This window comes from Lysobacter ciconiae (assembly GCF_015209725.1).
GTDB lineage: Bacteria > Pseudomonadota > Gammaproteobacteria > Xanthomonadales > Xanthomonadaceae > Novilysobacter > Novilysobacter ciconiae.
In genome coordinates, this window is record NZ_CP063656.1 from 945499 (window position 1) to 1001371 (window position 55873).

Consider the following 55873-nt stretch of genomic DNA (forward strand, 5'->3'; position numbering starts at 1 on the left):
AGCTGCAGCAACGCAGCGGCATCCGCGCCCGACGCGGTCAGGGACTGGATCGCCGTGTCCATCTCGAACAGCATCCGGCGCTGGGCATCGTCGCGGATCAGGCTCTGGATCCAGAAAAACGCGGCCAGCCGGGCGCCCCGCGTCACCGGCTCGACCATGTGCAGGCTGCTCGACGGATACAGGATCAGGTCACCGGCGGGCAGCTTCACTTCGTGCGTGCCGTAGGTGTCGTGGATCACCAGCTGGCCGCCGTCGTACTCGTCGGGTTCGGACAGGAACAGCGTGCACGAGATGTCGGTGCGCATCGTCGCGGCGACCTGCCCCGGCGGGGCGGCCGGGGTCATCACCGCGCCGTCGACGTGGAGGCCGTAGGTGCCGCCGCCCTGGTAGCAGTTGAAACGCGGCGGCAGCGCACGCAGGGGCAGGGCGGCGGCGAAATACAGCGGGCTGGCGGCGAGTGCGGCAGTGACGAGCTGCCCCAACTCGTGTCGCACCGGCGAGCCATCGGGCAACTGCAGGTTGCGCTTGACCCCGGCGCCCTGGGGGCCGACGGTCTCGCGGCCATCGGTCCAGGCGGCGCCTTCCAGCGTCTTGCGGATCCGGGACAGGGACGCGTCGTCCAGTACGCCGGGGACATGCAACAGCATCGCGGGCTCCGATCAGAAGTGGTAGTTGACGGTGAACATCATCGAGCGCGGCGTGCCGGGGGTGTAGCGGTAGCCGCTCTTGTTGATCGCGGCCACATTGTCCTTGTCCAGCAGGTTGTAGAGGTTCAGGCGCAGATCCAGATTCGGCGATACGGCATAGCTGGCGACGGCGTCCACGACCCAGTAGTCCTTGGTGTACGCCGGGGTGCCCACCGCGCCGTCCACGCCGCGCTTGAGCTCGCCGGAGTAGCGCGCGCCGCCGCCGATGGTCAGCCCGTTGGGGAAATCGTAGGTCGACCACGCGGTGAACGCGCGCTTGGGCGTGTAGGTCAGGTCGGTGGATCCGTCAGTGCTTACCGCGGGACCCGACAGGACGTCGGTGTCCATCACGGTGAAACCGGTCGACACCGACCACGCATCGGTCACCTGACCCACGGCGCTGAGCTCCACGCCGCGGACCCGTTTGTGACCGGTCTGGTAGTACTGCTGGTCGACCGGGTCGCGGATGAGCTCGTTGCTGATGCGGGTGTCGTAGAGCGCGGCGGTGAGCATCAGGCGCTGGTCGAGGACGTTCCACTTGGTGCCGATCTCGGCAGTGCGGGCTTTTTGCGGGTCGAGCGCCGGGTTGTCGGGACTGCGGTCCGCGTCGCTCAATTCCAGGCTTCCACCGCCGGGCGGTTGCTGGGCGACCGCGTAGTTGGCGTAGAAGCTGCCGTTGGCCACTGGCTTGTAGAGCGCACCGAGCTTCCAGTTCAGCAGCGTGTCGGAGATGCGCGCATCCACCCCGGGCACGATGGAGCCTTCATCGAGGCTTCCGCAATCCGGGCCGCGACGACCACCGCAGGGCACGGTGCTCTGGAACTGCGTCTTGTAACGGTCGGCGCGCACACCGCCGTTGACCTGCCATTGCTCGTTGAACGCGATGGTGTCGAACACGTACGCCGCCACGGTGTCGGTGCGACCCTCGCCGCGGGCGCCGCTGCGCTCCCACTGCAGGCCGGTCACGTCGGGGTTCGGTCGATACAGGTTGACTGCCGGCCAGGCCGTGCCAGTCACGGCGCGCATGCCGTAGGTGTCGAGCTCTTCGCGGGTCAGCTCCATCCCGGCGCTGAGGTCGTGGCGCAAGCCGCCGGCATCAAACCGGGTCGCCAGCGCGGTCTGGTTGGTCATGATCGTGTTGCGCTGGTTCTTGAACGTCGGCAGCGAGCGCGCCACGGTCCAGCCGGACGGGTCATCAAGGTCCGGCGTGACCAGGTTGGCGGCCGAACCCATGAACGCCGTCAGCAGGTAGTCCTGCTTGGTGCTGCCCCAGCGGGTGGTATTGATGAGTCGCGTCGCGTCGGAAAGGTCGTGCTCGATGCGCAGCGTCGCCATGTCGGCGGTGACGTCGTCGTAGTCCGACAGCGTGCCGTAGAAGTTGCTGGACGCGACCGGGTCGGCATCGCCGAGCTGCGGACGGCTCGGATCGGGCGAGCTGTAGCCGGGCAGACCGATCGTTGGCACGCCGCCGTCGGGCAGGTTGTCCTGCTTGACGTGCAACAGGCTGAGGGTGGTGCGCGTCGGGGTACCCAGGCCGAAAGCCAGCGATGGAGCGACCGCCCAGCGCTTGTTCTCAATCGTGTCGCGACCGGGAACGCCGCTGTCCTGCGCCATCAGGTTCAGGCGCAGCGCGCTCGTGCCGCCCAGGGTCTGGTTCCAGTCCGCGGTGACGCGCTTCTGGTCGGCGCTGCCGTAGGACGCACTGACCGAGGTGCGGTCGTGGGCGTGGGCCTGCTTGCTCACCAGGTTGATCGCGCCGGTCGGGGCGGTGCGGCCGTTGTCGGTGCCCGCGGGGCCCTTTGCCACCTCGATCTGTTCGATGTTGAACACGTCGCGCGAGATCGATCCCAGGTCGCGCACGCCGTCGACAAAAATGCTGCCGGAGGTGTCAAAACCGCGCAGGTAGATCGCATCACCGGTCGTCGTGTTGCCGTTCTCGCCCGCGTAGAAAGTGCCGACGCCGGGGCTGTTGCGCAGCGCTTCGGTGAGGTTGGTCGCGCCCTGCTCATTGAACAGGTCGCTGCCGATCACGTTGATGGTCTGGGTGGTGTCCAGAAGCGGCTGGCTGAACTTCGGCGAGGACAGTTGGCCCGAGGAATACACCTTGCCGCGCTTGCCCTCGACGTGGACCGTCTCGAAATCGGTGGCGTCGGCGGCAGGGCCACCGGTCGACTGCGCCGATGCGGCCAGCGGCGCCGCCAGGACCAGGCCGGTCAGCAGCGAGACCGAGAGGCTGGAAGGTTGGCTGGAGCCCGGTTTGCGGAGTGAGACGGGATGCTTGCGGCTGGTGATCGGGGACATTCGGGTGCCTTGGGGAGCCAGGCGTGACGCGGCCGCGTGGGCGTATCACCACTCTGGTTGATTGAAGGAAAGCCCCGCGATGGCACCGGATCCGAAGGATCGGACGATCGTGAATACGGTCTGGCGCCGCTGCAGGAACGGCGCAATGTTAAACGCAATCGAGAATCGTTCGCAATAGCAAAAGACGAAACACGGCGAACGATCGCCGCGTGGCGCGCGTGTGTCGAACGGCGAACGGCGGCGCCGACTCAGCGGTCGTCGCGGGTCCAGACCTTGTCGTCTTCGACCTTGACCGGGAACTTCACCACCGGCTCGTAAGCAGGCGCACACAGGGCGCTGCCGTCGCGCACGTCGAACTTCGCGCCGTGGAGAACGCATTCCACGGTCGCCGTCTCGCCATCGAAACGGCCGGCCGAGAGCTGGAAGTCTTCATGCGAGCACTTGTCTTCAAACGCGTAGAACGTGCCATCAAAGTTGACCACCATGATCGGCGTGTCGCCGTCCCAGGCGACGGTGGATTCGCCGGGAAGCAGCTCGGCGGTGCTGCAGACCAGGGTCCATTCAATCATTGCCGGGCTCCTCCGTGTCCGGCGCAGTGCGCAGGCGCTTTTCCAAAATCTCGAAACGCAGGTCGGGGCGACGGGGAAGGCCGAAGCGCTCGTCGCCGTAGGGAAAGGGCTTGTGGCTCCCCGTGCGCTGATAGCCGCGGCGTTGGTAGAAGCCGATCAGTTCCTCGCGAACATCGATCACGCTCATGCGCATCAGAGGCAGCTGCCATTCGTCACGGACGAGGCGCTCGGCCTCGTCCATCACGGCCTTGCCGACACCGCTGCCCTGCAACTGCGGCCGAACCGCGAACATGCCGAACTGTGCGGCTTCAGAGGGGTTGTCCTCGTCGGGAGCGATATACGCGCAGGCGACGATACCGGCCGGGTCGGTGTCGACGTCGCCCGGCCTCTCGGCCACCAGCAGCATGCTGTCGGCACGCGCCAGGCAGGCCTGAAGGTCGGCGACGTCGGTGCGCTGCCCGTCCAGGAGATCGGCCTCGGTGGTCCAACCGGCCCGGCTCGACTCGCCGCGGTAGGCAGACTGGACCAGCGCCAGCAACCCGTCGAGGTCGGCAGCCGTCGCCGCGCGGAAGTGCAGGGCGGCCGTGCTCATGCCAGCAGGTTTCTCACCTTGCCCAGCGCCGCTACGAAGGCGTCAATCTCTTCGAAGGTGTTGTAGAACGCAAACGAAGCCCGGCAGGTGGCCGGAACGCCGAAGTGGTGCATCAGCGGGTGCGCGCAATGGTGTCCCGAGCGCACGGCAACGCCTTCCAGGTCCAGCAGCGTGGCCAGATCGTGGGCGTGGGCGCCTTCGACCAGGAAGCTGATCACCGCGGCCTTCTCGCGTGCGTTGCCGAAGATCCGCACACCCGGCACCTTCTCCAGCGCGGCGGTGGCGTAATCGAGCAGCGCCTGTTCGCGCGCCGCGATGTTGTCCATCCCGATCGCCCCCAGGTAATCCACCGCCGCGCCGAGTCCCACGAAGCCGGCAATGTTGGGCGTGCCCGCCTCGAACTTGTGCGGCGCATCGTTGAACACGGTGCCCTCGAAACTGACCTCGCGGATCATCTCGCCGCCGCCGAGGAAGGGCGGCATGGCCTTCAGGTGCTCGGGGCGTGCCCACAGCACGCCGGTGCCGGTTGGGCCGACCATCTTGTGGCCGGTGAGGGCGTAGAAGTCGCACCCCAGGGCGGCCACATCAAGCGCCAGATGCGGCGCGGCCTGCGAGCCGTCCACGAGCGTGGTGATGCCGCGCTTGCGGGCCTGCCTGCAGATCTCGCGCACCGGGTTGACCGTGCCGAGCACGTTGGAGACGTGGGTGAAGGCGAGCAGCTGCACCTCGGGTGTGAGCAGCGAATACAGGTGCTCCAGGTCCAGGTCTCCGCGCTCGTCCAGATTGGCGACCTTGAGCACGGCGCCGGTGCGCTCGGCGACCAGCTGCCACGGCACGATGTTGGCGTGGTGCTCCATCCGCGTGAGCACGATGGCATCGCCCGGCTGCAGCCGAGGCAAGGCCCAACTGTAGGCGACGAGGTTGATCGCAAAGGTGGTCCCGCTGCACAGCACCAGCTCGTCGCTGCGCACGTTGAGGAAGCGGGCCAGCTTGCGGCGGGCGCCCTCGTAGGCCTCGGTGGCCTCCGAGCCGAGCGCATGCACTGCGCGGCTGACGTTGGCGTTGTGGTGGCGGTAGAAGTCGTCGACCGCTTCGATCACCGCCGCCGGCTTCTGACCGGTGTTGGCCGAATCCAGGTACACCAGCGGCTTGCCGTGGACCTGGCGGGTCAGCAGCGGGAAGTCGGCGCGGATCTTCGCCCAGTCGACCGCACCCGGGCCGGCTGCAGGCGCCGCGGGTGCCTGCGGCGCATTGCCTGACGCCGCGGCGGTCATGCCGGAATGGACCGTTCAAGCGCGTGGTCGAGTCGGGCCAGCGCCGCATCGCGCATGCCGGTGTCCTCCAGCACGGACAGGGTCTCGCGGCAGAACGCGGCGGTCAGGATCTGCCGCGCCTGCTCGGACGGCAGGCCGCGCGTGCGCAGGTAGAACATCGCGGTGGGATCCAGCTGCCCCACCGTGGCGCCATGGGCGGCCTGGACCTCGTCGGCGTGGATGACCAGCACCGGCTGGGTATCGATCTCCGCGCCTTCGCTGAGCAGCAGGTTCTTGTTGGAGAGCATGGCGTCACTGCCATCCGCGCCCTGGCGGATCTGGATGCCACCGTGGAAGACCACGCGCGAGCGCCCCGAGCCGATGCCGCGCCAGACCAGTTCGCAGGTGCTGTCGCGCCCTGCATGATCAATCCCCAGACGGGTGTCCAGATGACGCTTGCCGTCGGCCAGCAACACGCCGTTGGCGTGCACGTGCGAGCGCTCGCCCAGCAGCACCACGTTGAGCTCGTGGCGCGACAGGCCGGCGCCCAGTTCCAGGTCGATGCGGCGGTACTCGGCGTCCTCGCCCACGACGGCATCGGTGCGGTGGATCAGGGTCGCGCCGGCCGACTCGTCCTGCAGGCGCGCGTGCGACAGGCGGGCACCCTTGTCCAGTTGCACCTGCAGGATCGAGTTGGCGAAGTGGCGATGCTCACCGGCCATCAGCTGGTGCTCGACCAGGTTCAGGTGCGCGCCCTCGCCAAGCTCGATCAGGTGACGCAGGTGCCAGGCCTGGTCGCTGGCATCGCCGGTGCCGACGAACACCAGATGAACCGCCTGGGCTGGCTGCTCGTTGGCCCCCACCCGCAGGACGACGCCCTCGGCGGCGAGCGCCGCATTGAGCCTGGCGAACACTTCGTCGCTGCGATCGTAGCTGCGCTGCATGAAACCCGCGGCGTCGGCTTCACCTTCGTCAAGCACCTCGGACAGGCGCTGCAGGGTGACACCCGCGGGCAGCCCTGCGATGTTGGAGCCGGCCTCGTGGTAGCGACCGTTGACGAACACGATGCGCGGCGAGGGGATCGCCTCAAGCAGGGCGGGATCGATCGCGGGAGCCACGTCGACAGACTCGAACGTCCGCCGCTCAAGCGCGCGCAGTGGCGTGTACTTCCATGCCTCCACACGGGCGTGGGGCAGACCATCACGCATCACGGCGTCGAGGGCCGCACGTCGCGCCCCGCCCAGGCCGGCGGCGTCGCGCGACGGCAGGGTGTCGAAAGGGGCCGCCAGCGAATCCAGCAATGCGCTCATCAGGCCACCGCCTCCGGTGCGTCGTCAGGGGCGATGCGCCCCTTGATCCACTCGTAGCCGTGCTCTTCCAGCTGCAGCGCCAGTTCCGGCCCGCCGGATTCCACGATCCGGCCGTTGGCCAGCACGTGCACCACGTCGGGCTTGATGTAGTCCAGCAGCCGCTGGTAGTGGGTGATTACCAGGAACATCCGGTCCGGCGAGCGCAGCGCGTTGACGCCTTCGGCCACCGTCTTCAGGGCGTCGATGTCCAGGCCCGAATCGGTCTCGTCCAGGATCGCCAGCTTCGGTTCCAGCAGCGCCAGCTGGAAGATCTCGTTGCGCTTTTTCTCGCCGCCGGAGAAGCCCTCGTTGACGCCGCGATGCAGCAGTTCGTCCTTCAGGTGCAGCACGGCGAGCTTCTCGCGCACCAGCTTGAGGAACTGCATCGAGTCGATTTCGGTCTCCCCACGCGCCTTGCGTTGGGCATTCAAGGCCGTGCGCAGGAAGTAGGTGTTGTTCACGCCCGGGATCTCGACCGGGTACTGGAACGCCAGGAACACGCCCAGTGCGGCACGCTCCTCGGGCTCCATGGTCAGCAGGTCCTGGCCCATGAAGGTCACCGAGCCGGCGGTGATGTCATAGCCTTCTCGACCGGCGATGACGTTGCCCAGCGTGGACTTGCCCGAACCGTTGGGGCCCATGATCGCGTGCACCTTGCCCGGCTGCAGCTCCAGGTCCAGGCCCTTGAGGATTTCCTTGTCGCCGATGGAGACGTGGAGGTTTTCAATTTTCAGCATGATGGTTTTCTCGTGTCCCGCCAGGCGGGAAAAAATGTCGGGTCCGGCAGTGGTTGCCGTCGCAGGCGGTGTCGGAATCAGCCGACAGCGCCTTCCAGGCTCACTTCCAGCAAAGCCTTCGCCTCGACGGCGAATTCCATCGGCAGCTCGCGGAAGACCTGCTTGCAGAAGCCGTCGACGATCATCGACACCGCGTCTTCCTCGCCGATGCCGCGCGCGCGGCAGTAGAACATCTGGTCGTCGCTGATCTTGGAGGTGGTTGCCTCGTGCTCGACGGTCGCGGTGGGGTTGCGCACCTCGATGTACGGGAAGGTGTGCGCGCCGCATTTCTTGCCGATCAACAGCGAGTCGCACTGGGTGTAGTTGCGCGCGCCCTCGGCGCTGGAGGTCATCTTGACCAGGCCGCGGTAGGTGTTCTGGCCGCGGCCGGCGCTGATGCCCTTGCTGATGATCGTCGACTTGGTGCGCTTGCCGATGTGGATCATCTTGGTGCCGGTATCGGCCTGCTGGCGGTGGTGGGTCAGGGCGACGGAGTGGAACTCGCCGGTGGAATCATCGCCGATGAGCACGCACGACGGGTACTTCCAGGTGATCGCCGAGCCGGTTTCGACCTGGGTCCAGTGGATCCGGCTGCGCGCGCCGCGGCACTCGCCGCGCTTGGTCACGAAGTTGTAGATGCCGCCAACGCCGTTCTCGTCGCCCGGGTACCAGTTCTGCACGGTGGAGTACTTGATGTCGGACTCCTCCAGCGCGACCAGCTCGACCACCGCCGCGTGCAGCTGGTTCTCGTCGCGCATGGGCGCGGTGCAGCCTTCCAGGTAGGAGACCTTGCCCCGGTCCTCGCAGATGATCAGCGTGCGCTCGAACTGGCCGGTATGGCCGGCGTTGATGCGGAAGTAGGTGCTCAGCTCCATCGGGCACTTCACGCCCGCGGGGATGAACACGAAGCTGCCATCGGAGAACACCGCCGAGTTGAGCGCGGCGAAGTAGTTGTCACCCACCGGCACCACGGTGCCCAGGTATTTGCGGACCAGCTCAGGATGGTTCTTGATCGCCTCCGACATCGAGCAGAAGATGATGCCCTTCTCGGTCAGCTCCTTGTGCACCGTGGTGCCCACCGAAACCGAGTCGAACACCACGTCCACAGCGACGCCGGCGAGCTTGGCGCGCTCGTGCAGCGGAATGCCGAGCTTGTCGTAGGTGTCGATCAGTTCCTGCGGCACCTCGTCCAGAGATTTGTATTTGGGCCCCTTGGGCGCGGAGTAGTAGCTGAGCGCCTGCAGGTCGATCGGTGCGATGTCGAGCTTGGCCCAGTCGGGCATCGGCATCGTCAACCAGTGGCGATAGGCGTCCAGGCGCCACTGTGTCATCCACTCGGGCTCTTCCTTGATCGCGGAGAGCTGGCGGATGATGTCCTCGTTCAGGCCCGGCGGCAGGCTGGTGGTCTCGATGTCGGTGATGAAACCGGCTTCGTAGGTCCGTCCAAGCTGCGCGTGGATCTCGCGGTTGGTGTCCTCGCCCGGCGGTCGTGCCGGTGCGGTCGGAGTGTCGATTGTCTGGGTGGCCATTGGCTGCCTGTCCTGTGTTCAGATACGGGTGTGTCGAGTTCGGGGTTCAGATGTTGGCCAGTCGCACGTCAATGCGCCTGGCACCGGGAGCCGCGACACTGGCGGGACGCGGTGGAACCAGCATCTGCGCCAGGCTGACCGAGCGCAGCGCGTCGGCGACCACATCGTTGATGTGGCGCCAATTCGCACGTACATGGCAGGAGTCCTGGATACCGCAGTTGCCTTCGTGGATGCTGCACTCGGTCATCGCCAGCGGGCCTTCCATCGCCTCGACGATTTCCACCAAGCTGATGGCTTCGGGCGCACGGGCCAGCCGGTAGCCGCCATTGGCGCCGCGGAAGCCGTCCACCAGCCCGGCCTGGGCCAGCGGCTTGAGCAGCTTGCTGACGGTCGGGGTCTCCAGTCCGGCTCGCTCCGCCAGCTCCGGCGCGCTGAGCACCTGCGACGGGTTCGCCGCCAGCGTGGTCAGCACCAGGGTGGCGTAGTCGGTGAGCTTGGTGACCCGCAACATGCGTTCTCCTCAATCAGTACCGTTATTGTACGGATTGTTGGTCGCTGTTCCAAGCGGGCCGGCGATCTGCCTGTTCAGACGCGCAGGCGGGGTGCCGGTCCGAGGTCGCACTCGCTATGGCGTGCCACCGCCGCTGGGCCACAATAGGGGATCGTCTCCAGCTGGAACCGTCGCATGCCGCGCAAGATCATCGCCCGCCATTCCGCCATCCACGGCAACGGCGTGTTCGCCATCGCACCGATCGCCAAGGGCGAGCGGATCGTGGAATACACCGGCACCCGTCGTACGCATGCGGATGTTGACGCGGGCGACAGTGGCGATGCCTCGTCCGGGCACACGTTCTTTTTCACCCTCAACGACGAGTACGTCATCGACGGCAACGTGAAGGGCGGTGTGGCGCGCTGGATCAACCACAGCTGCGAGCCCAACTGCGAGGCGCTGCTGGTCGAGCACGAGGGTGAGGATCGCAGCCTGGATCGCGTGTTCATCGAGGCGATCAGCGATATCGAGCCGGGCGACGAACTGGTCTACAACTACGGCATCACCCTGGCCGAGGCGCACACGCCCAAGATGAAGCGGATCTGGGCCTGCTACTGCGGCGCCGATACCTGCACCGGGACGATCCTGCAACCCAAGTCCAAGCCGCGCGGCAAGCGCAAGAGCTGACGGCCCGGCGCCGGCACAATTGGACATAGGTGCACCCCCGGGCCGCGCGTGACACGTCCACCGACTGGTTAAGATCGACGGTCCCTTTGCGCGGTTCCAGGAGTCCGTCATGAGTTCGATCCAGGGCAAGGTCGCCGTTGTCACCGGCGCGGCCAGCGGCATAGGCAAGGAGATCGCGTTCGAGCTGTCGCGTGCCGGTGCGCGGGTCGCGATTGCGGACATCAACCTGGACGGCGCCAGTGCGGTGGCCGAGGAAATCCGGGATGCCGGCGGCGACGCGATGGGCATCGCGATGGATGTCACCGACGAGGCCGCGGTCAATGCCGGCATCGAAGCGGCCGTGGCGGCGCTCGGCCCGATCGACATCCTGGTATCCAACGCGGGCATCCAGATCGTCAATCCGATCGAGAGCTACGCGTTCGCGGACTGGAAGAAGATGCTCGCGATCCATCTGGATGGGGCGTTCCTGACCACCAAGGCGGTGCTGCCGCACATGTACCGCGACGACGGCCAGGGCGAAAGCCGCGGCGGCGTGGTGATCTACATGGGCTCGGTGCACTCGCACGAGGCGTCGAAGTTGAAGGCGCCCTACGTCACGGCCAAGCACGGGCTGCTCGGCCTGGCGCGCGTGCTGGCCAAGGAAGGCGGCAGCCGCGGCGTGCGCAGCCATGTCGTCTGCCCGGGATTTGTGCGGACGCCGCTGGTGGACAAGCAGATCCCCGAGCAGGCAAAAGAGCTCGGCATCAGCGAGGAGGAAGTCGTCAAGAGGGTCATGCTGGGACAGACCGTCGATGGCATCTTCACCACCGTGGAGGATGTCGCGCAGACGGTGCGCTTCCTGGCCGAGTTCCCCAGTGCGGCGCTGACCGGGCAGAGCATCGTGGTCAGCCACGGCTGGTACATGCAGTAGCGGGACGAACCGGGTCTGCACCTCCCTGCGGCGGCTATGACACAAGCGGCAGGGTGAATTCATTCGACCACGCGTGCGGGGTCATCACTGAAAAGAGCCCGAGCCGCCGGCAGCGTTTCGCCAGCACGAGGAGGTCGCGATCGCGGCTGAGCAACCAGCGCGCACCCGCGTCCCGGGTTAGTTCGAGAAACTTCTGGTCGTCGGGGTCGCTGCAGCGTGGCAGCGGCGGATCTGCCGTCATTGATCTGGCAGCCGCGGGAGCAGCGGCGACATCCGCAACCAGAGCGTCAAACGAATCGATCAATTCCCCTTGGCGCCGCGGATCCAGACGCAACACGGGGTAGGCGAGTACGCGCCGCCACTCCGCGCGCGTGTCGGCGTTGGCCACCGCGATTAGCCGGCCCGATAGCAGTGCCTGCGCCAAGGTGGCGACACCTGGATCGTCGAACAGCAACAGGTCGAGGCAGACGTTGGTGTCCAGAACGATCCGTTCTCCGCCGCGCAATCCGTCCATTGGGAGGCCCGGCCTGTTCAACCCGACGCGCGAACCGAACTACTGCGAGACATCCAGGGTCACCACGCCGTTGTCGATCCGGGCCGCACCGATGCGACGCGACACCAGTCGCTGGACCAGATCTTGGTCGAGCCGGTAGATCGGTTCGTCCTCGGCGAATGCCGCCAGCCAGGCATTGATGAGGTCCCGTGACGAGGCGTTGAGTGCGCTGCCCGCATTCTCGATGGCCTCGATTTTCGGATCCTGCAGGTGCAGCCCGAGCGTGTGGCCGTCAAAGCGCAGACCGCTGGAGACCACGATGCGTCCGAGCGGTCGCGCCTGGCTGCTGGCAGCCGTCAGCGCGGTCGCGTCCAGGCTCAAGCGAAGGCGGCTGCTGTCGTAGGGAATCGACAGGCTGGGCTTGTCAAGCCGCAGCGTGACCAGGCCGGCGAGTTTGTCGTATTCCTTCGGAAAGCTCCGGTCCAGCGAGCGCTGCAGTTGCGGCTGGGTAAACGTCACTTGGCTGCCGAGCATGGAGCCAAACGTATTGAGGGTGGAGCAGCCGGCAACCACGATCAGGGCCACGGCAAGGCACACGACAACAACGGCTGTACGCATGAAAACTCCTTCAACGAATACCGGACCGTCAGCCAGTCCTGGGACCGGCAGGGTCGCCGGCGACACGGGTTGCCGGCCTGCTGATCCTAGCGCCTGTCGCGGTGCCATGCGCCTGCCCTGTTGCGCTCGCGCTACCAGTCGATGGTGCCGCTGACGATCGGGCAGACCCGGCCTCCCGACCAGATCTCGCCGTCCTCGTCCACGCGCAGGTGCAGGCGCGCGTCGAATCCCACCTCGCGTCCCTGGCTGGCCACGTAGCGCCCGTCACGAGCGGGCAGGGCATCATTCTCGCGCAGCCAGGCGGCGAGCACGGCATTGGCGGCTCCGGACGCGGCGTCCTCGAACTGGGTGCCGGCGCCGACGAAAGCCCGCACCGCCAGGTCGTGGTCGCCGCCAGTTGCACGGGCGAAGGCCAGCACGCCCATGGAATCCGACCTGGCAGCCAGTTCCGCGATCGCAGCCCAGTCCGGCGTGGCCGACCGCAATCCCGCCTCGCTGGCCAGCTCCGCCACCCACCAGCGCCGCCCGCCGTCCATCAGTGCCGGCGGCAGGCCGCCTACGGGCAAGCCGCGCAGCGCCGCTGCCAGCGTCGTGTCGTCCGCGCGCCCGACCTGGGCCACCCGCGCCGTCGGCGTGCGCACGGCGATGGATCGCTGGCCGTCGTGGTCGTCCACCTGCAGCGGCAACAGGCCCGTCATGCCTTCCTGCACGATGCGGCCGTCAGTCAACCCGGCCATCCCCGCCTGCAGCACCGCATACGCCGTGCCGATGCTGGGGTGACCCGCGAACGGGACCTCGCGGTCGGGGGCGAACATGCGGATGCGGTAATCCGCGCCGGCGGTGACTGGCGCGAACACGAAGGTCGTCTCCGGGCGGTCCGACCAGCGGGCGATCGCCTGCATCGTTGCTGCATCCAGGCCGTCGGTGTCGAGCACCACGGCCAGTGGATTGCCGGCGCCCGGCCGGTCGGCGAACACATCCAGTTGCAGATAGCGGCGCTGGGTCATCGTTGCTGGCGTCCTTTGTTGAACAAGGGCTGGATTGCACGGCCTTGGCTGGGCGCGGCCGGGCAGTGGAGTCTAGTGGGTATGCCGCGGTCCCAGTTTCTTTGCAGCCGCGGTTACGCCGCGCGCGGCAGAGGCGATAGGATGCACATCGTTGTTTTTTCCCTTTCCGGTCGTCGGCTGGAACCAGGAGATCGGATTGGTGGCTGCAAGGCAGAAGTGGCTGGTGCTGAAGTTCGGTGGAACCTCGGTATCCAGGCGTGACCGTTGGGACACGATCGGGCGCATGGCGGTGGAGCGCGGCGCGGCCGAGGGCGCGCGCGTGCTGGTTGTCGTGTCCGCCATGTCCGGGGTAACCAACGAGTTGCAGGCCATCTGCGACGGCGACGATGCGGTGGCGCGGGTGGCCGCGCTGGCCCATCGCCATCGCGTCTTCTGCGAGGAGCTTGCCCTGGATCCGGAACAGGCGCTCGGTCAGCGCCTGGCGGAGCTGGAGGGTCTGCTGCGGGATCCCCGCGCCGCCGGGCGCGCCCTCGCCTGGCAGGCCGAAGTGCTGGCGCAGGGAGAACTGCTGTCTTCGAGCATCGGCGCCGCCTACCTGTGCAGCCAGGGGCTGGATTTTGGCTGGTGCGATGCGCGCGACTGGCTGCAGGCCGGGCACGTGCCCAATCGCACCGAATCGGCATTGCGGCTCTCGGTGCATCCCCGACGCGAGATCGAGCCGGGCTTCAACGACCGCTTCACGCAGCACCCCCGCGCGTTCGTCCTGACCCAGGGCTTCATCGCCCGCCACGACGACGGCGGCACGGCGGTGTTCGGTCGCGGTGGCTCGGACACCTCGGCGGCGTGTTTTGGTGCGCTCCTGGGTGCGGTGCGCGTGGAGATCTGGACCGACGTCCCGGGCATGTTCAGCGCCAATCCGCGCGAGGTGCCCGATGCGCGCCTGCTTACCCGCCTGGACTACGCCGAAGCGCAGGAGATCGCGACGACCGGCGCCAAGGTCCTGCACCCGCGCTCGATCGGACCATGCCGGCGGGCGGGTGTGCCGATGATGATCCTGGATACCTCGCGCCCCGAACTGCCGGGCACGCGGATCGACGCCACGGCCGCCGCCATACCCGGCGTCAAGGCGATCAGTCGCCGCGACGGCGTGGTGCTGGTGTCGATGGAGAGCATCGGCATGTGGCAGCAGGTCGGCTTCCTGGCCGACATCTTCGAGCTGTTCAAACGCCACGGCCTGTCGGTCGACCTGATCGGCTCCTCGGAGACGAACGTCACCATCTCGCTCGACCCGGCCGACAATCTGGTGACCAGCAATGTGCTGGAAGCACTAGCCACCGACCTGGCGAAAGTGTGCCGGGTCAAGGTGATCGCCCCGTGCACCGGCATCACCCTGGTGGGCAGGGGCATGCGCTCGCTTCTGCACCGCCTGTCCGACGTCTGGGCGACTTTCGGACGCGAGCGCGTACACCTGATCTCGCAGTCTTCCAACGACCTCAACCTGACTTTCGTGATCGACGAGGCGGACGCCGACGGCCTGCTGCCGTTGCTGCACGCGGAATTGATCGCCAGTGGAGCAATGCCCGTGATGGATTCCGACGTGTTTGGCCCGAGCTGGCGTGAGATCGAGTACGGTCGCCCGCAGCGACGCGAGCCGTGGTGGATAGGGCAGCGGGAGGACCTGCTGGCCCGCGCCGAAACCGGCACTCCGCGCTATGTCTACCATCTGGAAACGGTTCGTGAGCGGGCCCGCGACATGCTGGCGACGGACGCCGTCGACCGGTGTTTCTTCGCCATCAAGGCGAACCCGCATCCGGCCATCCTGCGCACCGTGACCGACGAGGGGCTGGGCCTGGAATGCGTGTCGCTGGGTGAGCTGGAGCACGTGTTCGCGACTCTGCCGGAACTGCCCGCCTCCCGTGTGCTGTTCACGCCCAGTTTTGCGCCCCGGCGCGAGTACGAGGCGGCGCTGGCGCGGGGCGTGACCGTCACCCTGGACAACATCGAGGCGTTGCAGCGCTGGCCGGAGGTCTTCCGCGGCCGCACGATCTGGCTGCGGCTGGATCTGGGTCGGGGCGACGGGCACCACGAGAAGGTCCGCACCGGCGGCGCCGCGGCCAAGTTCGGCCTGCCACTGGCCCGCTTCGACGCCTTCCTGGCCCATGCGCACGCGCTGGACATCCGCATCAGTGGCCTGCACGCCCACCTGGGCAGCGGGATCGAGGACCCGCGTCATTGGCGCGAGGTGTATGCGCACCTGGCCGGGCTGGCCGACACGGCCGGCGACGTGGACACCATCGACATCGGCGGTGGCATGCCGATTCCGTACACTCCCGACGCGCAGGATTTTGACCTAGCGGTCTGGCGCGCCGGGTTGGATGAGATCAAGGCGGCGTTTCCACGCTACGCGCTGGTGGTGGAGCCCGGACGTTACCTGGTTGCCGAAGCCGGCGTGCTGCTGCTCTCGGTCACCCAGGTGGTCGAGAAGGACGGCGTGCACCGCATCGGCTGCGATGGCGGCATGAACGTGATGATGCGTCCGGCGTTGTACGACGCCTGGCACGGCATCCACAACATCAGCCGGCCCGGCGACACGTCGACGACCGCGTTCGAGATTGTCGGCCCCATCTGCGAGACCGGCGACGTGCTCGGCCGCAAGCGGCTGCTGTCCAGCGCCACGGCGGAGGATGACGTCATCCTGGTCGCCGATACCGGCGCCTACGGCATGACGATGGCCAACACCTACAATCTGCGCGCCCTGCCGGCAGAGGACATCATCGAATGAGCAACTGGACGTTCCAGCGCGATGCGATCGACGCATTCCGATTCGTGCGCTGTGACTTTGACCCAATTACCGGCACTGCGAGGCTGGTGTACGCCTTCGACGACGGTCCGGAGCTGGTGGAGACGATCACCGTCCCCGGTGCCCCGTTCGAGCTGGATGACGCGCGTGCCGCGGCGGTGGAACCGGCGCTCCGGCTGCTGCACCTGGTTGCAGGGGTGAGCTACTACAAGGCTGCTGTGCCGCCGAAAATCCTGATCGACTCGTACGCGATCGATGCAGCCACTGCCGGGTTGATGGAGACCATCTACCTCAACGGGCTGGGCGAGTTCGCCTACCGCAACGGGCTCGATCTACACGACCGGATCCGTTTTCCGGCCGACGCCGAAGATGCAGCGTCGGCGGCAAGCGCAGGCCTGCGCGAGCACGCGCTGGTGGCCATCGGCGGCGGCAAGGACTCGCTGGTCAGCATCGAGGCATTGCGCGCGCTCGGGATCGGGCAGACGGTCACCTGGATCGGTGGTTCACAACTGATCAAGGCCTGCGCCGAGCGCACCGGCCTGCCGACGCTGAATATCGGCCGCGCGCTGGCCCCGCAGCTGTTTGAATTCAACCGCCAGGGCGCGTGGAACGGGCATATTCCGGTGACCGCGGTGAACTCGGCGATTCTGGTGCTGGCCGCGTTGCTGCGCGGCGTCGATCAGGTGGTGTTCTCCAACGAGCGCTCGGCCAGCTACGGCAGCCTGATCCGCAGCGAGGACGGCCAGACCACCACCGAGGTCAACCATCAGTGGTCCAAGGGCTGGGCGTTCGAGTCCGCATTCGGCGACTACGTCGCCCGGCACGTCGCCGCCGATCTGAATTACTACTCCCTGCTGCGTCCACTGAGCGAGCTGGCAGTGGCCCGGCAGTTTGCGCGGATCGACCATTACGACGCCTGGTTTTCCAGCTGCAACCGCAATTTCCACATCCTCGGCGAGCGTCCGGTCAACCGCTGGTGCGGGGTGTGTCCCAAGTGCCATTTCGTGTTCCTCGCGCTGGCGCCGTTCATGCCCAAGGCACGGCTGGTGGGCATCTTCGGCCGCAACCTGCTGGACGATCCGGCGCAGACGGCAGGTTACGACGCGCTGCTGGAGTACCACGACCACAAGCCGTTTGAATGTGTCGGCGAGGGCATCGAGTCGCGTGCCGCGATGGCGGCGCTGGTGGACCGTGCGGAGTGGCGCGAGGACGCGCTGGTAAAGCGCTTCGCCGAGGAGATCCGCCCCCGGCTGGAATCGGCGGACCTCGGGGTTGAGCCGTTGCTGGTGCTCGATGCTCAGCACCGCATCCCGGCGCCCTTGTGGGAACGTCTGCGTGCGCATCTCGCAGCTTGAAGGGCGGCGCGTCGCGCTGTGGGGCTGGGGGCGGGAAGGTAAAGCCGCGTGGCGCGCGGTGCGCTCCCGGTTGCCGACCCTGCCATTGACCCTGTTTTGCACGTCCGATGAAGTCGCGGCTGCCCGCGGTTGCGGTGACATCCTCCTGAATCTCGAGGTCGACGCGTCCGCGGACCGGCTGGCGGCGTTCGACGTCGTCATAAAGTCCCCCGGCATCAGCCCCTACGGGGCAGAAGCGGCCGCGGCAGCCGCGCGCGGCACGCGGTTCATCGGCGGCACCGGCCTGTGGTTTGCAGAGCAGGGCGACGCGGCAGGCATGGCCCGCAACACGGTGTGCATCACCGGGACCAAGGGCAAGAGCACGACGACGGCCTTGCTCGCCCATCTGCTGCGCGCCGCAGGCCGGCGGACCGCACTCGCCGGTAATATCGGCCTGCCGCTGCTGGAGCTCCTGGACGTGGCGCCAGCCGAGGCTCCCAAAAGCTGGGTTATCGAGTTGTCCAGCTACCAGACGGGCGATGTCGCCGCCAGCGGCGTGCGCCCGGATATCGGGGTGGTGCTGAACGTGTTTCCGGAGCACCTGGACTGGCATGGCAGCGAAGCCCGATACGTGGCGGACAAGCTACAGCTGGTCACCGCGGCCCGGCCCCGCGTTGCCGTGCTGAACGCGGCGGACCCGCGGCTTGTGGCCCTGGATCTGCCCGACAGCGAGATCCGCTGGTTCGGCGACGAGTCCGGCTGGCATCTCCGCGGCGACATCCTCTTCGACCGCGACACACGGGTGATGGACACCTCCTCGCTACCGCTACCGGGACGGCACAATCGCGGCAACCTGTGCGCAGCCCTGACCGTGCTGGATGCGATGGGCCTGGATGCGGCGGCTCTGGCGGCACGCGCAAAAGATTTCATTCCGCTGCCGCACCGCCTGCAGACGATCGGTACCCGCGATGGCCTCACCTGGGTCAACGACTCGATCAGCACGACGCCCTACGCAAGCCTGGCGGCATTGGGATGCTTCGCTGAGCGGCCCGTCGCGATCCTGCTGGGTGGTCACGACCGCGGCGTGGACTGGTCGGAGTTTGCCAAAGCGATCACCGACCATGCGCCACGGGTGGTGGTCACGATGGGAGCCAATGGTCCGCGCATCCATGCGCTGCTAAGCCCGCTGACCGCCGATGGCGAATTTGTCCTGCTGCAAGCCGAGGGCCTTGCGGATGCCGTCGGCAAGGCGCGGGCTGCGCTCGATGGTGATGGCGTGCTATTGCTCTCGCCTGGCGCGCCCAGTTTCGGTCCGTATCGCGATTACGTCGCGCGCGGCCGGCATTTCGCCGAGCTGGGCGGATTCGATCCGGACGCGATCAGCGCAATCCCCGGATTGGGAATCGCCTGAGCGCCCGGACTGCATCCAGGACCGCGGGTTGCAAAAACCAGCTCAATGATCGCGGTTGACCGCGTAGTCGGCCAACCCGCGCAGCGCGCCCAGATGGGCGTTGTCGTCCAGCCCTTCCAGCGCAGCCACGGCGCGGGCCGCATAGTCGCGCGCCAGCTGGCGGCTGTAGTCCAGCCCGCGGGTGGCGTTTATCGCGGCCAGCACGACCGGCAGGGCGCCGGCGTCGCCGTCCTGGATCGCTGCGCGCAGCGTCGCCGCGGTGTCCGGGTCGCTATGGCGGATGGCGTGGATCAGCGGCAGCGTGGCCTTGCCTTCGGCGAGGTCGTCACCCAGGTTCTTGCCCAGGGTTTCCGCATCCGAGGCGTAATCGAGCACGTCGTCGGCAATCTGGAAGGCGAAACCGAGGTTCAGGCCGTAATCGTGCAGCTTGTCCTGGGTTGCCTCGTCGACGCCGGCCAGCAGTGCGCCCAGGCGCGTCGCGGCAGCAAACAGCACCGCGGTCTTGCGCTCGATGACCCGGATGTAGGCCGCCTCGTCGGTGTCGGGGTTGCGCACGTGCAGCAGTTGCAGCACTTCGCCCTCCGCGATCCGGTTGGTGGTGTCGGCGAGGATCGTCTGCACATGCATCGACCCCAGCTCGACCATCAGCTGGAAACTGCGCGAATACAGGAAATCGCCGACCAGGACGCTCGCCGCATTGCCCCAGACCGCGTTGGCCGTTCTGCGGCCGCGGCGCAGGTCGGACTCGTCGACCACGTCGTCGTGGAGCAGCGTGGAGGTGTGGATGAATTCCACCACCGCCGCCAGCTGGTGCGCGTCCGGGCCACGGTGGCCGAGCGCTCCCGCGGCGAGCAGCAGCAACATCGGGCGAAGGCGCTTGCCACCCGCGTTGATGATGTATTCGGAGACCTGGTTGATCAGCACGACGTCGGAAGCCAGGCGGCGACGGATCAGGGCGTCGACTGCGGTCATGTCGTCCCGGGCCAGGGCCTGGATCTCATCCAGATCGGGATTCGCTGCTTGAGGGACGGAAACGTGCATGGGTGACCAGACGACGGGGGACCGGCGATTATAGGCATTCGCAGACGGCCGGAAATCCGAGGGTGCCCAAGGGCATGGCCTGACCGTGCCAGCCCGGCGGGTCGGTATACTTGCAAGCCCGTCGCCGCCGGCGACCTCAAAGGACCGCATTCATGGCACGTGGCATCAACAAGGTGATCCTGGTCGGCAATCTCGGCAACGATCCCGACATGAAGTACACCCAGGGCGGCATGGCCATCTGCACCCTCTCGTTGGCGACCACCAGCGTGCGCAAGGACAAGGACGGCCAGCAGATCGAGAAGACCGAATGGCACCGCGTGAAGCTGTTCGGCAAGCTGGGCGAAATCGCCGGCGAGTACCTGAAAAAGGGCCGCCAGGTCTATATCGAAGGCTCAATCCGCTACGACAAGTTCACCGGCCAGGACGGCGTGGAGAAGTACTTCACCGACATCGTCGCCGATGAGATGCAGATGCTGGGCGGCGGCGGTGGCGCCTCGGAAGGCGGTGGACGCGACTTCGACCGCGAGGAGCGGACCTCGCGTCCCGCGCCCCGTCAGGCCGCCGCGCCGCGCCGTGAAGCCACGCCGGCCAAATCGAACGACTTCGGCGACGATTTTGCGGACGACGATATCCCCTTCTAGCAGGCGTCCGCTTTTTTTGAGTGCATCGACTGCAGGGCGTTAGTAGGATGCCACCGCGCTATCGCCGCGTGCGGTCGATAAAGAAGTCTTCCTGATTGCGATTTTTTTGGAGCGTTGCATGCCGACGTGGTTGGTGACCGGCGGAGCCGGTTTTATTGGTGGAAATTTCGTCCTCGATGCAGTCGGTCGCGGCATCAAGGTCGTCAATTTGGACGCCCTGACCTACGCGGGCAATCTGGACACGTTGTCGTCACTGGATGGCGATACGTCCCACGTGTTCGTGCACGGCGACATCGGCGACGCCACTCTGGTGGCCCGCCTGCTGCGCGAGCACCAGCCCGACGCGGTGATCAATTTCGCCGCCGAGAGCCATGTGGATCGCTCCATCGATGGCCCCGCCGAGTTCGTCCAGACCAATGTGGTGGGCACGCTCAACCTGCTGGAGCGGGTCCGCGACTACTGGAAGTCGCGGGACGGCACGCGCGCGGCGGATTTCCGCTTCCTGCACGTCTCCACCGACGAGGTCTACGGCACCCTGGGGGATACGGGGAAGTTCACCGAAACCACGCCGTACGCGCCCAACTCGCCGTACTCCGCTTCCAAGGCGGCGTCCGACCACCTGGTGCGTGCGTTCCACCACACCTACGGCCTGCCGGTACTCACCACCAACTGCTCCAACAACTACGGGCCTTACCAGTTCCCGGAAAAGCTCATCCCGCTGATCATCGCCAAGGCGCTGGCCGGCGAGCCGCTGCCGATCTACGGCGATGGCCTCAACGTGCGCGACTGGCTGTTCGTGTCCGACCACTGCGCGGCGATCCGACGTGTGCTGGAGGCAGGTCGGGTGGGCGAGGTCTATAACGTCGGCGGTGAGGCGGAACGCACCAACATCGTCGTGGTGCAGACGATCTGCCGGCTGCTTGACCAGCGCCGGCCGCTGGCCGACGGCCGCAAGCGCGAATCGCTGATCACCTACGTCCAGGACCGCCCCGGCCATGACCGCCGCTACGCGATCGATGCCAGCAAGCTGCACGGCGAACTGGCCTGGGAGCCGGCGATCACCTTTGATGAGGGCATGGCCCGGACCGTTGACTGGTACCTGGACAACGCGCCGTGGGTGCAGCGGGTGATGGACGGCAGCTACCGGCTCGAGCGCATCGGTGGCGTCGCGTGATGACCACATCGGCGCGCAAGGGCATCATTCTCGCCGGTGGCTCGGGCACGCGCCTGTATCCGGTCACCCAGGCGATCAGCAAGCAGCTGCTGCCGATCTTCGACAAGCCGATGATCTATTACCCGCTCAGCGTATTGATGCTGGCCGGGATTCGGGAGGTGCTGATCATCAACACCCCCCACGAGCAGGCGCTGTTCCAGAACCTGCTCGGTGACGGTTCGCAGTGGGGGATGAAGATCGAGTACGCGGTGCAACCCAGCCCTGACGGACTCGCGCAGGCGTTCCTGATCGGGCGCGATTTCCTCGCCGGCCAGCCCAGCTGCCTGGTGCTGGGCGACAACATCTTCCACGGTCCGGGCCTCACCGCGATGTTGAAGCGCGCCGATGCGCGCCCGCACGGCGCCACGGTGTTCGGCTATTGGGTTCGCGATCCGGAGCGTTACGGGATTGCCGAGTTCGATGCCGACGGCAAGGTCGTCGGTCTGGAGGAAAAGCCCGAGCAGCCGCGCTCGAACTACGCCGTTACCGGCCTGTATTTCTACGACGGTCGCGCCAGCGATTACGCCGCGCAGATAAAGCCCTCGGCGCGCGGTGAACTCGAAATCACCGACCTCAACAAGCGCTATCTTGATGAGGATGCGTTGCACATGGAGCGTCTGGGCCGTGGCTATGCCTGGCTGGACACCGGCACCCACCAGTCCCTGCTGGAGGCGTCGAATTACGTGGAAACCATCGAGGCGAGGCAGGGCCTGCGGGTCTGCTGTCCCGAGGAGATCTCCCTCCACAACGGCTGGATCGACAACGACCAGCTGCGCGCGCTCGCCCAGCCGTTGGTGAAGAACGGCTATGGCGAATACCTCCTGTCGCTGATTGATCGCGGGTACGTGGAATGAAGGTGATTCAGACCGACCTTCCGGGGTGCGTGGTGTTTGAGCCGCGGGTGTTCAGCGACGATCGCGGGACCTTCTTCGAAACCTTCAACCACGGCAAGCTGCGCGAGCATGGGTTGCAGCCGTCCTTCGTGCAGGGCAACACATCCTCATCGCGCAGGAACGTGCTGCGCGGACTCCACTACCAATGGCCGAATCCGCAGGGCAAGTACGTGTCGGTGGTGGAGGGCGAGGTCTGGGACGTCGCCGTCGACATCCGCCGCGGCTCACCCCACTTCGGTCGTTGGACAGCGGTCGTCCTGAGCGGCGACAACAAGCGTCACTTCTGGATCCCCGAAGGCTTCGCCCACGGGTTCGTGACCCTGAGCGAGCAGGCGGTATTCACCTATCTTTGCACTGCCACCTACGATCCCGACGCGGATGCAAGCTTGCGCTGGGACGACCCACGGCTGGCAATCGATTGGCCGGTCGCCTCGCCGGTCCTGTCGCCAAAGGACGCCGGTGCGCCGCTGCTGGAAGACGTCGCCGACGACCGCTTGCCGGTTTTCGCGGACTGATTGCCGTGCGCCTGCTGCTGATCGGGGGCAATGGCCAGGTCGGTCATGAGCTCAGGCGCGCATTGCCGCCGCTGGGTGAGGTGGTCGTTACCAGCCGCGATGGCCGGTTGTCCGACGGCGGTCGGTGCGAGGCGCTGGACCTCGGCCAGCCGGACACCGTCGGGGCACTGATTGAGCGTATTGCGCCCGACGTGGTCGTCAACGCCGCGGCGTACACCGCGGTTGACCGCGCCGAGGACGAGCCGGAGCTGGCCCATCGCGTCAACGCCGAGTCGCCGGCCCGCATCGCGGAGGCCTGCGCGCGCATGGGCGCAAGTCTGGTGCATTACTCCACCGACTATGTCTTCGATGGCCAGGGGCGCCGACCCTACCGGGAGGACGACCCGACCGCTCCGCTGGGCGTCTACGGCGCGAGCAAGCTTGCAGGCGAGCAGGCGATCGAGCGCAGCGGCGCGAAGCATTTGATCCTTCGCACCGCGTGGGTTTACGGACTGCACGGCGGCAATTTCCTGCGCACCATGTTGCGTCTGCCCAGCGAGCGGGACGAATTGCGCGTGGTGGCCGACCAGGTCGGCTCACCGACTCCCGCATGGCTGATCGCCGACGTGACCGCAGCCATGCTGCGGCGGGGCAAGAACACTTCAGGCGTGTTCCATCTCGTGAGCACCGGTCAGACCAGTTGGCATGGATTTGCCGAGGCGATCATGGAGGAAGCCGCTGAGGTCGGTCTGTTGACGCGCAAACCTCGTGTGCTGCCGATCACCACGGCGGAGTTTCCCACGCGCGCCGCCCGGCCGGCCTACTCGGTGCTCGACACCGCGCGCCTGGCAGCGCAATTCGAGCTCGAACTTCCGGACTGGCGGAGCGCGCTCGTCGAGACGCTCCACGCGGAGCCCAGCCAGGCGCGCTGAGCAGCAACACGCCACGCGGTCACGGCTTCTACCTGGAAGCCAATCGCCGTGAGTACTACACCCGCTTGTTGGACTTCCTGTCGCGCCACATCGGTGGTGCGACTGCCAAGTCCGGCTGACACGCGGGAGCGAGCGCCGCGACGACGGGTGGTTCGTTGCGGCGTGGTTGCAATCCGTGACCATCCGCCCGCGTGACCGATCGGATTTTCAGGCTATCCTCGAACGGTTGCGTTTTCCACGGGCCACGCCCTCTTCCCGGAGCCGTTGATGAGTACACCCGCACCTGTACCTGCCCAGGCGCAGCTGACCGTTCGTGCCGTCGTGCTGGCGATCGTCCTGGCGGTGATCCTGGCGGCCGCCAACGCCTACCTTGGGCTGTTCGCCGGCCTGACCATCGCCACCGCAATCCCCGCGGCCGTGGTTTCGATGGGTGTGCTGCGCCTGCTCGGCGGCGGCACCATCCTGGAAAACAACATCGTCCAGACCGGCGCCTCTGCGGGCTCCTCGATCGCCGCGGGCGTGATCTTCACCATCCCGGCGCTGGTGATCATGGGCTACTGGCCGGACTTCAAGTACTGGTGGGTGCTGGGCATCGCCGGCTTGGGTGGCCTGCTGGGCGTCCTGTTCTCGGTACCGCTGCGGCGCTCGATGATCGTCGAGGATCCGCTGCCATTCCCCGAGGGCAAGGCAGCTGCGGAGGTGCTCAAGGCCGGTGACAACCCGGGCCCGGGCATGCGGATCCTTGCAATCTCCGGAGCCATCGGCGCGCTGGTAAAGCTCTCCGCGACCAGTGGCCTGCGCTTGATTCCCGACACCTGGACCCAGTCCACCTATCTGGGCAGCTCCAAGATCACCGCTTTCATCGGCACCAACCTCTCGCCGGCGCTGCTGGGCGTGGGCTACATCGTCGGCCTGAACGTCGGCATCGTCGTGCTGTCGGGCGCGGTTCTTTCCTGGCACATCGCCATCCCGCTGTATCAGGCGTTCTTTATGAACACCGACCCGGCGCTGGCGGCATCGTTGACCAACGCGTCCTCGGCCGACGCGGCGTTCGCGATCTGGGGTGCCAAGATCCGTTACCTGGGGGTCGGCGCGATGCTGATCGGTGGTATCTGGACGCTGTTTTCGCTGCGCAAGTCGCTGCTCAACGGCGTCAAGAGCGGGTTCGCCGCCGCCCGCAAGAGCACCGGGCCGGCGCTGGCGGAAACCGAGCGCGACCTGCCGATGAAGTGGATGCTGATCGCGCTGGTGCTGTTCACGCTGCCGCTGCTGGCGCTGTACCAGATGATCGTCGGCCAGTGGCTGGTGAGTATCCCGATGACGATCATCATGATCGTCGCCGGCTTCCTGTTCGTGTCGGTGTCGGCGTACCTGGCCGGGCTGATCGGTTCGTCCAACAATCCGGTGTCGGGCATCACCATCTCGACGATCCTGTTTGCCTCGGCCGTGCTCGTGTTGCTGCTGGGCGAGAGCGGGCTGGCACCGGTCGGCGTGGGCGGCGCGCCCCTGGGTGCGGTGGCGGCGATCATGATCGGTGCGGTGGTGTGCTGCGCCGCGGCGGTGGGCGGGGACAACCTGCAGGACCTGAAAGCCGGTTACATCGTGGGTGCGACGCCGTGGAAGCAGCAGCTGATGCTGGGCATCGGCGCGTTCTCGTGCGCCCTGATCATGGCGCCGGTGCTCAACCTGCTGGCCACGGCCTATGGCATCGGCGAGCCGACGCTGGAACACCCCAACGCGCTGGCAGCCCCGCAGGCCAACCTGATGGCTTCCGTCGCCCGCGGCATGTTCGGCGGCGACCTGCCGTGGACGATGATCGGCCTTGGCGTGGCCGTGGGCGCGGCAATCATCGCCGTCGACGAATGGCTGAAGGCCCGCGGTGCGCGCTTCCGCGTGCCGGTGCTGGCCGCCGCGATCGGCATCTACCTGCCGCTGGAGCTGATGGTGCCGATCTTCCTCGGCGGCCTGCTGTCCTACGCGGTGGAGCGCTTCCACAAGGTCGATCCGGACGATCATGACGGCCGCGACCGCGTGCACCGGCCCGGTGTGCTGTTCGCCGCGGGGCTGATCACCGGCGAGGCCTTGATGGGCATCGCGATCGCCGTGCCGATCGTGGTGTCGGCGCGCGCCGACGTGCTTGCGCTTGCCGTCCAGGTTCCGGCGGCGCAATGGATCGGCCTGCTCGTGCTGGCGTTCGTAGGCTGGTACCTCTACCGCACCGGCGTCCGCGCCCCCGTCTCCACCAGCTGACTGCTCGCGCCTCACGCGTCGCCGCCGAGGGTCGCGGCGTTTCAGAACACAACAGGAGTTGTCCATGCGTATTGTCCCCGCCGCCCTGCCGCTGTTGCTGGCACTGGTATTGCCAGGCGCTGCGTTTGCCGCCGACGTGGCCGATCGTGGCCTGCAGCCCCGCGACCTGGCGACGCTTGACCGGTTTTCCTCGCCCATCCTCTCGCCCGATGGCAGCCGGGTGGTGTTCGCGCGAAGCGTCACCGACTACGACGCAAACAAGGCGTCCACGTCCCTGTGGGTACGCAACCTGTTGACCCGCGACCTGCGGCCGCCGTCACGCCTGACACCGGAGGGCTGGAACGTCAACTCCCCGGTGTTCGCGCCCGACGGCAAGAGCGTGTACTTCCTCAGCTCCAAGTCCGGCACCTCGCAGCTGTATGCGATCGGCGCCGAGGGCGGCAAGCCGCGACAGCTCAGCAACGTGCCGCTCGACGTGGGGAGCTTCCAGATCTCTCCCGATGGCCGGCGCGTCGCCTTCAGCGTCGAGGCGTTCGTTGATTGCGGCAGCGATCTGGCCTGCACCAGGAAGCGCGTCGACGAGCGCGAAGCGAGCCCGGAGACCGGCACCGTCTATGACCGCATGTTCGTGCGTCATTGGGACACCTGGAGCGACGGGCGCCTGAACCGCGTTTTCGTCGCCGATCTTCCGACCGGTCGCGGGACCGTCACAACGGCCACCGCGATCGCCGGCGACGTCATCGGCAATGTGCCCTCCCGGCCGTTCGGCGACAGTGGCGATTACACCTGGGCGCCGGATGGCGAGTCGCTGGTGCTGAGCGTGCGCAAGGCCGATCGCACCGAGCCGTGGTCCACCAACTTCGACCTTTACCAGGTCAGCGCCGACGGCAGCGGTGCAGCACGCAACCTGACCGCCGACAACCCGGCCACCGACTCGGGCCCGGTATTCAACGCCGACGGCAGCAAGCTGTTCTACCGCGCGATGAAGCGGCCCGGCTTCGAGGCGGACCGTTACGCGGTGATGGAGCTGGACATGGCAAGCGGGCAGCGCCGCGAGATCGCGCCCAAGTGGGACCGGTCGGCCGACAGCATCGCGGTGTCGGCCGATGGCGACACGCTGTATGTCACCGCCCAGGACGTGGGCGAGCATCCGCTGTTTGCGCTGGACGTCGCCGATGGGAACGTGACCCGCATCGCAGCCGACGGCAGCATCGGGTCGGTCCAGGTCGCTGGCGACACCCTGGCCTTCACCCGCAACAGCCTGACCAGCGGCAACCAGGTCTTCACCGGCAGCACCGACGGCAGCTTCGAGCGGGCGATCACCCCGGATGCCGGCGAGATGCTGCCGTGGGTGAAATTCGGCGACTTCGAGCAGTTCAGCTTTCCCGGCTGGAACCGCGAAACGGTCCACGGCTACGTGCTCAAGCCGTGGAACTACCAGGAGGGCAAGCAGTACCCGGTCGCGTTTCTGATCCACGGGGGTCCGCAGGGCAGTTTCGGCAACAGCTGGAGCACGCGCTGGAACCCGCAGACGTACGCGGGGCAGGGCTACGCGGTCGTCATGATCGACTTCCACGGATCCACCGGCTACGGCCAGGCCTTTACCGACGCGATCAGCCAGCACTGGGGTGACCGGCCGCTGGAAGACCTGCAGAAGGGCTGGAAGGCGGCGCAGCAGAAATACCCGTTTCTGGACGGTGCCAATGCCTGTGCACTGGGCGCCAGCTACGGCGGTTACATGGTCAACTGGATCGCCGGCAACTGGCACACGCCCGCGTCGGGTGCCTGGAAGTGCCTGGTCAACCACGACGGCGTGTTCGACACCCGCATGATGGGCTTCGTCACCGAGGAGCTGTGGTTCACCGAGTGGGAAAACGGCGGCAGCCCGTGGGACAAGGGCGCGAGCCATGAGAAGTTCAACCCCAGCCGCCACGTCGACAAGTGGCGGGTGCCGATGCTGGTCGTGCACGGACAGCAGGACTTCCGCATTCCGGTCAGCCAGGGCCTTGGTGCGTTCACCGCGCTGCAGCGGCGCGGGATCGAGTCCAAGTTCCTGTACTTCCCCGACGAGAACCACTGGGTGCTCAAGCCGCACAACTCGGTGCAGTGGCATGACACCGTCAATGGCTGGCTGAAAACGCACCTGGCCCCGTAAGCGCGACGCCTGACGGCCGCGGCGCCCGTTGTCGCGGCCGGGTTTCTTGATGCCCGCAATTTCTCCGGAGTTCCACCATGCCTGATGCAAGCGCCGCGCTGATCACCGACGACGCCGTCGTCCTGGGGCTGCTTGCGGTCACGTTGGGGGCCGTGTTCTGGACCGCCTCGCGTCCGAGCGGGTTCTGGAAGAAGTTCTACAACATCGTGCCGGCGCTGCTGGTCTGCTACCTGGTGCCGGCGCTCTACAACAGCTTCGGCCTCATCGACGGCGCGGCTTCGGGCCTGTACCCGATGGCGCGCGATTACCTGTTGCCCAGCGCGCTGGTGCTGTTCTGCGTTGCGATGGACATCGGCGCGATCCTGCGGCTGGGGCCCAAGGCCGTGATCATGTTCCTGACCGGCACCGCCGGTGTGGTCATAGGGGCGTGGGTCTCGTTCTGGGCGATGGGTTTGATCCATCCGGAGACTGTCGCCGGGGAAACCTGGCGCGGCATGACGACCGTGGCCGGCAGCTGGATCGGCGGCGGTGCCAACCAGGCGGCGATGAAGGAGGTCTTCGAGGTCGAGCCGACCCTGTTTGGCCAGTTCATCGCGATCGATGTGATCGTGGCCAACCTCTGGCTCGCGGTCCTGCTGTTCCTCGCCCCGCGCGCGGACGCATTCGACCGCTGGGTCAACGCCGATACCTCCGCGATCGAAAGCCTGAAGCAGCAGATCGCCAGCTACCAGGCCGAGCACGCCCGCATTCCGAACATGGCGGACTTCATGCTGATCTTCGCGATCGCGCTGGGCATCACCGGTTTGTCGCACTTCCTGGCCGCGCCACTGGTGGACTGGGTGCGTTCGCTGCCGCTGGATTGGCGGCTGCAGGACTACAGCCTGGATTCGCGCTTCTTCTGGATCGTCGTGTTCGCCACGACCTTCGGCGTGCTGCTCAGCTTCACCCGCGCCCGCCAGCTGGAGGGTGCAGGCGCGTCCACGATCGGGTCCGTGTTCCTGTACGTCCTGATCGCGACCATCGGCATGCAGATGGACCTGAAGGCGCTCGCCGACCGGCCCACGCTGCTCGCGCTGGGCGTGATGTGGATCGCCGTGCATGCCGTGCTCCTGATCGGCGTGGCCAAGCTGATCCGAGCGCCGCTGTTCTTCCTGGCGGTCGGTTCGCAGGCCAATATCGGCGGTGCGGCCTCGGCGCCGGTGGTGGCCAGCGCGTTCCATCCGTCACTGGCGCCGGTTGGCGTCTTGCTGGCAGTGGTCGGGTATGCGCTGGGCACGTATTTCGCCTACATCACCGGCATCGGCCTGCAATTCATGGCCGGCTGATCAGGCTGGTGGGTCGCGCTTGCTGAGTGCGCCCGGTTGAGCCGTCCGGCTACAGCCAGCCGGAGCGCTTGAACGCGCGATACAGGGAAAACACGCCCGCGGCGACCAGCACCGCGAGCAGGGGATAGCTCAAGCGTCCATGCAGCTCCGGCATGACGTCGAAGTTCATGCCGTACCAGCCGGTCACCAGGGTGGGGACGGCGAGCAACGCCGCCCATGCACCCATGCGCTTGACCACCTCGCCCTGGCGCACCGTGACCAGCGCGAGGTTGACGTTGACCGCGGCGGTCAGCATTTCGCGCAGGGTGTCGGTGTTCTCGTTGATGCGGACCGCGTGGTCCAGCACGTCGCGGAAATACAGGCGCATCTCCTCGTCGATCAGGTCGGCGCGCGGGCGGGCGAGGTGGGACAACACGTCCTGCAGCGGCGCCACCGCCAAGCGCAGGCGGGTCAGTTCGCGCTTGAGGTCGTAGAGCTTCTGCACCGTCTTCTTGTCGAACTCATCGGCGAAGATGTCGGCTTCCAGCGCATTGAGCGCGTTGCCGAACTCGTCCACGATCGGCAGCAGGCGGTCCACGACCATGTCCAGCACCACATACAGCGCGGCGGAGGGGCCGTGCCTGAGCAGGTCGGGCTCGCGCTCCATCCGGGCGCGGGCGTCGCCGTAACTGCTGGACGCCCCGTGGCGGACCGTCATCAGGTAGCGCGGGCCGACGAACAGATGGGTCTCGCCGAAGTTGAGCGCCCCCTCGATGTTCTGCGCGGTGTGCAGCGCAATGAACAGGGAATTGCCGTAGGTCTCGATCTTGGGTCGCTGGTGCGCATTGCCGGCGTCTTCGATCGCCAGGTCGTGCAGGCCGAACTCCTTCTGCAGCTTGTTCAGCACGCGGCCGTCCGGCTCATACAGGCCAACCCAGACGAAGCTCCCGTCGTCGACCGCCAGTGCATCGCTGATCGAATCCAGGTCAATGTCGGTCCGGACACCGTCGGCCGAGTAGACCGCGCAGCTCATCACGCTGCGGGGGAGGGCGATGTAGGGCGCGGCAGCGGGGGTTTCGGACATCGGCAGGGCCTTCCGGTCAACGGGTCCGCAGGCCAAGCATCAGCCCGAGGTGGAGGGGCAGCACCAGCACGATCCAGTGAAGATTCTGCTGGGGCAGCGACTGCAGCCAGTGCGTGAACAGACCGATCGTCGCCAGCACCGGCATGGCCCGCAGCAGTATGTCGAACCAGCGACCGGGTGCGCGCCCGCGTGTCAGGCGCCAGCCCCCCGGCAGCAGCGCCCATGCCAGCGGACTCATCAGCAGGAGGTTGTAGTTGGCCCATCCAAAGCGGTGCGCGGTGGCGAACCATATGAAGAGCATCAAAGCGCCTATGACGCCCGAGAGCGCCCAGAACGGCAGGGCAAGGCCGGCAACCGCGCGCGGTGCCACGCGCCCGGCCCAAGCGAGCGCGCCCCCGACGATCACGCCGGCCAGCAGCCACAGCCACCAACGCCGCGGGGTCTCCGCCGGCTCCGGATCCAACCGGTGCGGCAGCAGTTCCCGTTCTTCGGCCACCAGCGGTACGCCGTCCGCGCCGTGCGCGTCGCGCAGCGAGGCGGCCAGGCGCATCGGTACGAACGCATCGCCCCAGTTCGACAATGGCTGGTCGGCGGCCGGGCCAAGGCCGAGGTCAAAGCCCAGCCACATCGGCAAATCCGGCGACGCCAGGCGGGTCGCCTCGCTGCGGAAGGTGTCCCCGCGCGATCCGCCCATCTGCCGTGCAAGCCCGCCGTCGAGCGCCCGGTCCAGCGCATCGCGGACCCGGGTCGAGCAGTTGTCGAGAAAGTAGTCGTAGCGGTAGTGGGAGTTCTCGGGCCGAGCATTCTCGGCCAGGGCCGCTGCCAACTCGGCAGCATCCGCCGGGGGCAGGTTGAGCCACTGCAGGCTGACGCCGCGGCCCACGTCGCGGTAGTAGGCGAGATCGTCCTGCAGCGGCAGGGCGACGAGCTGGTAGCGCATGTCTCCGCGGATGAAGCGGGCGATGAAGTCCGGCTCGGTCGGGTCGAAATAGCCGAAGTTGTAGGAAATCGCCGTGCGTTTCGCCGGGTCATCCACCAGGATCGCGTTGTGGCCGAAGCGCTCGAAGAAGATCTCCCCGGGCTGCATCGTCACCACGCCGATCCGCGGGGCCGCAGCGACGGTGAACCCGCACAGCAGCAGCGCCACCAGCAGCAACAGACGCGGCACGAGGTCGGCGGGAGCCGCCAGGAGTGCGAGCCAGCGCGAGGGCGGCGCGCCCGCCTCAGGCATCGCCGAGAACGCTGACGTGGAAGGTGTGCACCCGGCGCGCATCGGCGCTGGCGACCCGGAACACGAAGCGTCCCAGCATCAGCTCCTCGCCCGCTTCGGGCAGGTGGCCGATCGCGGCGATCACCAGCCCGCCGATGGTATCGTATTCGTCATCGTCGAAATCGGCACCGAAGTGGTCGTTGAAATCCTCGATCGGCGCCAGCGCGTCGACGATGAAGTGCCCGTCGGCCTGGGCGGATATCAGCGCGTCGGGATCCTCGGCTTCGTCGTGCTCGTCGTCGATGTCGCCGACGATCTGCTCCAGCACGTCCTCGATGGTCAGCAGGCCGGCCACGCCGCCGTGCTCGTCGATGACGATAGCCATGTGGTTGCGCGACTGGCGGAACTCGCGCAGCAGGATGTTCAGGCGTTTGGACTCGGGAATCAGCACCGCCGGCCGGACCAGTGCGTGCAGGCTGGGCACGCCGTTGTCGGCGACCACGCCCTGCAGCAGGTCCTTGGCCAGCAGGATGCCGGTGATCTGGTCCTTGTCCTCGCCGTGCACGGGGAAGCGCGAATGGCCCGATTCAACCACCTGCTCGACCAGCGTCTGGAAGGGCATGTCGGCCGGCAGCATCACCATCTGCGAGCGCGGAATCATGACATCGCCCACGCTGAGGTCGGAGATCGCGATCGCGCCCTCCATCATCGTCAGGGTGTCGGCTTCAATCAGCCCGTCGGACTGGCAGTCGCGAAGCAGCTCGACCAGATCCTCGCGTGAGGTGGGCTCGCCGGACAACGCGGAACTGATGCGCTCGAACCAGGACCGGCGCTTGTCGTTGCGGTCCGGCAGCTCGTGCGCGGAGGCAGGGGTGGAAGTACTACTGTCGTCCTCGGACATTGCTCGCATTCGGGATACGCCCGGGGGATGGACGTCAGCGCGAGTCTAGCGCATGCCATGGTCGCGGCCGCGTCATCGCGCCGGCTATTCGCCGGTGAGATAGGGGTCGGCAATGTCCAGCGTGGCGAGGATTTCGCGCTCCAGTTGCTCCATGCACTCGGCCTCGCGCTCGTCCTCGTGGTCCCAGCCCAGCAGGTGCAGGATGCCGTGCACGGTCAGGTGGGCGTAGTGGGCGTTGACCCGCTTGTTCTGCTCGGCCGCCTCGCGGGCGACCACGGGGGCGCAGATCACCAGGTCCCCCAGCAACGGCAGGGTCACCCCGTTGGGCAGGTCGGCGGGAAAGCTGAGCACGTTGGTCGGGTGGTCCTTGCCCCGGTAATGGCGGTTGAGCGCCAGACCCTCGCGGTCGTCCACCAGGCGGATGGCCAGGTCGGCCTCGCGGATGCGGCCGTCCAGCGCGGCGGCCGCCCATCGCCGGAAGCTCTGCGGGGACGGGATGCCCCGGCGCGGCAGTCCGTAACTGACGGAGACCTCGAGAATGGTAGGGCCCAGTGTCATCGCCATGGACTCGGGTTCAGGGTCGGGTTCAGGGGATGCCCGCGTCGCCGGCTTCGCGCGCGTCGCGGGCCTCGTAGGCATTCACGATGCGGGCGACCAGCGGATGGCGGACGACGTCGTGCGACTCGAAGAACGTGAAACTCACCTCGTCCACCTCGCGCAGCACGTCCACAGCATCCTTCAAACCGGACTTCACGTGCTTGGGCAGGTCGTTCTGGGTCAGGTCGCCGGTGACCACCGCGGTGCTGCCGTAGCCGATCCGGGTCAGGAACATCTTCATCTGCTCGATGGTGGTGTTCTGTGCCTCGTCAAGAATCACATACGCATCGTTGAGCGTGCGCCCGCGCATGTAGGCCAGCGGGGCGATCTCGATGACGTTGCGCTCCAGCAGCTTGAGCACCTTCTCCACGCCGAGCATTTCGTACAGCGCGTCGTAGAGCGGGCGCAGGTACGGATCGACCTTCTGCGACAGGTCGCCAGGCAGGAAGCCCAGCTTCTCGCCGGCCTCGACCGCCGGCCGCACCAGCACCAGTCGCTGCACGCGTGACTCGTTCAAGGCCTCCACCGCGCTGGCGACGGCCAGGAACGTCTTGCCGGTGCCGGCCGGGCCGATGCCGAAGTTGATGTCGTTTGTCGCGATGGCGTGCAGGTATTTCTGCTGGTTGGGCCCGCGGCCGCGGATCGTGCCGCGCTTGACGCGGATCACCACTTCCTGCGGCTCCACGTCGGCATCGGCGACCTGCGATGCGTCCGAGCCCGACAGGGCCAGATGGATGGCGTGCTCGTCGAGCGTGTCGTCGCCGGCCTCGCGCCAGAGCTCGCGCAGCACCTTCTCGGCCGTGCGCACGGCGGCCTTGGCCCCGGTCAGGCGGAAGATGTTGCCGCGATTGGCGATCTCCACGCCGGTGCGCAGTTCGATCATGCGCAGGTGGCCGTCGAAAGGCCCGGCCAGATTGGCCAGCCGCTCGATCCCGGGAGGGTCGAGCGCAAACTCGGAAACGGTGGATGGCGCCATGGGGTCAAGGTCCTGCGTGGCACGTCAGCTTGCACCCGCGGTCGGGTTTTCGCAAAGTGTCCGGATTCATCCAGCGAGGGGCAGGGCATGCGGGCGATCCACGCGATCCAGGGGAAATTGTTGGTCGCCGCCATGGCGGCCTGCGCGCTGCCATGGACGGCGGTCGATGCGGCGCATTCGCGCGCCGCTCCGGCCGATATCACCGTGCTGGTCGCACGCCGGATCCACACCATGGATGTCGCCCGCCCGCGCGCGCAGGCCATGGCGTTCGATGGTGACGGCCGGATCCTCGCCCTGGGCACCCGCGACGCCGTGCAGGCACAGTTTCCAGCTGCCGCGTTGCTGGATGTGGGACCGACCACGGTCGTGCCGGGCCTTATCGACGCCCACGGCCACGTGGCCGGACTCGGCCTGAACGCGATGCGCGCCGATCTTGCAGGGACCACCAGCAAGGATGAGGCGGTGCGGAGGTTGCGCGATTTCGCCGCCGACCTGCCGCACGGCACCTGGCTGCTGGGACGCGGCTGGGACCAGAACCGCTGGGCCGGGAAGCAGTTCCCCTCGGCCGGCGATCTGGACGCGGTGTTCCCCGACCGGCCGGTCTGGCTGCGCCGGGTGGACGGCCATGCCGCCTGGGCCAACAGCGCGGCGCTGGCGCTGGTCGAGCGCGACCTGAGCGGCGACTGGCAGCCCGATGGCGGCAGGATCGAGCGCGATGCCCAGGGCCGTCCCACCGGAATCTTCATCGACGAGGCGATGACGCTGATCGACGCCCTCGTGCCCGAGCTTGAGGACGAAGTGGCGTCGCAGGCGCTCGCGCTGGGCATGCAAGCCGCCGTCGCGCACGGCTTGACCGGTGTGCACGATGCGGGCGTGTCGTTGTCTACGCTGAAGCATTACCAGCAACTGGCCGACCGCGGCGAGATGCCGATGCGCGTCTATGCCATGGCCGATGGCGACGGCGAGGCACTGGACGCACTCTGCCGCGGCGGCCTCTATCAACACCCCGGCGGTCGCCTGCAGATGCGTGCCGTCAAGGTCTTCGCCGACGGCGCCCTCGGCAGTCGCGGCGCGGCCTTGCTGGCGGACTACAGCGACGACCCGGGCAACCGCGGACTGATGCTGGCATCGGAGCAGCAGCTGGCGAGGGTCACAGCCAAGGCCCGGCGCTGCAACGTGCAGGTCGCTACCCATGCGATCGGCGACCGCGGCAACCGCGCGGTGCTGGATGCCTACGCCGGCGCCCTCGGCAACAAGCTCGGATCGGACCACCGCTGGCGGATCGAGCATGCGCAGGTCCTGGCGGGGACGGACCTGCCGCGACTGGGGGCGATGGGGGTAATCGCATCGATGCAGCCCACCCACGCGACCAGCGACATGGCCTGGGCCGGGGACCGTCTGGGACCGGAGCGGATCGAGCATGCCTACGCCTGGCGCGAATTACGCGACAGTGGCGCGCGCCTGGCACTGGGCTCGGATTTCCCGGTGGAGTCGGTGGATCCGCGCCTGGGTCTGTACAGCGCCACGACCCGCGCCGACGCCGAGGGCATGCCGGCCGGTGGCTGGCAGCCGGAGGAGAATCTGACCGCCTTCGAGGCGCTACGTGGATTCACCCTGGACGCGGCCTATGCCAGTTTCGACGAGGACGAGATCGGCAGCCTGGAAGTCGGCAAGCGCGCCGACTTCGTCGTGCTGGCGCAGGATCCGTTGCAGATCGATCCGCGACAGTTGCGCGAGCTGACGGTGCTGGGAACCTACGTCGACGGCGAGGCCGTCTACATCGGCAAGGTCGACTGAATCGCCGCGACTGTTCAACCGGGACCGTGCAGCGGGTCAGGCGAGCGCCACCCGCCCGCGCAGGGAGTTGGCCATCACGTCGGTCACCACGATGTCGACGAACTGGCCGATCATCGCCGGATCGCCGGCAAAGTTGACCGAGCGCATGTTCTCGGTCTTGCCGGTCAGCTCGTTGGCATCGCGGCGTGATCGGCCTTCCACCAGCACGCGCTGGGTGCTGCCGAGCATCGATTCGCTGATCCGCCGCGCGTTGTCGTTGATCGCCGCCTGCAGGCGCGCCAACCGCGCGTGCTTTTCGGCGTCGGTCGTGGTGTCCTCCAGGTCCGCCGCCGGCGTGCCGGGACGACGCGAGTAGACAAACGAGTAGGACTGGTCGAAACCGACGTCCTCGATCAGCTTCATCGTCTTCTCGAAGTCGGCCTCGGTCTCGCCGGGAAAGCCGACGATGAAGTCCGATGAGATCGAGATGTCCGGTCGCACCGCGCGCAGCTTGCGGATCTTCTGCTTGAACTCGAGTGTGGTGTAGCCGCGTTTCATCGCCGCCAGCACGCGGTCGCTGCCGGCCTGGACCGGCAGGTGCAGGTAGTTGGCCAGCTCCGGGACGTCGCGGTAGGCCTCCACCAGCGAGTCGGAAAACTCCAGCGGGTGCGAGGTGGTGAAGCGGATCCGCTCGACACCGTCCATCTGCGCCATCGTCCGCACCAGCAGGCCGAGGTCGGCGATCTCCGCCAGCCCGTCTGCGCCGCTGATCATGCCCGCGTAGGCATTCACGTTCTGGCCCAGCAGGTGGATCTCGCGCACGCCTTGCGCGGCGAGCTGGGCGACTTCGACCAGCACGTCCTCGAACGGCCGGCTGACCTCTTCGCCGCGGGTGTAGGGCACCACGCAGAAGCTGCAGTACTTGCTGCAGCCTTCCATGATCGACACGTACGCCGACGGCCCTTCCGCCCGCGGCTCGGGCATCCGGTCGAACTTCTCGATCTCCGGAAAGCTGATGTCGACCTGGGGCAGGCCGGACTCGCGCCGCTCGCGAATCAGCTCGGGCAGGCGATGCAGGGTTTGTGGCCCGAACACCAGATCCACATAGGGCGCGCGCTTGACGATGGCCTCGCCTTCCTGGCTGGCCACGCAGCCACCCACGCCGATCAGCACCGGCTTGCCATCCTTCTTCAGCGACTTCCAGCGCCCCAGCCGGCTGAATACCTTGTCCTGCGCCTTCTCGCGGATCGAGCAGGTATTGATCAGGATCACGTCCGCGTCGGCCGCGTTGGTGGTCAGTTCCAACCCGTCGGAGGCGGCGAGGACGTCGGCCATCTTGGCCGAGTCGTACTCGTTCATCTGGCAACCGTGGGTCTCGATAAACAGCTTCCCGCGCGGCGCCGTCGCCGGGGCGGGTTCATCGGCAATCAGCGTCAAGGTCGTGGGATCGGTCATGGCGGGTCCGGGCTGGCGCAGAATGCGGCGTCAGGACTTCGGACTTCGAAGCGGGACGCCCGCGCCAGGCCTGTAATGGATGGAGGGTTGCACCAGTCTAACGGCCGAGGAGCGCGAAGGGTGTCGCGTTTTCGCTAGCGCACACTTGGCAAAGCGGGCGTGAAAGGTGACACTCCCGTTCATGAGGGGGTCAAGTCTAGTCATCGGTCTGGCATTTGCGCTGGCCGCCGTACCTGCCGTCGCCGGCAGCGTCTACCGCTGCGAGACGCCCGACGGCACACGCAGCTACGTCAGCAAGCGAATCCCCGGGGCCCAGTGCCGCGTGGTCAGCACCGATCCGGCACCGGCCCGGCCATCGCCAGCGGCCGTTGCCAGCACGCCGGCGGTCGCGACGGCGAGCGTGGCAGCGCGCCCGTCGCCGGATCCCTCTGCGCCTGCGACCTTCCTCACCAACGCCGCTCCCGTCACACCGGTGAAGACCGGCAGTGGCGGATCGCGCCGCGTCCAGGGGCAGGTCTACTCCTACATCAAGGACGGCGTGCGCCATTACAGCAGCACCCGGCCCAAGGGCGTGGCCACTGCCGGACCGGTTCGCGCCATTGCCTACAGCTATGTGGAAACCTGCTTCGCCTGCGGCTCGTCGACGGCGGTCAATTTCGGCAACGTGCGCCTGAACCGTGAGGCCTACCGCGACGAGATCGCGGCCGCCGCCAGCTCCCACGGCATCGATGAGGCGATCGTGCGCGCGATCATCCATGCCGAGTCGGCGTTCAATCCCAACGCGCTCTCGCGGGTCGGTGCGCAGGGGCTGATGCAGCTGATGCCGGCCACCGCCCGCCGCTTCAAGGTCAACAACGCCTTTGATGCCGGGCAGAACATCCAGGGCGGGGTGGAATACCTGGCCTGGCTGCTCAAGCGCTTCGACGGCAACCTGACCCTCGCCGCCGCCGGCTACAACGCCGGTGAGGGCGCGGTGGACAAGTACAAGGGTGTTCCGCCCTACAGCGAAACCCAGCGCTACGTGCAGCGCGTCGGTGTGCTCGCCGAGCGCTACCGCGCAACCAATTGATACCAGTGACGGAAAAGGGCGCCGCGGCGGCCAGATCGGATTGTCGGGCCGTTCATCCATCCGTTACACTTCCACGTCTTTATGAGCCGCCAACCGTCGCCAAGGTGCCGGGTGCGCGGTGGAGCTTCGATTACCAGCTTTGCGGAGTGCCGGATGACCAACCCAGGGGTCAATGATCCTCAACACGTGCCTGTCGGTGATCCCGTTGGCGATCCCGTCTACGAGCCCGTCAACAAGGGTCGTCGCCGTTTCCTTACCGCAACCACCGCCGTGATCGGCGCCGTGGGCGCTGGCGTTGCGGCTGTGCCGTTCATCAAGTCGTGGAACCCCAGCGAGCGGGCCAAGCAGGCCGGCGCGCCGGTGACCGTCGACATCACCCCGTTGGAAGCCGGCCAGCGCCTCGTGCGCGAATGGCGCGGCCAGCCGATCTGGATCGTGCGCCGGACCGAGGCCATCCTTGAGGCGCTGCCGACCCTGGACGACCACCTGCGTGACCCGATGTCGGAGAACCCCGACCAGCAGCCCGAATACGTGCTGGAAGAGTTCCGCGAGCTGCGTTCGATCAAGCGTGAGGTGTCCGTGCTGGTCGGCCTGTGCACGCACCTGGGCTGCTCGCCGGAGATGAAGGCGGAAATCCGTCCCGAACCCTTCGACACGGCGTGGAAGGGTGGTTATTTCTGCCCCTGCCACAAGTCCAAGTTCGACATGGCCGGTCGGGTGTACGACGGCGTTCCGGCACCGACCAACCTGCTGGTGCCGCCGCATTTCTATGCCGACGACAACACCATCGTGATCGGCCTTGATCCCTCTTCCAACCAGGGAGCAGCCTGAGCCATGGCGAACATCTTCACCCGTAGCGCCAATGGCGTGATGGACTGGGTCAACGAGCGTGCGCCCGGCATGATGCCGGTCTACCGCAAGCACATGACCGAGTACTACGCGCCGAAGAACTTCAACATCTGGTACTACTTCGGCGTGCTGGCGATGGTGGCGCTGGTCAACCAGATCCTCACCGGGATCTTCCTGACCATGCACTACAAGCCGAGCGCCGCCGAGGCGTTCTCCTCGGTCGAGTACATCATGCGCGACGTGGAGTGGGGCTGGCTGATCCGCTACATGCACTCCACCGGTGCCTCGCTGTTCTTCATCGTGGTCTACATCCACATGTTCCGCGGGCTGATGTACGGCTCGTACCGCAAGCCGCGCGAGCTGGTGTGGATCCTGGGCATGCTGATCTACCTGGTGTTGATGGCCGAAGCCTTCATGGGCTACGTGTTGCCGTGGGGCCAGATGTCGTTCTGGGGCGCCAAGGTGATCATCTCGCTGTTCGGCGCGATCCCGGTGATCGGGCCGGAACTGACCGAGTGGATCATGGGCGATTACCTGCCCTCCGATGCGACCCTGGGTCGCTTCTTCGCCCTGCACGTGATCGCGTTGCCGCTGGTCCTGCTGCTGCTGGTCGTGCTGCATCTGGGCGCGTTGCATGAGGTCGGCTCCAACAACCCCGACGGCGTGGACATCAAGAAGGGCCCCAAGGGCAACCGCTGGGATGCCAACAAGCCCGCCGACGGGATTCCGTTCCATCCGTACTACACCGTCCACGACCTGGTCGGGATCGGCTTCTTCCTGATGGTCGCGGCGTTCATCATCTTCTTCGCGCCGGCCTTTGGTGGCTGGTTCCTGGAACACGACAACTTCGTCGAGGCCAACCGCCTGGTGACGCCGGAGCACATCAAGCCGGTCTGGTACTACACCCCGTTCTACGCGATGTTGCGGGTCATTCCCGACAAGCTGGGCGGCGTGATGGTGATGTTCGGTGCGATCGCCATCCTGTTTGCCGTGCCCTGGCTTGACCGCAGCAAGGTCAACTCGGTCCGCTACAAGGGCTGGATCACCAAGACCATGCTGACGATGCTGGTGGTGTGCTTCATCTGGCTGGGCAAGATCGGCGCCGGGCCGGGTACCGACCCGGTGGAGACCCAGATCGGCCGGGTGCTGACGTTCCTGTACTTCGCGTTCTTCATCACCATGCCGTTGTGGACGAAGATCGACAAAACCAAGCCGGTGCCAGAGCGGGTGACGACCCATGGGTAGTCCGTTGATCTCCCTCTCTCCGCGCTCCCTCACGGTCAAATCGAACATGGTTGCCAAACTTGTCCTCTTCGTTGCCGGCCTGCTGGTGTCGGCCGCTGCGTTCGCCGCCGGCGGTGGCGCGCTGCAGCAAGCCGATACGGATCTCAACGATCGCGGGTCGCTGCAACGCGGTGCCAAGCTCTACCTGAACTACTGCGCCGGCTGTCACTCCCTGAAGTACCTGCGCTATTCGCGCATGGCCACCGACCTGGGACTGACCGAGGACGAGGTGATGGAAAACCTCGTGTTCACCGATGCGAAGTTCGGCGACCACATCGAAACCGCCATGCCGAAGGACGGCGCCACGGAGTGGTTTGGCAACGCACCGCCTGATCTGAGCGTGATTTCCCGTGTGCGGGGTGCGGATTGGCTGTATACCTACCTGAAGTCGTTCTATCTGGATGATTCGACGGCGCTGGGCTGGAACAACAGCCTGTTCCCGAACGTGGCCATGCCCAACCCGCTGTGGGAGATGCAGGGCCTGCAGCACGCCGAGTACGGCGCGGCCGATGCGAGCGGCAACCGGATGATCACCGGCTTGACGATCACGCAGCCGGGCAGCATGGATGCGCAGCAGTTCGACCAGTCGGTACGGGACATCACCGCATTCCTCGAATACGCCGGCGAGCCGGCGATCCTGAAGCGTCCGGCGATCGGCGTCTGGGTCATCCTGTTTCTTGCGGTGTTCACGTTCTTCGCCTGGCTGCTGAACAAGGAGTACTGGCGCGACGTGCACTGATGAGTCGTAGTTGAGGTCGTGACGACTGTCCACGCTGGGTGGATGGCGTCTTGCGTCCGGCGGATTCCGGGCGTTGGAGAGGTCGAAAATGGCGTCAAGCCCCCGTATGCGCAATGCCCTTACCCTGTTTTCCTCGAATGATTGTGTGTTGTGTCATCGAGTCCGGCTGGTATTGGCGTCCAAGGGCGTTACCTACGACCTGATTTCGGTGGATCCGCAGAATCCGCCGGAGGACCTCATCGACCTCAACCCGTACCATTCCGTGCCGACCCTGGTCGAGCGCGATCTGGTGCTCTATGCAGCCAGCGTCGTCAGCGAATACCTGGATGAGCGGTACCCGCATCCGCCCCTGATGCCGGTCGATCCGTTGTCGCGTGCGCGGTTGCGCCTGGCCACCTTGCGCCTGGAGCACGACTGGGTGCCGCAGGTGCAGGCGATCCAGATGGGCACCAAGGCCCAGGCCGAGGCGGCGCGCAAGCGGCTGAAAGAACTGCTGACTGCCTCGGTGCCGTTGTTCAAGGCATACAAGTTCTTCATCAACAACGAGATGAGCCTGGCCGATTGCGCAATGGCGCCGATCATCTGGCGCCTGCCGTCGCTCGGCGTGACGCTGCCCAAGGATGGCAAGGCGCTGGAGGATTACGGCAGCCGCATCTTCCGCAACCCCGGATTCGCGCGCAGCCTGACCGAACAGGAGCGGCGGCTGAACGAACTGCCGGTCTGAGCCGTCAGCGCTACCGAAGCCACGCGACGCCGTCCCCGGAATCGCGGTCGGTGTTCTAAACTGGTCGCATGAACGACGAAACCCCAGTGATGACCAGTCACCGCCCGTACCTGCTGCGGGCGCTGTATGAGTGGATCGCCGACAACGACATGACGCCCCACCTGCTGGTGGATGCGACGCGCAGCGGCGTGCAGGTACCGCTGCATGCCGTCAGTGAGGGGCGCATCGTTCTGAACGTGGCCCAGCAAGCGGTCTCCGGGTTGGAGATGAGCAACGAGCTGATCCGCTTCAGCGCCCGTTTTGGCGGCGTCAGTCAATCGATTTCCGTGCCCACCCACGCGGTGGTGGCGATCTATGCGCGCGAGACCGGGCAGGGCATGGTGCTGCCCGATGAGACCGGCGATGAGGCGGACGCCGGTCAGAACGCGCACCCGAGCTCCGAGGGAGCGGCAACGCAGCGGCCAGCGTTGAGCGCGGTGCCCAGCGACGCCTCCGGCGCAGAGCGCATCCACAGTGACGCGGAAGACAACGACGATGATCCAGCGCCCGATGGCGACGGAACCGATCCGTCCGGTCCGCGACGCGGCGGGCACCTTCGGGTCGTCAAGTAGCCTGGTCGACCGGACCGGCGAAAGAGACCATCCGGCCGCCCCGCAGGACGAGCCGACCGACATGGCGGTCCTCGCCGTCGCGCGAGTAGTCGAAGCGGAACGTCCGCTCCCATCCCAGCCAGCCGTCCTCGCCGCGGTACAGGCGCATGCGCATCACGTGCACAGTCTGGTCCAGCAACTGCACACCCGCCGCCGAACAGGCCTCGCGGCCCAGCACCTCCGCGCGTTCGGCGGCGCCGCGGCCCGCGCTCCAGAAAGCAAACGCCACTGATCCGACGATCATCACGATCAGCATCGTGGGCATGGTCAGCCGGCCATCGGCGGCGCGCCGAGCTTGAGCGAGAGGTCGATGGCGCGGACGTGCTTGGTCAGGGCGCCGATGGAGATGAAATCCACCCCGTCCTCGGCGATCGCCCGCAGTCCGGCAAGGTCGACGCCGCCTGAGACTTCCAGCGGCGCAGGGCGCGCATGCGCGGCGTTGATGCGCACCGCGTCGCGTCGGGTCGCTGCGTCGAAGTTGTCGATCAGGATGCGGTCGCAGCCCTCGTCCAACGCCTCGCGCAGCTCGGCCAGTGTCTCCACTTCCACAATCAACGGCAGGTCGGGCTGCAACCTCCGCGCGGCCTGGATCGCCGCGGCGATCGAACCGGCGGCGCGGACATGGTTTTCCTTCAACATCACCGCGTCGAAAAGACCGATCCGATGGTTTACCCCGCCCCCGGCGCGCACGGCGTATTTCTGCGCCCGGCGCAGTCCTGGAATGGTCTTGCGGGTGTCGAGGATCCGGGTGCCGGTCCCGGCGACGGCAGCGACATGCTGCGCGGTCGTCGTGGCGGTGCCGGAAAGGGTCTGCATGAAATTGAGCGAAGTGCGCTCGGCGGTGACCAGCGCCTGCGCGCGGCCTTCCAATGTGGCCAGCACGGTTCCGGCCTGCACGCGATCGCCCTCTGCGACGTGCCACCGGATGCGGACGTCGGGATCCAGCGCGCGGTGGCAGGCATCAAACCACGGACGACCGCACACCACGGCGTCTTCCTTGCACAGCAGGTAGGCCGAGTCGGCGTGGTCCGACAGCAGCGCGGCGGTCACGTCACCGCCGCCGATGTCCTCCGCCAGCGCGCGGGATACATCGTCGGCCACGCAGTCCGGGGCGTGCAGCGGCTCGCTCATGCGGGCGCAAATCCGTCGACCTGCCGGGACGCGATCGCTTCCTCTGCCAGCAGGACCGGGATGCCGTCGTCCACGCGGTAGACATGCGCACGATCGCGGGTCACCAGAGCCTCGCGAAGCGCTTCTGTCTGTGGGCTGCCATCAGCGCGCAGCACGCCGCCACCCGCGATCGCCTCGTTGAGCGACTTCAGGCTGCGGCTGTCGAGCATCGCCAGCGGTTGGCGGGTCGTCGGGCACACGAGCAGGTCGAGCAGTTTGCGGTCCATCTGGGCGGTTTCTCCAATGATCGGTCCGCGATGCGCGGCGGACGGCATGGTGGGGACGCGCGCGCTCGTGGCGCTTGCGTGTGTGCCCGGTAGAATACCGTTTTGCCGTAGGGTCCAACCATGACAGACACCGTGCAGGCGCCGCTGGTCGGCCTTGTGATGGGCTCCCGTTCCGACTGGGAGACGATGCAGCATGCGGCCGCGCGCCTGGAGGCCCTGGGGATCGCGCATGAGGTGAGGGTGGTGTCGGCGCATCGCACGCCCGACGTCCTGTTCGACTATGCCGCCACCGCAGCCGGGCGGGGCCTGCGGGCGATCATCGCCGGTGCGGGCGGCGCGGCGCACCTGCCCGGCATGCTGGCGGCGAAGACGGCGGTGCCGGTGCTGGGCGTTCCGGTGCAGAGCAAGGCACTCAACGGCATGGACTCCCTGCTGTCCATCGTGCAGATGCCGGCCGGCGTGCCGGTCGCCACGTTTGCCATCGGCAACCCCGGGGCCACCAACGCGGCGCTGTTTGCGGCGGCGATGCTGGCCGCCGACCATGCCGATGTGGCCGCGGCGCTGGATGCCTTCCGCGCGCGGCAGACCGCCGAGGTCGCCGGCAGCGACGATCCGCGCCAATGAAGACAGTCGGCATCCTTGGAGGCGGCCAGCTGGCGCGCATGATGGTATTGGCGGGGACGCCGCTGGGCGCGCGGTTCGTCGTCCTCGATCCAGCGGCCGACGCGTGCGCATCGCATGTCGCGCCGATGGTGAACGGCGGTTTCGACGATGCGCCGGCGCTGGAGGAGTTCGCGTCGCGCGCCGACGTGGCCACATTCGATTTCGAGAACGTGCCCGCGGCGTCGGCCGACTCGCTGCTCCAGCGTGTGCCGGTGTACCCGAACCCCCGCGCGCTCGGGGTCGCCCAGGATCGACTGGCGGAAAAGACCCTGTTCGGCGAACTGGATATTCCCGTCGCACCGTTCGCGGTGGTCGACAACCGCACGCAGCTGGATGAGGCGATTGCGCGCGTCGGCACGCCCTGCATCCTCAAGACCCGACGTCTGGGCTACGACGGCAAGGGGCAGTTCCGCCTGCGCTCGGCGGGCGATGCCGACGCTGCGTGGGACGCGCTGGGCGCGCAGGCGTCCAGGGTTGGACTGATCCTGGAAGGCTTCGTCGACTTCGAGAGGGAGCTGAGCGTGGTCGCGGTGCGCGATCGTCACGGCGGGTTCCGCAGCTGGCCGCTGACAGAGAACTGGCACGTCGACGGCGTCCTGTCGGCCAGCCTGGCGCCGGCCAACGTGACTGATGCGCTGGCCGAGCAGGCAACCAGCCACGCCCGCAAGGTCGCCGACGCGCTGGACTACATCGGCGTGTTCGCACTCGAGTTGTTCTGTCGCGACGGCGAGCTGCTGGCCAACGAGATGGCGCCGCGCGTGCACAACTCCGGTCACTGGACCATCGAAGGTGCGGAGACGAGCCAGTTCCATAACCACCTGCGCGCCGTGCTGGGACTGCCGCTGGGCTCCACGCGGATGCTCGGCCACGCCTGCATGCTCAACTGGCTGGGCTCGATGCCTTCACCCGAGGCGGTGCTTGCCGAGCCATCCGGGCATTGGCACGACTACGGCAAGGCCGCGCGCGAGGGCCGCAAGGTGGGGCATGCCACATTGCGTACCGATTCTGTCGACGAGCTCGCCTGCGCGCTGGAGCGCGTCGGCGAAGCACTGGGCCGGCAGGAGCAGGTGGCACCGGTTGTCGCCCGGCTGCGCGAGACCGACGCCGCGTCGGAAGCCACCAACGGCTAGATGGGGCTGGGGCCGGCGTCCCTCAGTTCGTGCGCTGCAGCACCAGCTCCAGCACGAACTTGCTGCCGAAGAACGACAAGACCAGCAGCGCCGTCGCCACGAGTGTCCAGCGCACCGCAACCGCGCCCCGCCAGCCGTACCGCCAGCGACCGACCAGCAACGCGCCGAAGGTCAGCCAGGACAACACGCTGAGCACCGTCTTGTGGACCAGATGCTGGGCCAGCAGGTCATCGACGAACAGCACGCCGGTGAGCAGGGTCGCCGAAAGCAGCACGAAGCCGACCTTGATGGTGCGGAACAGCAGCGTCTCCAGTTCCACCAGCGGCGGCAGGGCGCGCAGCCAGCCGTGGATGCTGCGGCGGCGCAGGGCGCGTTCCTGCAGCCAGAGCATGATCGCCAGCAGCGCCGCCAAGGCCAGCGTTGCGTAGGCCAGCAGCGCGGTCCAGGCGTGCAACTGCAGGCGCCAGTCAAGCATCTCGGGCGCGATATGGCCGTGCAGGTGGTAGCCCCCCAGCGTAAGCACAGCCAAGGGGAACACCACCACGCCCAAGGCAGCCATCCGGCCCTTGGCGCCCACTGCCACCGTCATCGCCGCCATACCCAGCGAAACCAGCGAGAGCGCGGCATAGAAGTGCATGTCCGCGCCACCGATCCCGTGCCAGGCCGCCAGGTGGGTGCCGGCATGCAGCAGCACCGCACCGATCGCCGGTGCCAGCCAGGCGCGACCGGCCGCTTCACTGCTGGCGAAATTCGCGACCAGCAGGCCGGTGGCAAGCAGATAGAGAAGAACGGTGATGAGAACGATTGTCATCGGCAAAGTGTCTCACGGCGCGAACGCCCGCTGGCTCGCGCCAACCGCGCCGCACAAGGGATTTTGAGGGTGCCGCCCGACCACGCAGCGTGGGAGCCCGCGTGATCTTCGCATGCGGCGAGCGCGCCCGGGGCAGGCGGTGTGCGTGCAAACGCGGCCGGGACGCGCGCACGCAGTAGCCGGTTTGCCGCGGGCTATACTTGGCGACCATCTTTCCACCGTCCTTCTCCGGGTACCTCCGCATGTTCGAATCCCTGACCCAGCGCCTGTCCGGCACCATCGAGCGGTTGCGTGGCCGCGGCCGCCTGTCGGAGGAGAACATCCGCGAATCGCTGCGCGAGGTGCGCATAGCCCTGCTGGAAGCCGACGTGGCGTTGCCGGTCGTGCAGGCGTTGATCGAGCGGATCAAGGTGCGCGCGGTGGGTCAGGAAGTGCTCAAGTCGCTGACTCCGGGGCAGGCGCTGATCAAGGTCGTGCGCGACGAGATGACCGCGGTGATGGGCTCGCAGGCCAACGAGCTCAACCTCAACGTGCCTGCACCGGCGGTGATCCTGATGGCGGGCCTGCAGGGCGCGGGCAAGACCACCACGACCGCAAAGCTGGCCAAGCACCTCAAGGACAAGCGCAAGAAGAAGGTCATGGTGGTCAGCGCGGACGTCTACCGCCCGGCCGCGATCGAGCAGCTGAAGACCCTCGCCGAGCAGGTCGACGTCACCTTCTTCCCGTCCAGCACCGACCAGAAGCCAGAAGCGATCGTGCGCGCCGCGATCGAGGACGCGCGCAAGTCCTTCATCGACGTTCTGATCGTCGATACCGCCGGTCGCCTCGCGATCGACGAGGCGATGATGGCAGAGATCCAGGCCCTGCACGCGGCGGTCAACCCGGTGGAGACGCTGTTCGTGGTCGATTCCATGACCGGCCAGGACGCGGCGACCACGGCCAAGGCGTTCGGCGAGGCGTTGCCGTTGACCGGCGTCGTGCTGACCAAGACCGACGGTGACGCGCGCGGCGGCGCCGCGCTGAGCGTGCGCTACATCACCGGCAAGCCGATCAAGTTCATCGGTGTCAGCGAGAAGCCCGACGGTCTGGACGTGTTCCATCCCGACCGGGTGGCCAGCCGGATCCTCGACATGGGCGACGTGCTCTCGCTGGTGGAGCAGGTCGAGGGCCAGGTCGACCAGGACAAGGCACAGAAACTCGCCGAGAAGGTCGCCAAGGGCAAGAAGTTCAACCTGGAGGACATGCGCGACCAGCTCGAGCAGATGCAGAGCATGGGCGGCATCTCCAGCCTGATGGACAAGCTGCCGGGCATGGGCCAGGTGCCTGATTCGGTGAAGTCGCAGGTGACCGGCAAGGAAGTGCCGCGCCTGGTGGCCATCATCAACTCGATGACCGCCAAGGAGCGACGCAATCCGGCGCTGCTGAACGGCTCGCGCCGGGCCCGCATCGCCCGCGGCGCCGGGACTACGCCGGCCGAGGTCAACAAGCTGATGAAGCAGTACCAGCAGATGGAAAAGATGATGGGCAAGCTCGGCCGCGGCGGTATGAAGGGCATGATGCGCGGCATGAAGGGAATGATGGGCGGACGCGGCGGGATGCCCTTCGGCTGAGCCACTTCCCTTTGCTGTACGCGATCCCCTACAATTGCGGGCTTACCTCGCCATTCCGGCGACTGGGCACCACAGGACATCACAGATCATGGTCAAGATTCGACTGACCCGCGGCGGCGCCAAGAAGCGTCCCTTCTACCACATCATCGTTACCGACAGCCGCAGCGCCCGTGACGGCCGCAACATCGAACGGCTGGGTTTCTACAATCCGGTTGCCGCTGGTGGCGAGAAGCGCGTGGAGCTCAACACCGAGCGCGTGAAGCACTGGGTCGGTACCGGCGCGCAGATGTCCGACAAGGTCGCCCTGCTGTACAAGGAAGCCTTGAAGTCGGTTGATGCTCCGGCCACCGCTACGGCTCCGGCCGCGGCCTGATTTACCGGCGGTGCGCCTGGCGCACTGCCAACCACGATGAATGACTCCGGGCACCGCATCCTCCTTGGCAGGGTGCTTGGTGCCATTGGTCTGCGTGGGGAGGTCAGGATCGAATCCTGGACCGAGCCTCGCGACGCCATTTTCCGCTACCAGCCCTGGACCCTGCGCGATGCACAGGGCAACGAGCGTGCGTGCAGCGGCGTGCGCGGGAGGGACACCGGCAAGCACGTGCTCGCCATCTTCCCCGAAGTGGCAGACCGCGACGCTGCCGAAGCGCTGACCGGGCTTGAGATCCATGTGCCGCGCAGCGCATTGCCGCCGCCGGCGCCCGGTGAGTATTACTGGGCCGATCTGGAAGGCCTGCGGGTCCGCAACGTCGAGGGTGTCGACCTGGGGCGCGTATCCCACCTGTTTTCCACCGGCGCCAACGACGTGCTGGTGGCGCGTGACGACGAGCGCGAACGGATGATTCCGTTCGTCCAGCCGCAATACGTCACCGCCATCGACCTGGAGCAGGGACTGGTCACCGTCGATTGGGATCCCGAGTTCTAGCGCCGGCATGCGCATCGATGTGATCAGCCTGTTCCCGGACTTCATTGCCCAGTGCGCCGTCTTTGGCGTGACCGGACGTGCGGTGGAGCGGGGCCTGCTGTCGCTGCACGGCTGGAATCCGCGCGACCATGCGCAGGGCAATTATCGGCGGGTCGATGATCGGCCGTTCGGCGGCGGTCCGGGAATGGTGATGCTGATCGATCCGCTGCGCTCGGCATTGAACGCCGCCCGCGCGGCGGACCCGCGGCCGGTGCGGACCATCTACCTGAGCCCCCAGGGGGCACCACTGACCCAGGCAAAAGTGCACGAGCTTGCGGGCCGTGAGCGGCTGCTGCTGTTGTGCGGCAGGTACGAGGGTATCGATGAACGCCTGATTGCCGCCGAGGTCGACGAGGAACTCTCCATCGGTGATTACGTGCTTTCCGGTGGCGAGCTGGCGGCCGCGGTCGTGGTCGATGCGGTGGCCCGGCTGCAGGAGGGTGCCTTGAACGACGCCGAGTCCGCCGTCCAGGACAGCTTTGAAGACGGATTTCTCGACTGCCCGCATTACACGCGGCCGGTCTCGCACGAGCTGGGATCGGTGCCGGATGTGTTGATGTCTGGCAACCACGGCGACATCGCGCGCTGGCGACGGCAACAGTCGCTTGTGAGGACGATGCGGCGTCGCCCGGATCTGTTCGACGAGTCCGCGCTGTCGAAGGCCGATCGCAAACTGCTGGAGCAGTGGCGGGCCGAGCAAGCGGAACCCGATACCGCCAGCTGAAGCCGGGATTTCGCCTTCAGCCGCGACTCCCTGGCGCCCACCGGGGGCGAACACGCCCGTACAGCCAGCACTGGCAATGATCGCCCCATCTCCGCTACAATTCGCCGCTTGACACTAATTACGCCAGACGCGGGTCCACGTGCACTCGCGCTACAACTACTCCAACAGGCCGCACCCATGAAGAAGCCCTCGATCCATACGCTGCTGCAAGAATTCGAATCCGAGCAGGTCACCCGCGAACTGCCGGTCTTCGGCCCCGGCGACACCATCGTCGTCAACGTCAAGGTCAAGGAAGGCACCCGCGAGCGCGTGCAGGCCTATGAGGGCGTGGTCATCGCAATGAAGAACGCCGGTCTCAACTCCGCGTTCACTGTGCGCAAGATCTCGCACGGCTTCGGTGTGGAGCGCGTGTTCCAGAGCCACAGCCTGGTCATCGACTCGGTCGAAGTGAAGCGCCGCGGCAAGGTCCGCGCGGGCAAGCTGTACTACCTGCGTGGTCTGGAAGGTCGCAAGGCGCGCATCAAGGAAGACCTGGCCGGTGCGGCCAAGTTCAAGGCCGAGGCGAAAGCCGCTGCCGCCGCTGCTGCGGAAGCCGCCAAGTAATCCATCTGGCGATGATGCATCCGCTGCACCACAAGGCCGCCTTCGGGCGGCTTTTGTGTGTCTGTGCGGCGGGGATCGTCGGTGACCCGTGCCGCGGTCGCTCGCAGGATTGGCGGTGACAGACGCTTCCGGCACCGTTCGCCTCGACCTGTGGCTGTGGGCGGCGCGGTTCTTCAAGAACCGCACGCTGTCGCGCCAGGCGATTGAAAGCGGCAAGGTCGAGGTCGATGGCCAGCGCCCCAAGGTCTCGCGCGGGGTCCGGGTTGATGATGTCCTGCGGGTGACCCGCGGGGAAGAAACCTTCGAGATCACCGTTCTCGCGCTCGCCAGCAAGCGCGGCTCTGCGACTGTCGCGCAAAACCTGTATCGCGAGTCCGAGGAGTCCAAGGTCGCGCGCGAAGAGGCCCGGGCGATGCGTGCGGCTGGCCGCGTCGGCTACGAGGCACCCAGGACCAAGCCCGACAAACGCGCCCGCCGACTGATCCGTGCGCTGGGCGATATCGACGCGCTGTAACGGCTCGGCGGTCTACGCCAGCGCCTTGATCCGGTACAGCGCCTCCAGCGCCTGGCGCGGCGTCAATTCGTCCGGATCCAGCTTGGCCAAGGCGTCCAGCGCGGCCGATGAGGGCGCGAACAGGCCGATCTGCTGGGGCTGGTCCAGGGCGGCCGCCGTCATCGCAGGCTTCGGCGCATCCCGACTCTGCTGCTCCAGCTCCGCCAGACGGCCACGTGCCTGGCCGATCACCTCGCGCGGCAGACCGGCGAGCGCCGCCACCTGCAAACCGAAGCTGCGGTTCGCCGGGCCGTCCTTGACCGCATGCATGAACACCAGAGTGTCGCCGTGCTCGCGGTCGTGGTGCTCGACGGCGTCCAGGTGGACGTTGGCGATGCCGCTGCCGGGCTCGGCCAACGTTGTCAGTTCGAAATAGTGGGTGGCGAACAGGGTCCAGGCTCGGTTGTGGTGGGCAAGATGGCGGGCGCAGGCCTCGGCCAACGCGAGACCGTCGTAGGTCGAGGTGCCGCGGCCGATCTCGTCCATCAGCACCAGCGACTGCTCGGTCGCGTGATGCAGGATGTAGCTGGTCTCGCTCATCTCGACCATGAAGGTGGACTGGCCCTTGGCCAAGTCGTCGCCGGCGCCGATCCGGGTCAGGATGCGGTCGATCGGGCCGATCACGGCGCGCGAGGCCGGTACGAAGCTGCCGATGTGGGCCAGCAGCACGATCAGCGCGTTCTGGCGCATGTAGGTGCTCTTGCCGCCCATGTTCGGACCGGTGATCACGAGCATGCGGCGCTCGTCGTGCATCACCAGGTCATTGGGCTCGAAGGGCTCGCTGCGCACCGCTTCCACCACCGGGTGACGGCCGCGTTCGATGGCGATGCCGGGTTCGCCAGTCAGCTGTGGTCTGGACCAGTCCAGCGCCTGCGCACGTTCGGCCAGGCAGGCCAACACGTCCAGCTCCGCCAGCGCGGCGGCGCATCGCTTCAGGGGTTCCAACTGCTCGCCCAGGGTGTCCAGCAACTGCTCGTAGAGCAGGCGCTCGCGGGTCAGCGCACGCTCGCGGGCGGAGAGGACCTTGTCCTCGAAGGCCTTCAACTCCTCGGTGATGTAGCGCTCGGCGTTGGTCAGGGTCTGGCGCCGGGTGTAATGGGTGGGGGCCTTGGCGGCGTGGGCCTTGCTGACTTCCAGATAGTAGCCATGCACGCGGTTGTAGCCGACCTTCAGCGTCGGGATGCCGCTGGCCTCGCGCTCGCGGCTTTCCAGGTCGATCAGGTACTGGTCGGCGGTGCTCGAAAGGGTGCGCAGCTCGTCAAGCTCGGTGTCGTAACCGCTGGCAAAGATGCCGCCGTCGCGGGCGAGGACCGGCGGCTGCTCGACGAGCGCCGATTCGAGCAGGTCGGCGTGGTCCGCGTGCTCGCCCAGCTCGGCCGAGAGGCGATCCAGCAAGGGGGAGTCCAGGGGGTCGAGACCCTTGCGTACGTCCGGCAGCATGGCCAGGCCATCGCGCAGGGTGGACAGGTCGCGGGGACGGGCACTGCGCAGGGCGATCCGGGTCAGGATCCGCTCCAGGTCACCCAGTGCGCGGAAGTGCGTTCGCAGGGTCTCCCCGGCGGGACCGGACAGTGTCTCGACCGCATGGTGCCGCCGGCGGAGGATGTCGTGATCGCGCAACGGCCGGTGCAGCCAGCGTCGCAGCAGGCGGCCGCCCATCGGCGTGACCGAGGTGTCCAGCACGCCCAACAGGGTGTGCTTGCTGTCGCCATCCATGCGCGAGTCAAGCTCCAGATGGCGGCGGGTCGGTGCGTTCATCGCGATCGCGCCATCGCCCGATTCCACCGCGATCGCCGTCAGGTGCGGCAGGCGCTGCTTCTGGGTTTCCTCGACATAGCCGAGCAGGGCGGACGCGGCGGCAATCGCCAGTGGCTTGTCCTCCAGCCCGAAACCGGACAGATCGTGCAGGCCGAAGAACTTCAGCAGCTGGCGGCGACCGCTGTCGGCATCGAACAGCCACGGCGGCCGCACGCGCACGCCGCTGCGCTCGCTGACGAACACCGGCCAGCCGTCCTCATCCGCGCACAGCAACTCCGCCGGTTCCAGACGCGCCAGCTCGGCCTCCAGTGCGTCTTCGCTGGCCACCTCGTTGACCAGGAAACGCCCACCGGCCAGGTCCGCCCACGCGATTCCATAGCCGCTCTTTCCGCGGGAGACGGCCAGCAGAAGGGTGTCGCGGCGTTCGCTCAGCAGCGCCTCGTCGGTGACCGTGCCCGGAGTGACGATGCGCACCACCTTGCGCTCGACCAGCCCCTTGCTGGTGGCGGGATCGCCGATCTGCTCGCAGATGGCGACCGACTCGCCCAGGGCGACCAGGCGGGCCAGATACCCTTCCGCGGCGTGATGCGGGACACCCGCCATCGGGATCGGCTGGCCGGCGGAATTGCCGCGCTGGGTCAGGGTGATGTCGAGCAGCCGCGCCGCCTTGCGCGCGTCGTCGTAGAACAACTCGTAGAAATCGCCCATACGGAAGAACAGCAGCACGTCGGGATGCGCGGCTTTTTCCCGGAAAAACTGGCGCATCAACGGGGTGTGCTCGGTGGGTGTGTCCTTCAGGTCACCTTCCGTCGTGGCGTCAGTCACTGGCTGGCTTCTCCGGGCGAGGTATGGCTTCGAGTGGGGCGTCATTCTCACGCGTTTGCGGGGGCCGTGGCCATGGTCACGTGGGACGCGACCTGCAGGCCTTCCGGGCGAATGTCCCCCGGCCCCCGCCTGCGGCGAGTGCCTCCTCCTTTACTTCGCCCCGAAGGCCTGCAGGCCGCGTTGATACTGTCGGATCTGCGCTCTGCGATCCTGCCGTTGCTGCAACGACGGGTGCCGATAGTGTTGCGTGTGAAATAAAGGAGGAGGCACCGGTTTTATCGGTGCCGGGGGACATTCACACGCAACACTATCGGCACCCGGCACCCGGCCACCCCATCAAATGCGCGATGCTTGGCGTTCGGACACTCTATGATGCATGGTTTCCGGCCCTCCGCGGGCCAATGTGGAACCTCCATGAAAGTGCTTGTGACCGGCACCGCCGGATTTATCGGCTCCCATCTCGCCATGCGCCTGCTGGAGCGCGGCGATGAAGTGGTCGGCTTCGACAATCTCAGCGACTACTACGACGTGACCCTGAAGCAGGCGCGACTGGCGCGTTTCATGGACCATCCCGGTTACACCCACATCCAGGCCGATCTCGCCGACCGCGAGGCGGTGGGAACCGCATTTGCGACGCACAAGCCGCAACGCGTGGTGAACCTGGCTGCGCAGGCCGGTGTGCGCTATGCGGCGCAGAACCCGCACGTCTATGTGTCCAGCAACGTCACCGGCTTTCTACACATCCTCGAGGGCTGTCGCCACCACGGTGTCGAGCATCTGGTCTTCGCGTCCACCAGCTCGGTCTACGGCGCCAACACGACGATGCCGTTCTCCGAGCATCAGTCCACCGAGCATCCGTTGACGCTGTACGCGGCGACCAAGAAAGCCAACGAGATGATGGCGCACAGCTACGCGCACCTCTACGGCATCCCCAGCACCGGCCTGCGCTTTTTCACCGTGTACGGGCCGTGGGGTCGGCCGGACATGGCCTTGTTCCTGTTCACCAGGGCGATCCTCGCCGGGGAGCCGATCAAGGTGTTCAACCACGGCCACCACAAGCGCAGCTTCACCTACGTCGATGACATCGTCGAAGGCGTCATCCGCAGCCTGGACCATCCGCCGGTCGCCAACCCTGACTGGAATGCCGCCGCGCCCGATCCCGCGACCAGCAACGCACCCTACCGCGTGTTCAATATCGGCAACGAGAGCACGGTCGAGTTGCTGCGCTACATCGAAGTGCTGGAGCAGTGCCTGGGCCGCAAGGCGCAGATGGAGCTGCTGCCGCTGCAGGCCGGCGACGTGCCCGATACCGAGGCCGATGTTTCCGAGCTGATCAAGGCGGTGGATTACCGGCCGCAGGTTTCGGTGGAGACCGGCGTGGCGAACTTCGTTGACTGGTATCGCGACTACTACAAGGTCTGAGCGGGACAAACCTTCGCGGACGCTGTGCAAAGGTTCTGCCGTGGATCTCCCGCGGTGCGACAGGGGGCCGCTAAAGTGGCGTCCCGCCCGTTTCGATGCCGCCCATGTCCTTTGCCAGCAAATCGCCCGCCAAGCCCGCCGCCAAGGCGAAGGTTGCCTACGTCTGCTCGGAATGCGGCTCCGACCACAACAAGTGGCAGGGGCAGTGTGCGGACTGCGGTGAATGGAACACGCTGACGGAGTTCGTGATCGAGTCCGCCGCGGCACAGAAGAGCGCCGCTCCCGCGCGCCGCAGCGGCTGGGCAGGCAAGGTCGATCCGCCCAAGGTCACCGCGCTCAAGGACGTCAGCCACTCGGGCGAGTCGCGCGTC

54 protein-coding genes (2 of these 54 running past the window's edge) are annotated in these 55873 nt (G+C 66.9%); 30 read left to right on the forward strand and 24 right to left on the reverse strand.

Annotated elements, in window-relative coordinates; all coding sequences use genetic code 11:
* The 9 genes from INQ41_RS04335 to INQ41_RS04375 all read right to left on the reverse strand — a co-directional run.
* Nucleotides 1-647, reverse strand: the 5' portion of a protein-coding gene (locus INQ41_RS04335) for a Fe2+-dependent dioxygenase (protein WP_193986523.1). Its footprint begins 46 nt before the window's first position; only the first 647 of its 693 coding nucleotides appear in the window; it begins with the start codon at nt 645-647; its stop codon lies beyond the left edge, outside the window.
* A 12-nt stretch (nt 648-659) separates the two neighbouring features.
* Nucleotides 660-2987, reverse strand: coding sequence for a catecholate siderophore receptor Fiu (locus tag INQ41_RS04340; protein ID WP_193986530.1), 2328 nt, complete (start codon nt 2985-2987; stop codon nt 660-662).
* Nucleotides 2988-3235: 248 nt separating this feature from the next.
* Nucleotides 3236-3556 (reverse strand): non-heme iron oxygenase ferredoxin subunit, encoded by a 321-nt coding sequence (locus INQ41_RS04345; protein WP_193986532.1) that lies wholly within the window; start codon nt 3554-3556, stop codon nt 3236-3238.
* Nucleotides 3549-4148 (reverse strand): GNAT family N-acetyltransferase, encoded by a 600-nt coding sequence (locus INQ41_RS04350; protein WP_193986534.1) that lies wholly within the window; start codon nt 4146-4148, stop codon nt 3549-3551. Before INQ41_RS04350 ends, INQ41_RS04345 begins: the two co-directional genes overlap by 8 nt.
* On the reverse strand, nt 4145-5422 hold the full coding sequence (locus INQ41_RS04355; protein WP_193986535.1) for a cysteine desulfurase: 1278 nt from the start codon (nt 5420-5422) through the stop codon (nt 4145-4147). Before INQ41_RS04355 ends, INQ41_RS04350 begins: the two co-directional genes overlap by 4 nt.
* A complete protein-coding gene (gene sufD, locus INQ41_RS04360) occupies nt 5419-6711 on the reverse strand; it encodes a Fe-S cluster assembly protein SufD (protein ID WP_193986537.1) in 1293 nt (430 codons plus the stop codon). Before sufD ends, INQ41_RS04355 begins: the two co-directional genes overlap by 4 nt.
* Nucleotides 6711-7487 (reverse strand): Fe-S cluster assembly ATPase SufC, encoded by a 777-nt coding sequence (gene sufC, locus INQ41_RS04365; protein ID WP_193986539.1) that lies wholly within the window; start codon nt 7485-7487, stop codon nt 6711-6713. Before sufC ends, sufD begins: the two co-directional genes overlap by 1 nt.
* A 77-nt stretch (nt 7488-7564) precedes the next feature.
* On the reverse strand, nt 7565-9055 hold the full coding sequence (sufB, locus tag INQ41_RS04370; protein WP_193986541.1) for a Fe-S cluster assembly protein SufB: 1491 nt from the start codon (nt 9053-9055) through the stop codon (nt 7565-7567).
* Nucleotides 9056-9101: 46 nt separating this feature from the next.
* Nucleotides 9102-9566: an SUF system Fe-S cluster assembly regulator gene (locus INQ41_RS04375; protein ID WP_193986542.1), complete on the reverse strand. Its 465-nt coding sequence runs from the start codon at nt 9564-9566 to the stop codon at nt 9102-9104.
* Between the two features lie 174 nt (nt 9567-9740).
* On the opposite strand from INQ41_RS04375, the gene INQ41_RS04380 reads away from it, so the two are divergent.
* Entirely contained in the window at nt 9741-10232 is a 492-nt protein-coding gene (locus INQ41_RS04380; RefSeq protein ID WP_193986544.1) for an SET domain-containing protein, read from the forward strand.
* Nucleotides 10233-10341: 109 nt separating this feature from the next.
* Nucleotides 10342-11142 carry a 3-hydroxybutyrate dehydrogenase gene (locus INQ41_RS04385; protein ID WP_193986546.1) on the forward strand — a complete coding sequence of 267 codons (801 nt, stop codon included), beginning with the start codon at nt 10342-10344 and terminating at the stop codon, nt 11140-11142.
* Nucleotides 11143-11176: 34 nt separating this feature from the next.
* Here the strand turns inward: INQ41_RS04385 and INQ41_RS04390 are convergent, their stop codons facing one another.
* The 3 genes from INQ41_RS04390 to INQ41_RS04400 all read right to left on the reverse strand — a co-directional run bounded on the left by INQ41_RS04390 (nt 11177) and on the right by INQ41_RS04400 (nt 13260).
* The gene (locus INQ41_RS04390; RefSeq protein WP_193986548.1) at nt 11177-11656 is read right to left on the reverse strand and encodes a PIN domain-containing protein; all 480 of its coding nucleotides are present in this window, start codon (nt 11654-11656) and stop codon (nt 11177-11179) included.
* Between the two features lie 39 nt (nt 11657-11695).
* On the reverse strand, nt 11696-12253 hold the full coding sequence (locus tag INQ41_RS04395) for a DUF1439 domain-containing protein (protein WP_193986549.1): 558 nt from the start codon (nt 12251-12253) through the stop codon (nt 11696-11698).
* A 131-nt stretch (nt 12254-12384) separates the two neighbouring features.
* Nucleotides 12385-13260, reverse strand: a complete 876-nt coding sequence (locus INQ41_RS04400; protein ID WP_193986551.1) for a PhzF family phenazine biosynthesis protein — start codon at nt 13258-13260, stop codon at nt 12385-12387.
* Nucleotides 13261-13450: 190 nt separating this feature from the next.
* Here INQ41_RS04400 and INQ41_RS04405 point away from each other — a divergent pair, with 190 nt between their 5' ends.
* Genes INQ41_RS04405 through murD form a run of 3 tightly spaced genes read left to right on the forward strand, consistent with a single transcriptional unit; the run spans nt 13451 to nt 18805 of the window.
* Nucleotides 13451-16042 carry a bifunctional aspartate kinase/diaminopimelate decarboxylase gene (locus tag INQ41_RS04405; protein WP_193987213.1) on the forward strand — a complete coding sequence of 864 codons (2592 nt, stop codon included), beginning with the start codon at nt 13451-13453 and terminating at the stop codon, nt 16040-16042.
* A complete protein-coding gene (gene murL / locus INQ41_RS04410) occupies nt 16039-17415 on the forward strand; it encodes a UDP-N-acetyl-alpha-D-muramoyl-L-alanyl-L-glutamate epimerase (RefSeq protein WP_193986553.1) in 1377 nt (458 codons plus the stop codon). The genes INQ41_RS04405 and murL overlap by 4 nt, the downstream gene beginning before the upstream one ends.
* Nucleotides 17396-18805: a UDP-N-acetylmuramoyl-L-alanine--D-glutamate ligase gene (gene murD / locus INQ41_RS04415; RefSeq protein WP_193987214.1), complete on the forward strand. Its 1410-nt coding sequence runs from the start codon at nt 17396-17398 to the stop codon at nt 18803-18805. The genes murL and murD overlap by 20 nt, the downstream gene beginning before the upstream one ends.
* A gap of 42 nt (nt 18806-18847) precedes the next feature.
* Here murD and INQ41_RS04420 read toward each other — a convergent pair whose 3' ends face one another.
* Nucleotides 18848-19846, reverse strand: a complete 999-nt coding sequence (locus INQ41_RS04420; protein WP_228076701.1) for a polyprenyl synthetase family protein — start codon at nt 19844-19846, stop codon at nt 18848-18850.
* Nucleotides 19847-19998: 152 nt separating this feature from the next.
* Here INQ41_RS04420 and ssb point away from each other — a divergent pair, with 152 nt between their 5' ends.
* The 8 genes from ssb to INQ41_RS04455 all read left to right on the forward strand — a co-directional run bounded on the left by ssb (nt 19999) and on the right by INQ41_RS04455 (nt 29749).
* A complete protein-coding gene (ssb, locus tag INQ41_RS04425) occupies nt 19999-20487 on the forward strand; it encodes a single-stranded DNA-binding protein (protein ID WP_193986557.1) in 489 nt (162 codons plus the stop codon).
* 118 nt (nt 20488-20605) lie between these two features.
* Nucleotides 20606-21661, forward strand: coding sequence for a dTDP-glucose 4,6-dehydratase (gene rfbB, locus INQ41_RS04430; RefSeq protein ID WP_193986559.1), 1056 nt, complete (start codon nt 20606-20608; stop codon nt 21659-21661).
* Nucleotides 21661-22554, forward strand: a complete 894-nt coding sequence (gene rfbA, locus INQ41_RS04435; protein ID WP_193986561.1) for a glucose-1-phosphate thymidylyltransferase RfbA — start codon at nt 21661-21663, stop codon at nt 22552-22554. Before rfbB ends, rfbA begins: the two co-directional genes overlap by 1 nt.
* Complete coding sequence (rfbC, locus tag INQ41_RS13215) at nt 22551-23108, forward strand: dTDP-4-dehydrorhamnose 3,5-epimerase (protein WP_228076703.1); 558 nt, start codon at nt 22551-22553, stop codon at nt 23106-23108. Before rfbA ends, rfbC begins: the two co-directional genes overlap by 4 nt.
* Nucleotides 23109-23113: 5 nt before the next feature.
* Complete coding sequence (gene rfbD / locus INQ41_RS04440; RefSeq protein WP_248285355.1) at nt 23114-24019, forward strand: dTDP-4-dehydrorhamnose reductase; 906 nt, start codon at nt 23114-23116, stop codon at nt 24017-24019.
* Nucleotides 24020-24286: 267 nt separating this feature from the next.
* Nucleotides 24287-26269, forward strand: coding sequence for an OPT family oligopeptide transporter (locus INQ41_RS04445; protein ID WP_193986565.1), 1983 nt, complete (start codon nt 24287-24289; stop codon nt 26267-26269).
* 64 nt (nt 26270-26333) lie between these two features.
* On the forward strand, nt 26334-28424 hold the full coding sequence (locus tag INQ41_RS04450) for a S9 family peptidase (protein ID WP_193986566.1): 2091 nt from the start codon (nt 26334-26336) through the stop codon (nt 28422-28424).
* A gap of 77 nt (nt 28425-28501) precedes the next feature.
* Nucleotides 28502-29749 carry a DUF819 family protein gene (locus INQ41_RS04455; protein WP_193986568.1) on the forward strand — a complete coding sequence of 416 codons (1248 nt, stop codon included), beginning with the start codon at nt 28502-28504 and terminating at the stop codon, nt 29747-29749.
* A gap of 49 nt (nt 29750-29798) precedes the next feature.
* Here INQ41_RS04455 and corA read toward each other — a convergent pair whose 3' ends face one another.
* From corA to INQ41_RS04480, 5 genes are all read right to left on the reverse strand, one after another.
* Nucleotides 29799-30812 (reverse strand): magnesium/cobalt transporter CorA, encoded by a 1014-nt coding sequence (gene corA, locus INQ41_RS04460; protein WP_193986570.1) that lies wholly within the window; start codon nt 30810-30812, stop codon nt 29799-29801.
* 16 nt (nt 30813-30828) lie between these two features.
* A complete protein-coding gene (locus tag INQ41_RS04465; protein WP_193986572.1) occupies nt 30829-32043 on the reverse strand; it encodes a lipoprotein N-acyltransferase Lnb domain-containing protein in 1215 nt (404 codons plus the stop codon).
* The gene (locus INQ41_RS04470) at nt 32036-32923 is read right to left on the reverse strand and encodes an HlyC/CorC family transporter (protein WP_193986577.1); all 888 of its coding nucleotides are present in this window, start codon (nt 32921-32923) and stop codon (nt 32036-32038) included. The genes INQ41_RS04465 and INQ41_RS04470 overlap by 8 nt, the downstream gene beginning before the upstream one ends.
* 84 nt (nt 32924-33007) lie before the next feature.
* Nucleotides 33008-33481 (reverse strand): rRNA maturation RNase YbeY, encoded by a 474-nt coding sequence (gene ybeY, locus INQ41_RS04475; protein WP_193986578.1) that lies wholly within the window; start codon nt 33479-33481, stop codon nt 33008-33010.
* A gap of 28 nt (nt 33482-33509) precedes the next feature.
* Nucleotides 33510-34496, reverse strand: coding sequence for a PhoH family protein (locus INQ41_RS04480; RefSeq protein ID WP_193986579.1), 987 nt, complete (start codon nt 34494-34496; stop codon nt 33510-33512).
* Between the two features lie 87 nt (nt 34497-34583).
* Between INQ41_RS04480 and INQ41_RS04485 the strand changes: the two genes are divergently transcribed.
* Entirely contained in the window at nt 34584-36293 is a 1710-nt protein-coding gene (locus INQ41_RS04485) for an amidohydrolase (protein ID WP_193986580.1), read from the forward strand.
* Nucleotides 36294-36329: 36 nt separating this feature from the next.
* Here INQ41_RS04485 and miaB read toward each other — a convergent pair whose 3' ends face one another.
* Entirely contained in the window at nt 36330-37727 is a 1398-nt protein-coding gene (gene miaB / locus INQ41_RS04490) for a tRNA (N6-isopentenyl adenosine(37)-C2)-methylthiotransferase MiaB (protein WP_193986581.1), read from the reverse strand.
* 181 nt (nt 37728-37908) lie between these two features.
* Between miaB and INQ41_RS04495 the strand changes: the two genes are divergently transcribed.
* The 6 genes from INQ41_RS04495 to INQ41_RS04520 all read left to right on the forward strand — a co-directional run bounded on the left by INQ41_RS04495 (nt 37909) and on the right by INQ41_RS04520 (nt 43003).
* Nucleotides 37909-38796 carry a lytic transglycosylase domain-containing protein gene (locus tag INQ41_RS04495; RefSeq protein ID WP_193986583.1) on the forward strand — a complete coding sequence of 296 codons (888 nt, stop codon included), beginning with the start codon at nt 37909-37911 and terminating at the stop codon, nt 38794-38796.
* Between the two features lie 153 nt (nt 38797-38949).
* Nucleotides 38950-39627 carry a ubiquinol-cytochrome c reductase iron-sulfur subunit gene (gene petA / locus INQ41_RS04500; RefSeq protein WP_193986585.1) on the forward strand — a complete coding sequence of 226 codons (678 nt, stop codon included), beginning with the start codon at nt 38950-38952 and terminating at the stop codon, nt 39625-39627.
* A gap of 3 nt (nt 39628-39630) precedes the next feature.
* On the forward strand, nt 39631-40890 hold the full coding sequence (locus INQ41_RS04505) for a cytochrome b (RefSeq protein WP_193986587.1): 1260 nt from the start codon (nt 39631-39633) through the stop codon (nt 40888-40890).
* A gap of 46 nt (nt 40891-40936) precedes the next feature.
* Nucleotides 40937-41668, forward strand: coding sequence for a cytochrome c1 (locus INQ41_RS04510; protein ID WP_193986589.1), 732 nt, complete (start codon nt 40937-40939; stop codon nt 41666-41668).
* Nucleotides 41669-41756: 88 nt separating this feature from the next.
* A complete protein-coding gene (locus INQ41_RS04515; protein ID WP_193986591.1) occupies nt 41757-42392 on the forward strand; it encodes a glutathione S-transferase N-terminal domain-containing protein in 636 nt (211 codons plus the stop codon).
* Between the two features lie 68 nt (nt 42393-42460).
* Entirely contained in the window at nt 42461-43003 is a 543-nt protein-coding gene (locus tag INQ41_RS04520; RefSeq protein WP_193986593.1) for a ClpXP protease specificity-enhancing factor, read from the forward strand.
* Here the strand turns inward: INQ41_RS04520 and INQ41_RS04525 are convergent.
* Genes INQ41_RS04525 through INQ41_RS04535 form a run of 3 tightly spaced genes read right to left on the reverse strand, consistent with a single transcriptional unit; the run spans nt 42996 to nt 44439 of the window.
* On the reverse strand, nt 42996-43307 hold the full coding sequence (locus INQ41_RS04525) for a DUF3301 domain-containing protein (protein WP_193986595.1): 312 nt from the start codon (nt 43305-43307) through the stop codon (nt 42996-42998). The genes INQ41_RS04520 and INQ41_RS04525 overlap by 8 nt on opposite strands.
* A 2-nt stretch (nt 43308-43309) precedes the next feature.
* Nucleotides 43310-44173: a carboxylating nicotinate-nucleotide diphosphorylase gene (nadC, locus tag INQ41_RS04530; protein ID WP_193986597.1), complete on the reverse strand. Its 864-nt coding sequence runs from the start codon at nt 44171-44173 to the stop codon at nt 43310-43312.
* On the reverse strand, nt 44170-44439 hold the full coding sequence (locus INQ41_RS04535; RefSeq protein ID WP_193986599.1) for a Trm112 family protein: 270 nt from the start codon (nt 44437-44439) through the stop codon (nt 44170-44172). The genes nadC and INQ41_RS04535 overlap by 4 nt, the downstream gene beginning before the upstream one ends.
* Before the next feature lie 120 nt (nt 44440-44559).
* Between INQ41_RS04535 and purE the strand changes: the two genes are divergently transcribed.
* The gene (gene purE, locus INQ41_RS04540) at nt 44560-45063 is read left to right on the forward strand and encodes a 5-(carboxyamino)imidazole ribonucleotide mutase (RefSeq protein ID WP_193986601.1); all 504 of its coding nucleotides are present in this window, start codon (nt 44560-44562) and stop codon (nt 45061-45063) included.
* Nucleotides 45060-46232 carry a 5-(carboxyamino)imidazole ribonucleotide synthase gene (locus tag INQ41_RS04545; protein WP_193986603.1) on the forward strand — a complete coding sequence of 391 codons (1173 nt, stop codon included), beginning with the start codon at nt 45060-45062 and terminating at the stop codon, nt 46230-46232. The genes purE and INQ41_RS04545 overlap by 4 nt, the downstream gene beginning before the upstream one ends.
* A 22-nt stretch (nt 46233-46254) precedes the next feature.
* Here INQ41_RS04545 and INQ41_RS04550 read toward each other — a convergent pair whose 3' ends face one another.
* Nucleotides 46255-47043 carry a cytochrome C assembly family protein gene (locus INQ41_RS04550; protein ID WP_193986611.1) on the reverse strand — a complete coding sequence of 263 codons (789 nt, stop codon included), beginning with the start codon at nt 47041-47043 and terminating at the stop codon, nt 46255-46257.
* Between the two features lie 242 nt (nt 47044-47285).
* Here INQ41_RS04550 and ffh point away from each other — a divergent pair, with 242 nt between their 5' ends.
* The 6 genes from ffh (at nt 47286) to INQ41_RS04580 (ending at nt 51458) form a co-directional block, all read left to right on the forward strand.
* Nucleotides 47286-48653: a signal recognition particle protein gene (ffh, locus tag INQ41_RS04555; protein WP_193986613.1), complete on the forward strand. Its 1368-nt coding sequence runs from the start codon at nt 47286-47288 to the stop codon at nt 48651-48653.
* Nucleotides 48654-48741: 88 nt separating this feature from the next.
* Nucleotides 48742-49026, forward strand: a complete 285-nt coding sequence (gene rpsP / locus INQ41_RS04560; protein WP_193986614.1) for a 30S ribosomal protein S16 — start codon at nt 48742-48744, stop codon at nt 49024-49026.
* A gap of 36 nt (nt 49027-49062) precedes the next feature.
* Nucleotides 49063-49578 carry a ribosome maturation factor RimM gene (gene rimM, locus INQ41_RS04565; protein ID WP_193986615.1) on the forward strand — a complete coding sequence of 172 codons (516 nt, stop codon included), beginning with the start codon at nt 49063-49065 and terminating at the stop codon, nt 49576-49578.
* A 7-nt stretch (nt 49579-49585) separates the two neighbouring features.
* Nucleotides 49586-50341: a tRNA (guanosine(37)-N1)-methyltransferase TrmD gene (gene trmD, locus INQ41_RS04570; RefSeq protein ID WP_193986616.1), complete on the forward strand. Its 756-nt coding sequence runs from the start codon at nt 49586-49588 to the stop codon at nt 50339-50341.
* A gap of 177 nt (nt 50342-50518) precedes the next feature.
* A complete protein-coding gene (gene rplS / locus INQ41_RS04575) occupies nt 50519-50944 on the forward strand; it encodes a 50S ribosomal protein L19 (protein WP_193986617.1) in 426 nt (141 codons plus the stop codon).
* Nucleotides 50945-51053: 109 nt separating this feature from the next.
* Nucleotides 51054-51458 carry an RNA-binding S4 domain-containing protein gene (locus tag INQ41_RS04580; RefSeq protein ID WP_407074248.1) on the forward strand — a complete coding sequence of 135 codons (405 nt, stop codon included), beginning with the start codon at nt 51054-51056 and terminating at the stop codon, nt 51456-51458.
* 12 nt (nt 51459-51470) lie between these two features.
* Here INQ41_RS04580 and mutS read toward each other — a convergent pair whose 3' ends face one another.
* Entirely contained in the window at nt 51471-54020 is a 2550-nt protein-coding gene (mutS, locus tag INQ41_RS04585) for a DNA mismatch repair protein MutS (RefSeq protein ID WP_228076777.1), read from the reverse strand.
* Nucleotides 54021-54494: 474 nt separating this feature from the next.
* On the opposite strand from mutS, the gene INQ41_RS04590 reads away from it, so the two are divergent.
* Both INQ41_RS04590 and radA read left to right on the forward strand, forming a co-directional pair.
* The gene (locus tag INQ41_RS04590) at nt 54495-55502 is read left to right on the forward strand and encodes an NAD-dependent epimerase (RefSeq protein ID WP_193986620.1); all 1008 of its coding nucleotides are present in this window, start codon (nt 54495-54497) and stop codon (nt 55500-55502) included.
* Nucleotides 55503-55606: 104 nt separating this feature from the next.
* Nucleotides 55607-55873, forward strand: partial view of a DNA repair protein RadA gene (radA, locus tag INQ41_RS04595; protein WP_193986622.1) — the 5' end (the start) only. Its footprint extends 1149 nt past the window's final position; 267 of the gene's 1416 nt are visible here — the first part of the coding sequence; its start codon is at nt 55607-55609; the stop codon falls past the right edge of the window.

Coding starts and splice junctions, on each gene's coding strand:
- INQ41_RS04355 (WP_193986535.1), bottom strand. CDS start 5,422: ATGACCGCCGCGGCGTCAGGCAATGCGCCGCAGGCACCCGCGGCGCCT.
- INQ41_RS04345 (WP_193986532.1), bottom strand. CDS start 3,556: ATGATTGAATGGACCCTGGTCTGCAGCACCGCCGAGCTGCTTCCCGGC.
- corA (WP_193986570.1), bottom strand. CDS start 30,812: ATGTCCGAAACCCCCGCTGCCGCGCCCTACATCGCCCTCCCCCGCAGC.
- INQ41_RS04385 (WP_193986546.1), top strand. CDS start 10,342: ATGAGTTCGATCCAGGGCAAGGTCGCCGTTGTCACCGGCGCGGCCAGC.
- INQ41_RS04465 (WP_193986572.1), bottom strand. CDS start 32,043: ATGCCTGAGGCGGGCGCGCCGCCCTCGCGCTGGCTCGCACTCCTGGCG.
- INQ41_RS04520 (WP_193986593.1), top strand. CDS start 42,461: ATGAACGACGAAACCCCAGTGATGACCAGTCACCGCCCGTACCTGCTG.
- miaB (WP_193986581.1), bottom strand. CDS start 37,727: ATGACCGATCCCACGACCTTGACGCTGATTGCCGATGAACCCGCCCCG.
- INQ41_RS04505 (WP_193986587.1), top strand. CDS start 39,631: ATGGCGAACATCTTCACCCGTAGCGCCAATGGCGTGATGGACTGGGTC.
- INQ41_RS04340 (WP_193986530.1), bottom strand. CDS start 2,987: ATGTCCCCGATCACCAGCCGCAAGCATCCCGTCTCACTCCGCAAACCG.
- INQ41_RS04375 (WP_193986542.1), bottom strand. CDS start 9,566: ATGTTGCGGGTCACCAAGCTCACCGACTACGCCACCCTGGTGCTGACC.
- INQ41_RS04495 (WP_193986583.1), top strand. CDS start 37,909: ATGAGGGGGTCAAGTCTAGTCATCGGTCTGGCATTTGCGCTGGCCGCC.
- INQ41_RS04515 (WP_193986591.1), top strand. CDS start 41,757: ATGGCGTCAAGCCCCCGTATGCGCAATGCCCTTACCCTGTTTTCCTCG.
- INQ41_RS04395 (WP_193986549.1), bottom strand. CDS start 12,253: ATGCGTACAGCCGTTGTTGTCGTGTGCCTTGCCGTGGCCCTGATCGTG.
- rfbC (WP_228076703.1), top strand. CDS start 22,551: ATGAAGGTGATTCAGACCGACCTTCCGGGGTGCGTGGTGTTTGAGCCG.
- ybeY (WP_193986578.1), bottom strand. CDS start 33,481: ATGACACTGGGCCCTACCATTCTCGAGGTCTCCGTCAGTTACGGACTG.
- mutS (WP_228076777.1), bottom strand. CDS start 54,020: ATGCGCCAGTTTTTCCGGGAAAAAGCCGCGCATCCCGACGTGCTGCTG.
- INQ41_RS04550 (WP_193986611.1), bottom strand. CDS start 47,043: ATGACAATCGTTCTCATCACCGTTCTTCTCTATCTGCTTGCCACCGGC.
- ffh (WP_193986613.1), top strand. CDS start 47,286: ATGTTCGAATCCCTGACCCAGCGCCTGTCCGGCACCATCGAGCGGTTG.
- nadC (WP_193986597.1), bottom strand. CDS start 44,173: ATGAGCGAGCCGCTGCACGCCCCGGACTGCGTGGCCGACGATGTATCC.
- rimM (WP_193986615.1), top strand. CDS start 49,063: ATGAATGACTCCGGGCACCGCATCCTCCTTGGCAGGGTGCTTGGTGCC.
- INQ41_RS04485 (WP_193986580.1), top strand. CDS start 34,584: ATGCGGGCGATCCACGCGATCCAGGGGAAATTGTTGGTCGCCGCCATG.
- INQ41_RS04400 (WP_193986551.1), bottom strand. CDS start 13,260: ATGACCCAGCGCCGCTATCTGCAACTGGATGTGTTCGCCGACCGGCCG.
- INQ41_RS04350 (WP_193986534.1), bottom strand. CDS start 4,148: ATGAGCACGGCCGCCCTGCACTTCCGCGCGGCGACGGCTGCCGACCTC.
- sufB (WP_193986541.1), bottom strand. CDS start 9,055: ATGGCCACCCAGACAATCGACACTCCGACCGCACCGGCACGACCGCCG.
- INQ41_RS04450 (WP_193986566.1), top strand. CDS start 26,334: ATGCGTATTGTCCCCGCCGCCCTGCCGCTGTTGCTGGCACTGGTATTG.
- sufD (WP_193986537.1), bottom strand. CDS start 6,711: ATGAGCGCATTGCTGGATTCGCTGGCGGCCCCTTTCGACACCCTGCCG.
- INQ41_RS04455 (WP_193986568.1), top strand. CDS start 28,502: ATGCCTGATGCAAGCGCCGCGCTGATCACCGACGACGCCGTCGTCCTG.
- rfbB (WP_193986559.1), top strand. CDS start 20,606: ATGCCGACGTGGTTGGTGACCGGCGGAGCCGGTTTTATTGGTGGAAAT.
- ssb (WP_193986557.1), top strand. CDS start 19,999: ATGGCACGTGGCATCAACAAGGTGATCCTGGTCGGCAATCTCGGCAAC.
- rpsP (WP_193986614.1), top strand. CDS start 48,742: ATGGTCAAGATTCGACTGACCCGCGGCGGCGCCAAGAAGCGTCCCTTC.
- rplS (WP_193986617.1), top strand. CDS start 50,519: ATGAAGAAGCCCTCGATCCATACGCTGCTGCAAGAATTCGAATCCGAG.
- INQ41_RS04590 (WP_193986620.1), top strand. CDS start 54,495: ATGAAAGTGCTTGTGACCGGCACCGCCGGATTTATCGGCTCCCATCTC.
- trmD (WP_193986616.1), top strand. CDS start 49,586: ATGCGCATCGATGTGATCAGCCTGTTCCCGGACTTCATTGCCCAGTGC.
- INQ41_RS04380 (WP_193986544.1), top strand. CDS start 9,741: ATGCCGCGCAAGATCATCGCCCGCCATTCCGCCATCCACGGCAACGGC.
- petA (WP_193986585.1), top strand. CDS start 38,950: ATGACCAACCCAGGGGTCAATGATCCTCAACACGTGCCTGTCGGTGAT.
- INQ41_RS04445 (WP_193986565.1), top strand. CDS start 24,287: ATGAGTACACCCGCACCTGTACCTGCCCAGGCGCAGCTGACCGTTCGT.
- purE (WP_193986601.1), top strand. CDS start 44,560: ATGACAGACACCGTGCAGGCGCCGCTGGTCGGCCTTGTGATGGGCTCC.
- INQ41_RS04390 (WP_193986548.1), bottom strand. CDS start 11,656: ATGGACGGATTGCGCGGCGGAGAACGGATCGTTCTGGACACCAACGTC.
- INQ41_RS04545 (WP_193986603.1), top strand. CDS start 45,060: ATGAAGACAGTCGGCATCCTTGGAGGCGGCCAGCTGGCGCGCATGATG.
- sufC (WP_193986539.1), bottom strand. CDS start 7,487: ATGCTGAAAATTGAAAACCTCCACGTCTCCATCGGCGACAAGGAAATC.
- INQ41_RS04420 (WP_228076701.1), bottom strand. CDS start 19,846: ATGCACGTTTCCGTCCCTCAAGCAGCGAATCCCGATCTGGATGAGATC.
- INQ41_RS04525 (WP_193986595.1), bottom strand. CDS start 43,307: ATGCCCACGATGCTGATCGTGATGATCGTCGGATCAGTGGCGTTTGCT.
- INQ41_RS04480 (WP_193986579.1), bottom strand. CDS start 34,496: ATGGCGCCATCCACCGTTTCCGAGTTTGCGCTCGACCCTCCCGGGATC.
- INQ41_RS04470 (WP_193986577.1), bottom strand. CDS start 32,923: ATGTCCGAGGACGACAGTAGTACTTCCACCCCTGCCTCCGCGCACGAG.
- INQ41_RS04510 (WP_193986589.1), top strand. CDS start 40,937: ATGGTTGCCAAACTTGTCCTCTTCGTTGCCGGCCTGCTGGTGTCGGCC.
- murL (WP_193986553.1), top strand. CDS start 16,039: ATGAGCAACTGGACGTTCCAGCGCGATGCGATCGACGCATTCCGATTC.
- rfbA (WP_193986561.1), top strand. CDS start 21,661: ATGACCACATCGGCGCGCAAGGGCATCATTCTCGCCGGTGGCTCGGGC.
- INQ41_RS04535 (WP_193986599.1), bottom strand. CDS start 44,439: ATGGACCGCAAACTGCTCGACCTGCTCGTGTGCCCGACGACCCGCCAA.